The organism is Ruegeria sp. AD6, assembly GCF_056542325.1.
This window is the reverse complement of sequence record NZ_JBQFZQ010000003.1, coordinates 278,446-333,765: the sequence shown is the minus strand read 5'-3', so window position 1 is coordinate 333,765 and position 55,320 is coordinate 278,446. Positions and strand designations below refer to the sequence as shown.

At 61.1% G+C, this 55,320-nt stretch carries 57 protein-coding genes (2 of these 57 cut by a window edge); 28 read left to right on the top strand and 29 right to left on the bottom strand.

The window, feature by feature from the left end; translation table 11 throughout:
- On the top strand, positions 1-837 hold the 3' portion of the coding sequence (locus ACR0KJ_RS10305; protein ID WP_170453664.1) for a saccharopine dehydrogenase. 219 nt of this gene lie to the left of the window's left edge; 837 of the gene's 1,056 nt are visible here — the last part of the coding sequence; the start codon falls outside the window, past its left edge; it ends in the stop codon at positions 835-837.
- Positions 838-840: 3 nt separating this feature from the next.
- Positions 841-1,983, top strand: a complete 1,143-nt coding sequence (locus tag ACR0KJ_RS10300; RefSeq protein WP_170453663.1) for a saccharopine dehydrogenase C-terminal domain-containing protein — start codon at positions 841-843, stop codon at positions 1,981-1,983.
- A 120-nt stretch (positions 1,984-2,103) separates the two neighbouring features.
- Here the strand turns inward: ACR0KJ_RS10300 and ACR0KJ_RS10295 are convergent, their stop codons facing one another.
- The 4 genes from ACR0KJ_RS10295 to ACR0KJ_RS10280 form a co-directional block, all read right to left on the bottom strand.
- Entirely contained in the window at positions 2,104-2,304 is a 201-nt protein-coding gene (locus tag ACR0KJ_RS10295; protein WP_170453662.1) for a YjiS-like domain-containing protein, read from the bottom strand.
- 49 nt (positions 2,305-2,353) lie between these two features.
- Positions 2,354-2,581, bottom strand: a complete 228-nt coding sequence (locus ACR0KJ_RS10290) for a YjiS-like domain-containing protein (protein WP_170521357.1) — start codon at positions 2,579-2,581, stop codon at positions 2,354-2,356.
- A gap of 148 nt (positions 2,582-2,729) precedes the next feature.
- Positions 2,730-3,047, bottom strand: a complete 318-nt coding sequence (locus tag ACR0KJ_RS10285; RefSeq protein WP_170521355.1) for a DUF3775 domain-containing protein — start codon at positions 3,045-3,047, stop codon at positions 2,730-2,732.
- Between the two features lie 87 nt (positions 3,048-3,134).
- Complete coding sequence (locus tag ACR0KJ_RS10280; protein WP_480626600.1) at positions 3,135-3,905, bottom strand: DUF1365 domain-containing protein; 771 nt, start codon at positions 3,903-3,905, stop codon at positions 3,135-3,137.
- A gap of 247 nt (positions 3,906-4,152) precedes the next feature.
- Here ACR0KJ_RS10280 and ACR0KJ_RS10275 point away from each other — a divergent pair, with 247 nt between their 5' ends.
- The 3 genes from ACR0KJ_RS10275 (at position 4,153) to ACR0KJ_RS10265 (ending at position 5,824) form a co-directional block, all read left to right on the top strand.
- Positions 4,153-4,710: a sigma-70 family RNA polymerase sigma factor gene (locus tag ACR0KJ_RS10275; protein WP_480626599.1), complete on the top strand. Its 558-nt coding sequence runs from the start codon at positions 4,153-4,155 to the stop codon at positions 4,708-4,710.
- A gap of 10 nt (positions 4,711-4,720) precedes the next feature.
- A complete protein-coding gene (locus ACR0KJ_RS10270) occupies positions 4,721-5,371 on the top strand; it encodes a ChrR family anti-sigma-E factor (protein WP_170521409.1) in 651 nt (216 codons plus the stop codon).
- A gap of 66 nt (positions 5,372-5,437) precedes the next feature.
- Positions 5,438-5,824 (top strand): hypothetical protein, encoded by a 387-nt coding sequence (locus ACR0KJ_RS10265; RefSeq protein WP_170453705.1) that lies wholly within the window; start codon positions 5,438-5,440, stop codon positions 5,822-5,824.
- A 3-nt stretch (positions 5,825-5,827) separates the two neighbouring features.
- Here ACR0KJ_RS10265 and ACR0KJ_RS10260 read toward each other — a convergent pair whose 3' ends face one another.
- The 6 genes from ACR0KJ_RS10260 to ACR0KJ_RS10235 form a co-directional block, all read right to left on the bottom strand.
- Positions 5,828-7,057: a DNA recombination protein RmuC gene (locus ACR0KJ_RS10260; protein ID WP_170623609.1), complete on the bottom strand. Its 1,230-nt coding sequence runs from the start codon at positions 7,055-7,057 to the stop codon at positions 5,828-5,830.
- A gap of 57 nt (positions 7,058-7,114) precedes the next feature.
- A complete protein-coding gene (gene mutL / locus ACR0KJ_RS10255) occupies positions 7,115-8,971 on the bottom strand; it encodes a DNA mismatch repair endonuclease MutL (RefSeq protein ID WP_480626598.1) in 1,857 nt (618 codons plus the stop codon).
- A gap of 288 nt (positions 8,972-9,259) precedes the next feature.
- The gene (locus tag ACR0KJ_RS10250; protein ID WP_170623185.1) at positions 9,260-10,189 is read right to left on the bottom strand and encodes a metal ABC transporter permease; all 930 of its coding nucleotides are present in this window, start codon (positions 10,187-10,189) and stop codon (positions 9,260-9,262) included.
- On the bottom strand, positions 10,186-11,391 hold the full coding sequence (locus tag ACR0KJ_RS10245; RefSeq protein ID WP_480626597.1) for a metal ABC transporter permease: 1,206 nt from the start codon (positions 11,389-11,391) through the stop codon (positions 10,186-10,188). The genes ACR0KJ_RS10250 and ACR0KJ_RS10245 overlap by 4 nt, the downstream gene beginning before the upstream one ends.
- A gap of 3 nt (positions 11,392-11,394) precedes the next feature.
- Positions 11,395-12,198 (bottom strand): metal ABC transporter ATP-binding protein, encoded by an 804-nt coding sequence (locus ACR0KJ_RS10240; protein WP_170623189.1) that lies wholly within the window; start codon positions 12,196-12,198, stop codon positions 11,395-11,397.
- A gap of 3 nt (positions 12,199-12,201) precedes the next feature.
- Positions 12,202-13,155, bottom strand: a complete 954-nt coding sequence (locus tag ACR0KJ_RS10235; protein WP_170453652.1) for a metal ABC transporter solute-binding protein, Zn/Mn family — start codon at positions 13,153-13,155, stop codon at positions 12,202-12,204.
- Between the two features lie 203 nt (positions 13,156-13,358).
- Here ACR0KJ_RS10235 and deoC point away from each other — a divergent pair, with 203 nt between their 5' ends.
- From deoC to ACR0KJ_RS10220, 3 genes are read left to right on the top strand one after another with little or no spacing between them, the layout of a single operon-like run.
- Complete coding sequence (deoC, locus tag ACR0KJ_RS10230; RefSeq protein WP_480626596.1) at positions 13,359-14,357, top strand: deoxyribose-phosphate aldolase; 999 nt, start codon at positions 13,359-13,361, stop codon at positions 14,355-14,357.
- 47 nt (positions 14,358-14,404) lie between these two features.
- Positions 14,405-16,738: an aldehyde dehydrogenase family protein gene (locus ACR0KJ_RS10225; protein WP_480626595.1), complete on the top strand. Its 2,334-nt coding sequence runs from the start codon at positions 14,405-14,407 to the stop codon at positions 16,736-16,738.
- 24 nt (positions 16,739-16,762) lie between these two features.
- Positions 16,763-17,572, top strand: coding sequence for an SDR family oxidoreductase (locus ACR0KJ_RS10220; protein ID WP_170521336.1), 810 nt, complete (start codon positions 16,763-16,765; stop codon positions 17,570-17,572).
- Between the two features lie 105 nt (positions 17,573-17,677).
- On the opposite strand, the gene ACR0KJ_RS10215 is transcribed toward ACR0KJ_RS10220, so the two are convergent.
- From ACR0KJ_RS10215 to ACR0KJ_RS10180, 8 genes are all read right to left on the bottom strand, one after another.
- Entirely contained in the window at positions 17,678-18,853 is a 1,176-nt protein-coding gene (locus ACR0KJ_RS10215; RefSeq protein WP_480626594.1) for a S41 family peptidase, read from the bottom strand.
- A gap of 146 nt (positions 18,854-18,999) precedes the next feature.
- Positions 19,000-20,310, bottom strand: a complete 1,311-nt coding sequence (locus ACR0KJ_RS10210) for a M16 family metallopeptidase (protein ID WP_480626593.1) — start codon at positions 20,308-20,310, stop codon at positions 19,000-19,002.
- Positions 20,307-21,644, bottom strand: a complete 1,338-nt coding sequence (locus tag ACR0KJ_RS10205) for a M16 family metallopeptidase (RefSeq protein WP_480626592.1) — start codon at positions 21,642-21,644, stop codon at positions 20,307-20,309. Before ACR0KJ_RS10205 ends, ACR0KJ_RS10210 begins: the two co-directional genes overlap by 4 nt.
- A gap of 80 nt (positions 21,645-21,724) precedes the next feature.
- Positions 21,725-22,240 (bottom strand): DUF3035 domain-containing protein, encoded by a 516-nt coding sequence (locus ACR0KJ_RS10200; RefSeq protein ID WP_170453645.1) that lies wholly within the window; start codon positions 22,238-22,240, stop codon positions 21,725-21,727.
- Between the two features lie 49 nt (positions 22,241-22,289).
- On the bottom strand, positions 22,290-22,766 hold the full coding sequence (gene lspA / locus ACR0KJ_RS10195; protein ID WP_170453644.1) for a signal peptidase II: 477 nt from the start codon (positions 22,764-22,766) through the stop codon (positions 22,290-22,292).
- On the bottom strand, positions 22,766-24,355 hold the full coding sequence (gene purH / locus ACR0KJ_RS10190) for a bifunctional phosphoribosylaminoimidazolecarboxamide formyltransferase/IMP cyclohydrolase (RefSeq protein WP_480626591.1): 1,590 nt from the start codon (positions 24,353-24,355) through the stop codon (positions 22,766-22,768). The genes lspA and purH overlap by 1 nt, the downstream gene beginning before the upstream one ends.
- Before the next feature lie 22 nt (positions 24,356-24,377).
- A complete protein-coding gene (locus ACR0KJ_RS10185) occupies positions 24,378-26,117 on the bottom strand; it encodes a heparinase II/III domain-containing protein (protein WP_170623209.1) in 1,740 nt (579 codons plus the stop codon).
- Between the two features lie 90 nt (positions 26,118-26,207).
- Entirely contained in the window at positions 26,208-27,464 is a 1,257-nt protein-coding gene (locus tag ACR0KJ_RS10180; RefSeq protein ID WP_480626590.1) for an RsmB/NOP family class I SAM-dependent RNA methyltransferase, read from the bottom strand.
- Between the two features lie 89 nt (positions 27,465-27,553).
- Between ACR0KJ_RS10180 and ACR0KJ_RS10175 the strand changes: the two genes are divergently transcribed.
- Complete coding sequence (locus ACR0KJ_RS10175; protein ID WP_170623213.1) at positions 27,554-27,730, top strand: DUF1674 domain-containing protein; 177 nt, start codon at positions 27,554-27,556, stop codon at positions 27,728-27,730.
- 4 nt (positions 27,731-27,734) lie between these two features.
- On the opposite strand, the gene ACR0KJ_RS10170 is transcribed toward ACR0KJ_RS10175, so the two are convergent.
- Complete coding sequence (locus tag ACR0KJ_RS10170) at positions 27,735-28,589, bottom strand: LysR family transcriptional regulator (protein ID WP_170623215.1); 855 nt, start codon at positions 28,587-28,589, stop codon at positions 27,735-27,737.
- Positions 28,590-28,688: 99 nt separating this feature from the next.
- Between ACR0KJ_RS10170 and tmpA the strand changes: the two genes are divergently transcribed.
- The 3 genes from tmpA to ACR0KJ_RS10155 are packed head-to-tail and all read left to right on the top strand — an operon-like array spanning position 28,689 to position 31,077.
- On the top strand, positions 28,689-29,825 hold the full coding sequence (tmpA, locus tag ACR0KJ_RS10165; RefSeq protein WP_480626589.1) for a 2-trimethylaminoethylphosphonate dioxygenase: 1,137 nt from the start codon (positions 28,689-28,691) through the stop codon (positions 29,823-29,825).
- Positions 29,822-30,412 carry a (R)-1-hydroxy-2-trimethylaminoethylphosphonate oxygenase gene (tmpB, locus tag ACR0KJ_RS10160; protein ID WP_480626588.1) on the top strand — a complete coding sequence of 197 codons (591 nt, stop codon included), beginning with the start codon at positions 29,822-29,824 and terminating at the stop codon, positions 30,410-30,412. The genes tmpA and tmpB overlap by 4 nt, the downstream gene beginning before the upstream one ends.
- A complete protein-coding gene (locus ACR0KJ_RS10155) occupies positions 30,409-31,077 on the top strand; it encodes an ureidoglycolate lyase (protein ID WP_480626587.1) in 669 nt (222 codons plus the stop codon). Before tmpB ends, ACR0KJ_RS10155 begins: the two co-directional genes overlap by 4 nt.
- On the opposite strand, the gene ACR0KJ_RS10150 is transcribed toward ACR0KJ_RS10155, so the two are convergent.
- Together ACR0KJ_RS10150 and dapB are read right to left on the bottom strand one after the other, a co-directional pair.
- Positions 31,064-31,702, bottom strand: coding sequence for a DUF2306 domain-containing protein (locus tag ACR0KJ_RS10150; protein ID WP_480583918.1), 639 nt, complete (start codon positions 31,700-31,702; stop codon positions 31,064-31,066). The two genes, ACR0KJ_RS10155 and ACR0KJ_RS10150, sit on opposite strands and share 14 nt — an antisense overlap.
- 84 nt (positions 31,703-31,786) lie before the next feature.
- Entirely contained in the window at positions 31,787-32,596 is an 810-nt protein-coding gene (gene dapB / locus ACR0KJ_RS10145; protein WP_170453634.1) for a 4-hydroxy-tetrahydrodipicolinate reductase, read from the bottom strand.
- A 91-nt stretch (positions 32,597-32,687) separates the two neighbouring features.
- Here dapB and rbfA point away from each other — a divergent pair, with 91 nt between their 5' ends.
- The 7 genes from rbfA (at position 32,688) to ACR0KJ_RS10110 (ending at position 38,173) form a co-directional block, all read left to right on the top strand.
- Positions 32,688-33,083, top strand: a complete 396-nt coding sequence (gene rbfA, locus ACR0KJ_RS10140) for a 30S ribosome-binding factor RbfA (protein WP_170453633.1) — start codon at positions 32,688-32,690, stop codon at positions 33,081-33,083.
- Positions 33,080-33,823, top strand: coding sequence for a phosphodiester glycosidase family protein (locus ACR0KJ_RS10135; protein ID WP_480583829.1), 744 nt, complete (start codon positions 33,080-33,082; stop codon positions 33,821-33,823). The genes rbfA and ACR0KJ_RS10135 overlap by 4 nt, the downstream gene beginning before the upstream one ends.
- A 54-nt stretch (positions 33,824-33,877) precedes the next feature.
- The gene (gene truB / locus ACR0KJ_RS10130; protein WP_480583826.1) at positions 33,878-34,783 is read left to right on the top strand and encodes a tRNA pseudouridine(55) synthase TruB; all 906 of its coding nucleotides are present in this window, start codon (positions 33,878-33,880) and stop codon (positions 34,781-34,783) included.
- 21 nt (positions 34,784-34,804) lie between these two features.
- On the top strand, positions 34,805-35,308 hold the full coding sequence (locus tag ACR0KJ_RS10125) for a DUF1643 domain-containing protein (protein WP_480626586.1): 504 nt from the start codon (positions 34,805-34,807) through the stop codon (positions 35,306-35,308).
- 95 nt (positions 35,309-35,403) lie between these two features.
- Positions 35,404-36,426 (top strand): calcium-binding protein, encoded by a 1,023-nt coding sequence (locus ACR0KJ_RS10120; RefSeq protein WP_480626585.1) that lies wholly within the window; start codon positions 35,404-35,406, stop codon positions 36,424-36,426.
- Between the two features lie 143 nt (positions 36,427-36,569).
- Positions 36,570-36,839, top strand: a complete 270-nt coding sequence (rpsO, locus tag ACR0KJ_RS10115) for a 30S ribosomal protein S15 (RefSeq protein ID WP_170453629.1) — start codon at positions 36,570-36,572, stop codon at positions 36,837-36,839.
- A 242-nt stretch (positions 36,840-37,081) separates the two neighbouring features.
- The gene (locus ACR0KJ_RS10110; RefSeq protein WP_480626584.1) at positions 37,082-38,173 is read left to right on the top strand and encodes a Hint domain-containing protein; all 1,092 of its coding nucleotides are present in this window, start codon (positions 37,082-37,084) and stop codon (positions 38,171-38,173) included.
- Positions 38,174-38,238: 65 nt separating this feature from the next.
- Here the strand turns inward: ACR0KJ_RS10110 and ACR0KJ_RS10105 are convergent, their stop codons facing one another.
- A complete protein-coding gene (locus tag ACR0KJ_RS10105; RefSeq protein ID WP_170623230.1) occupies positions 38,239-39,840 on the bottom strand; it encodes a BCCT family transporter in 1,602 nt (533 codons plus the stop codon).
- 202 nt (positions 39,841-40,042) lie between these two features.
- Complete coding sequence (locus ACR0KJ_RS10100) at positions 40,043-40,801, bottom strand: DUF3299 domain-containing protein (RefSeq protein WP_480626583.1); 759 nt, start codon at positions 40,799-40,801, stop codon at positions 40,043-40,045.
- Positions 40,802-41,084: 283 nt separating this feature from the next.
- Between ACR0KJ_RS10100 and pnp the strand changes: the two genes are divergently transcribed.
- The 6 genes from pnp to ACR0KJ_RS10070 all read left to right on the top strand — a co-directional run bounded on the left by pnp (position 41,085) and on the right by ACR0KJ_RS10070 (position 47,220).
- Positions 41,085-43,235 (top strand): polyribonucleotide nucleotidyltransferase, encoded by a 2,151-nt coding sequence (gene pnp / locus ACR0KJ_RS10095; protein WP_170453626.1) that lies wholly within the window; start codon positions 41,085-41,087, stop codon positions 43,233-43,235.
- A 207-nt stretch (positions 43,236-43,442) separates the two neighbouring features.
- Entirely contained in the window at positions 43,443-43,715 is a 273-nt protein-coding gene (locus tag ACR0KJ_RS10090; protein ID WP_480626582.1) for a PepSY domain-containing protein, read from the top strand.
- Between the two features lie 23 nt (positions 43,716-43,738).
- Complete coding sequence (locus tag ACR0KJ_RS10085; protein WP_480626581.1) at positions 43,739-44,248, top strand: helix-turn-helix transcriptional regulator; 510 nt, start codon at positions 43,739-43,741, stop codon at positions 44,246-44,248.
- Between the two features lie 153 nt (positions 44,249-44,401).
- Positions 44,402-45,091: an outer membrane protein gene (locus tag ACR0KJ_RS10080; RefSeq protein WP_480626580.1), complete on the top strand. Its 690-nt coding sequence runs from the start codon at positions 44,402-44,404 to the stop codon at positions 45,089-45,091.
- Positions 45,092-45,331: 240 nt separating this feature from the next.
- Positions 45,332-46,345: a Hint domain-containing protein gene (locus tag ACR0KJ_RS10075; RefSeq protein WP_170623236.1), complete on the top strand. Its 1,014-nt coding sequence runs from the start codon at positions 45,332-45,334 to the stop codon at positions 46,343-46,345.
- Positions 46,346-46,446: 101 nt separating this feature from the next.
- On the top strand, positions 46,447-47,220 hold the full coding sequence (locus ACR0KJ_RS10070; RefSeq protein ID WP_480626579.1) for a glycosyltransferase family 25 protein: 774 nt from the start codon (positions 46,447-46,449) through the stop codon (positions 47,218-47,220).
- A 40-nt stretch (positions 47,221-47,260) separates the two neighbouring features.
- Here the strand turns inward: ACR0KJ_RS10070 and ACR0KJ_RS10065 are convergent, their stop codons facing one another.
- Positions 47,261-47,911 carry a peroxiredoxin gene (locus tag ACR0KJ_RS10065; protein ID WP_170521286.1) on the bottom strand — a complete coding sequence of 217 codons (651 nt, stop codon included), beginning with the start codon at positions 47,909-47,911 and terminating at the stop codon, positions 47,261-47,263.
- 211 nt (positions 47,912-48,122) lie between these two features.
- Between ACR0KJ_RS10065 and ACR0KJ_RS10060 the strand changes: the two genes are divergently transcribed.
- Positions 48,123-49,562, top strand: coding sequence for an aldehyde dehydrogenase family protein (locus ACR0KJ_RS10060; protein ID WP_480626578.1), 1,440 nt, complete (start codon positions 48,123-48,125; stop codon positions 49,560-49,562).
- 54 nt (positions 49,563-49,616) lie between these two features.
- Here the strand turns inward: ACR0KJ_RS10060 and ACR0KJ_RS10055 are convergent, their stop codons facing one another.
- A complete protein-coding gene (locus ACR0KJ_RS10055; protein ID WP_170631145.1) occupies positions 49,617-50,051 on the bottom strand; it encodes a glyoxalase superfamily protein in 435 nt (144 codons plus the stop codon).
- A 177-nt stretch (positions 50,052-50,228) separates the two neighbouring features.
- Entirely contained in the window at positions 50,229-51,080 is an 852-nt protein-coding gene (locus ACR0KJ_RS10050) for a methylated-DNA--[protein]-cysteine S-methyltransferase (protein ID WP_480626577.1), read from the bottom strand.
- Between the two features lie 130 nt (positions 51,081-51,210).
- On the opposite strand from ACR0KJ_RS10050, the gene nth reads away from it, so the two are divergent.
- Together nth and ACR0KJ_RS10040 are read left to right on the top strand one after the other, a co-directional pair.
- A complete protein-coding gene (gene nth / locus ACR0KJ_RS10045) occupies positions 51,211-51,855 on the top strand; it encodes an endonuclease III (protein ID WP_480626609.1) in 645 nt (214 codons plus the stop codon).
- Positions 51,852-52,841, top strand: coding sequence for an adenosine kinase (locus tag ACR0KJ_RS10040; protein WP_480626576.1), 990 nt, complete (start codon positions 51,852-51,854; stop codon positions 52,839-52,841). Before nth ends, ACR0KJ_RS10040 begins: the two co-directional genes overlap by 4 nt.
- Before the next feature lie 165 nt (positions 52,842-53,006).
- Here the strand turns inward: ACR0KJ_RS10040 and ACR0KJ_RS10035 are convergent, their stop codons facing one another.
- The 3 genes from ACR0KJ_RS10035 to ACR0KJ_RS10025 form a co-directional block, all read right to left on the bottom strand.
- Positions 53,007-53,846: a DUF547 domain-containing protein gene (locus ACR0KJ_RS10035; protein WP_170453616.1), complete on the bottom strand. Its 840-nt coding sequence runs from the start codon at positions 53,844-53,846 to the stop codon at positions 53,007-53,009.
- Positions 53,843-55,216, bottom strand: a complete 1,374-nt coding sequence (locus ACR0KJ_RS10030) for a radical SAM protein (RefSeq protein ID WP_170453615.1) — start codon at positions 55,214-55,216, stop codon at positions 53,843-53,845. Before ACR0KJ_RS10030 ends, ACR0KJ_RS10035 begins: the two co-directional genes overlap by 4 nt.
- A 67-nt stretch (positions 55,217-55,283) precedes the next feature.
- Positions 55,284-55,320, bottom strand: partial view of an RNA pyrophosphohydrolase gene (locus tag ACR0KJ_RS10025; protein ID WP_170453614.1) — the final stretch only. The gene runs 449 nt beyond the window's last position; 37 of the gene's 486 nt are visible here — the last part of the coding sequence; its start codon lies beyond the right edge, outside the window; it ends in the stop codon at positions 55,284-55,286.

Below are 55,320 nucleotides of genomic sequence, written 5' to 3'. Positions count from 1 at the left end.
CTCAAAGAACTGCCCGAGGACGGCACCCCCCTGCCCCATCGCCACATCATGTTCGGCCATGCGTATAAGGGCCAGCATTCGGGCCGCGCATTGCTGGAACGGTTCAAGGCTGGCGGCGGCACGCTGTATGATCTGGAATATTTGGTGGATGAGGATGGCCGCCGGGTCGCCGCTTTTGGCTACTGGGCGGGCTATGCCGGGGCTGCCGTCACGCTGAAAACATGGGCCGCGCAGCAACGCGGACAGCAATGCCCACCGGTTGGCGTCTATCCCGGCAAAGATGCGCTGAATGCCGAACTGCTGGCGGAACTGGACGCCACGGGCGCAAACCGCCCCCGCGCCATCGTCATCGGCGCCCTTGGCCGTGTCGGCACCGGGGCGGCGGATCTGTGCGAGGCGATGGGTGTTTCCGTCACCAAATGGGACATGGCCGAGACCGCCAGCGGCGGGCCGTTCCCCGAAATTCTGAACCACGACCTGTTCCTGAACTGCATCTTCGCCCGCCCCGGCACACCCGCCTTTGTCCCGCAAGAGGCCTTGACCGCCCCGCGTAATCTGACCGCTATCGGCGACGTCGCCTGCGACCCGGACAGCGATTACAACCCGGTGCCCGTGTACGACCGCGCCACCACATGGGACGCCCCCGCCCTGCGCGTGGCCACAGACCCGGTGATGGACGTGATGGCCATCGACAACCTGCCATCGATGCTGCCGGTCGAAAGCTCGCAAGACTACGCCGCGCAACTGCTGCCCTCTCTGCTGACGCTGACCGATCTGGACAGCGGCGTCTGGGGCCGGGCAGAAGCAACCTACAAAACCCATATCGAAGGGATCTGAACGATGACCATTCACTGGTGTGGCACCGGCCTGTCGGCCATCCCCGGCCTGCGCCGCCTGATCGAAGGCGGGCACAAGGTCACCGTCTGGAACCGGACCGTCGAAAAAGCCCAGGCCGAGGTCGGAGACCTGACCGACGACATCCGCGCCTTTGACATCGACGCCTTGGGCGCGGTTCTGGCAAAAGGCGACGTGATCGTTTCGATGCTGCCGGGCGACTGGCACGTGCCTCTGGCGGAACTGGCGATTTCGAAACAGGCCAACTTCGTCTCGTCGTCCTACATCGCGCCCGAGATGCGCGCGCTGGACGACAAGGCCCGCGAGGCCGGTGTGGCGCTGGTCAACGAGGTCGGGCTGGACCCCGGCATCGACCACCTGATGGCGCACGCGCTGATCGACGACTACCGCGCCTCGGACGCGTTTGATGCGGAAAACCACCTGAGCTTTATCTCGTATTGCGGCGGCATCCCCAAGCACCCCAACCCGTTCCGCTACAAGTTCAGCTGGTCGCCGCTGGGTGTGCTGAAAGCCCTGCGCTCACCTTCGAAATCGATCCGCGACTACGCCCCGCTGGACGTCGTCCGCCCATGGGACGCGATCAGCAGCTACATCGCCCCCCTGCCCACCCCGGAAAGCTTTGAGGTCTACCCGAACCGCGACTCGATCCCCTTCATGGCGCAGTACCATTTCGAGGATCACTGGCCGGTCAAGGAATTCGTCCGCGGCACCCTGCGCCTGAACGGCTGGGCGGATGCGTGGGCGGATGTGTTCACGGAAATCGAGACCCTCTCGGGAGCGCAAGGCGACGCCCGCCTGAAAGAGATGTCGGACCAGTTCTGGACCGAAAACGCCTATGACGAGGGCGAGCCCGACCGCGTGGTCCTCTGCGTCGCCCTGAAGGCCGAGAAAGACGGCATTCCGGTCTGGCACAAAACCTACGTCATGGACGCCTGGGGTGACCAACGCGGCACCGCCATGGCGCGGCTGGTGTCGATCCCGGTCTCACTGGCCATCGAGGCCGTCCTGAACCGCGCAATACCCGCAGGCGTGCACGCGGCCCCCAGCGATCCGAAACTGGTACAGGATTGGATGGCTGAGATCGATACGCTGGCGCAGCATCTGCAAGTTGTGGATCATCTGGCCTAAGGCTGGTCACGACACCCGAAACACCAAATAGCCATTCCGTTTCGACTGGAATGGCTATTTGATTTCAGCGGTCACCAAAGACAACGCAAGCTCTTGACGTGGTCGCGTCAGACGACCCCTTCAAATGTAGCGCTGGATTGTGTCCTCGACATCACTTCGGTTTATGCCAAGCTCCGACAGCTCGTGATCTGACATCCGGTTCAACTCCTGAGCCGCACACACAATATCGGCACTGATCGCGCGTATCTTCATTGCACGATCAAACAGTAATAAGGCGCTTGCCGCAGGCGTCATTTCACTCACAGGGTTTCCGTCAAACATCTTTCAACCTCCCGACATGTTCCAAAACCAATGCTGTTCCGTTGCGCCTTCATCTGCGGAGGCGCGGGCCGTTGTAGGTATTGTCATATGCAATCTGGTTGATCTGACTGCGAGGGACGCCAATGTCCTGCAATTGACGGTCGCTCAGGTTTTCCAATACGCGGGTGGCTTGTGCATATGTCCGACGCCGGTTGAGTTCGATGCGGGCGTCTGCGTAGGTGGACATCAGGGAAGCAAGCAGGCTGTTCTGCGGTCTGGCAGTGTGCAAAAGTTCCATTTCTCTCTCCTCCTTGAATTCGGGCTATCAGGCCGTCTGAATTCAAATAAAGGAGCGGGTCATTAACGAAGCTACGCGGCCTCGTTAATGTTCGTTAACTTTTTGAGATGGGTGATTGCACCGTATCAAACCAGGGCGCTGGCCGCCGCTACATCAGATCATTCTCAACATCCTCAGCCGAAATCCCCAGCGCATCCAGCCCGTTCTCCAGATGATCCGACAGGTGCGGCGTGCCGATCAGGTAATCCGCACAGGGGGTCGAAGCTTCGGATTTGGCCGTTGCGATGGCTTCGGCAAGATCTTCGGCGAAAAAGCTCTCGCGGCCGATCCACATGATGGCGACCAGTTCGGCCTGTTCGTCCTCGCTCATGCGGTCGACAAAAGCGCGCAATTCACCCTCTGCCCGTTCCAGCTCGCGGCCCATCATGGCAACCTGGGCGACTTTTCTTGCCGAAATTTCCAGCATGTCTTCAGCTCCTCGTGTTCGCGGTTCACGGCCATCTGACCTGTTCGCGACGCCCGAGTCTTTGATCTTACGCAAACAAGGCCCGCGCTAGCGCCGGACCCGTGATACCGGGTGATCGGGCACCGGAGCGGTGCGAAACGGGCGGAAGCGCGCCTTTTTCAGCCACAGCTTCAGCGCCTGCCAGACGATCAGCGTGAATGTCCGCCGCGCCCCAAACGGGCGGCGCAGCAGCGACCAAAGGATCGTGCGGTTGGTCAGCGGTTGACGCGGTCCGGTCAACGTGGCGATCAGGCCACCACCCTTTCGTCCGTAATCGATCCAGACCCCAACCCGCTCGGGCCGATAGTCAAAGCGGAACGTGTAGCTTCCTTCGATGACCTGAAACGGCGAGACATGCATCAGCTTGTCCGCAACCACCCGATCCGATGGGTCGATCGGCGCGAAATCCGGCTTGTGACAGACATAGCTGTGGCGGGTGCCATAGGTGTTCGTGACCTCGGCCACCACGGCGTATAGCTGATCCTTGCTGTCAAAGCAGAACCAGAAGCTGACCGGGTTGAACACATGGCCCAGCACGCGGGGCTGCGTCAGCAACATGATCTGCGCGGGCTGCGGCACATCCATGTCGTCGAACCACGCCCGCAGCCATTGTGCGCCGACACCCTGCCCCGGCTCTCCGCCATGGTCTGTGCTGCGCCAGTTAGTAACGTTTGCCCGGTCGATCGAGAACAGGAAAGGTGTCTCGGGGTCGGCCTCGGGGTCCAGCAGGATATAGTCGACCGAATAGCGAAACGCATTCCGTATCGCGCCTTTGCGTCCGTGATAGGTGTGACCTGCGATATGGTCGATTTTCTTCATTTCGCCGCGTATCCGCTGTGCCTGTAAACTGTTCAAATGGCGCTCTTTTCCGCGAACACCGTTTGTATCCAATACGAAACCTAGCGCAGATTGGATTATTTTGTCGCGCGAAAGTGATCCGTCTTGGGCCACCCACCGTAATGTGGTTATGTTTACCGAGATCAATACCGTGACCTTGGACGAACCCGCGGCCGAACGGGCCGCCCCTCAGCCTTGGCGCGCAAAGAAACGCTTCAAGGGTAGACAGGTGAACGGAACGAAAGCCAGTTGCGACACCAGGACCGAGTGGGTGGACCATGTCCGGCGCATCCGGGACGCGCAGGATCAGGCGGCTTTTGCCGAGCTGTTCCAGCACTTCGCGCCACGCATCAAGGCGTTCCTGATGAAATCAGGATCAGACGCCGCGATGGCCGAAGAATGCGCGCAAGAGGTGATGGCGACCTTGTGGCACAAGGCCCATCTGTTCGATCCGGCACGGGCAACGGTGGCCACCTGGGTGTTCACCATCGCTCGGAACAAGCGCATTGACGTGCTGCGCAAGCAACGCCGCCCCGAACCCGAAGAGCTGGGATGGGGACCCGAGGCCGAGCCGGATCAGGACGATGTCATTGCGTTGCAACAGGAAACCGCGCAACTGCGCAATGCCCTGTCGGCATTGCCAGAGGCGCAGAGACAGTTGATCGAGAAGGCGTATTTCGGCGATCTGAGCCATCGAGAGATTGCATCTGAGACCGGATTACCGCTGGGCACGATCAAATCACGGATACGGCTGGCGCTGGACCGCTTGCGCCACGCGATGAACTGAGATGAGTAAGATGAGCAACCCGATCAAACATCACCTGACGGACGATCTGCTGATGGCTTATGCCGCCGGCTCTCTGCCCGAAGCGTTCGACCTGATGGTCGCGACCCATCTGTCACTGTGTGACCATTGCCGCGCACGGGCCGAGAGCTTTGACGCTGTGGGTGGGCATGTTCTGGAAGAGCAATCCGATGCCATGAGCATGAGCGACACGTCACTGGCTGCCACAATGGCCCTGATCGCCCAAGGCGCACCGACCCCCAAGCCCGCCCGTCCGGGCTGCGCCGTCCTGCCGACCCCCCTGCAAGACTATGTCGGCGGAACTGTGGACGACATCAAGTGGAAGCCCATTGGTATGGGCGTCAAACAGGCGATCCTGCCGACCACAAACGAGGCGACCGCACGGCTGTTGTTCATTCCGGCGGGTGTGGCCGTGCCGGATCACGGGCATAACGGCACCGAACTGACTATGGTTCTACAAGGCGCTTTTTCGGACGAAGTGGATCGCTTTGCCCGCGGCGATGTCGAGATCGCAGATGAGGATCTGGAACATACTCCGGTCGCTGATATGACAGAGGATTGCATCTGTCTGGCCGTGACGGATGCGCCGCTGAAATTCACCAAACTGGTGCCGCGTTTGCTTCAGCCCTTCCTGCGTATCTGAGCCACCGATTTCGCGCCCGCGAGAACACGCGACGTAAGGGGTAGGAATGTGATCCCAAGAATCCTGATGACATTGGCGTTTGTTTGTGTTGCCCCCATGGCCTCGGCCCAGATGAAGGCCGAGGTGCAGTTCGAGCCGGGCAATTTCGGCACGATGGTCAGCGGGACTGTCACTGGCGATGAGTATTTCGACTATTCGCTGGATGCGCAGGCCGGGCAAGAGATGTTCGCCGAACTTCAAGTCAGCGACACCAATGGAAATGGAGTGATTTATTTCAACATCCTGCCACCCGGCAGCGATGGCGTGGCGATCTACAACGGGTCAATTGAGGGCAACACCGCCCGGATCACCCTGCCCGCAGATGGAGACTATACAATCCGTGTCTATCTGATGGGCAACGACCGCGACTCGGGAAAGACGGTTGGGTACAATCTGGACCTGTCGATCCAATAGGCCCTAGCCTTCGGTCTTGCCCAACGGAACCACGTTTGTGTGATCGTCGGGGGCCAGTTCCTCGAAATCGAAATTGTCCAGCCGCTGCGCCCTGCGGCCCGCCTTTTCCGCGCTGATCTTAATTTCCGAGATATCCTTGGCCGCCTGTCCGAAATGCCGGTCCAGATTGGATACCCGGTCGCCCAGACGTTCCACATCCTTGTGCAGCAGGCCCAGTTCCTTGCGGATTGCCCCTGCCTGTTCCCGCATCCTTGCGTCTTTGAGGATCGCGCGCATGGTGTTCAGTGTCGCCATGCAGGTGGTGGGCGAGACGATCCAGACTCGTTTCGAAAAACTCTCCTGCACCAGTTCCGGGAATTTGGCGTGCAACTCGGCATAGACCGCCTCGGACGGCAGGAACATCAGCGCGCCGTCGGCGGTTTCGCCGTCCAGAATGTATTTCTCGGAGATATCGTTGATATGCTTGCGCACCGTGCTGCGGAACATCTGCACCGCCGCTTTCAACTCGGCGTCGTTGGTGGACGCGATCAGCGCCTCATATGCCTCGAGCGGGAATTTACTGTCGATCACAATCGGCCCCGGCGGGTTCGGCAGGTTGATCAGACAATCGGCGCGCCGTCCGTTCGACAGCGTCGCCTGCAACTGAAAACTGTCCGAGGGTAGCGCCTTGGAGACGATGTCGTTCAACTGAATCTCACCAAACGCCCCGCGCGTCTGTTTGTTCGACAGAATATCTTGCAGCGACAGCACATCGCCCGACAGTTTGGTGATATTGTCCTGCGCCTTGTCGATGGCGGCCAGACGTTCCTGCAACTGTGTCAGGGATGTTGCGGTCTGTTTCGATGAGCCGTGCAGCGATTCCTTCATCCGCTCCTGCATCTCGGCCAGCGCGCGCGCTGATTTCATCGCGTTATCGGCCAGCCGGTCATTCATCTGCTGCTGCACCGAGGACAGGCGCGATTCGACTGTCTGGATCACCTGCACCTGCGCGTTGGCCTGCGTGTCCGAGACATGCTGCAACCCGCCGCGCAACTGTTCCTGCCCCTGCCCCAACTGCTGCACATGCTGGCCCAGATGCGCCATCTGCCGCGCCAGCGGTTCCGTCATCCGGGCCGAGCGGTTGGCCGCCCGCAACGACAGGAACAACAGAAGCAGAATCAACGCCACCACGCCCCCAACAGTCAGGACCACGGGGTCATTCAGCGCGTATTGGGTGCCTGCAATCTCGATCATGTCGCTCAATATGTTCTCGTTTTGTTTCGATCTTCTTAACGCGTTCGCAGCACCGGATCAACTGCGCCCGAACAGCCGTTCGATATCGCTGAGTTTCAGTTCCACATAGGTCGGTCGCCCGTGGTTGCATTGGCCGGAATGGGGCGTCGCCTCCATCTCGCGCAGCAGGGCGTTCATTTCCTCGGCGCGCATCCGGCGGCCCGAGCGAATCGAGCCATGACAGGCCACCCGGCTGAGGATCGCCTCGATCCGCGCCTGCACCGTCTGGCTTTCGCCCTGATCGGACAGTTCATCAAGGATATCCAGGATCATCGCGCTTGCATCGACCTCACCCAAAATGGCCGGAGTTTCGCGCACGGCAATGGCCCCGCCGCCGAAGGGTTCCAATGTCAGGCCAAGCCTCGACAGGTCATCAGCCACAGCCATCAGGCGGGCGCAATCGCCCTCGGACAGTTCCACGATATCCGGGATCAGCAGCACCTGCGCCGCGACGCCGTTTTCGGCCATCTGGGTTTTCAGCTTCTCATAGACCAGCCGCTCATGCGCTGCGTGCTGGTCGACGATCACCATGCCATCGGCGGTCTGGGCGATTATGTAGTTCTCATGTACTTGTCCTCGTGCCGCGCCCAAAGGCAGGTCCTGCGCCGGTGGCTCTTCGGCGACCGGCGCGGCCGGACTCGGTTCGACAATGCTGCCGCTGTAATCATTGGCCAGTTCAGCAAAACCCGGAGACTGCGCGCGGTACGCGGCCTGCCGTGCTGCAGGAGAAGACCGGTCCATCTGATAAACCCGCGCGGGCGCAGGTTGCGCCGGTTCCGGACGCATCGCCCCCAAGGTCGCGTTGGCCACGGTCGAGGACGCGCGATGACCGGCCTCGGCCAGGGCGTGCCGCAGGGCGGACACGATCAGCCCCCGCGCCACACCGGGGTCGCGGAACCGGACCTCGGATTTGGCAGGGTGCACGTTCACATCCACAAGTGTCGGATCACAGTCGATGAACAGCGCCGCCGCCGGGTGACGGTCACGGCTAAGGAAATCGAAATAGGCCGCACGCAGAGCGCCGGTCAGCATCTTGTCACGGACGGGGCGGCCATTGACGAACAGATACTGCGCCACCGCCGCACCGCGCGAATAGGTGGGCAGCGCGGCATAACCGTACAGACGGATACCCTCGCGCGTGGCGTCGATCCGCAGGGCGTTTTCGGCGAACTCGCGGCCAATAACGCGGGCCAGACGGGCGTGCAGCGCGTCGAACAGATCGCCATTCTCGCGGTCGGCGCGGAAGGTCACCCGCCCCTCGCCCCCGCCCGAGACATCGCGCAGGGTGAAGGTCACAGCCGGTTCGGCCATGGCCAGACGTTTGACGGTATCGGTGATCGCCTGCGCCTCGGCCCGGTCGGTGCGCATGAACTTCAACCGGGCGGGCGTGGCGAAGAACAGATCGCGCAGTTCGACAACGGTTCCTGCGCGCAGAGCGGCGGGTTTGACCGCCTCAGCCTTGCCGCCCGCAACATGGATTTGCGCAGCCTCGGCCCCAGGCACCCGGCTGGTGATCGTCAACCGACCCACGGCGCCCAGTGATGGCAGCGCCTCACCCCGGAACCCGAATGTGTGGATATTCAGCAAATCCGACCCATCGATCTTCGAGGTCGCATGCCGCGACAAAGCCAGCGGCAGATCATCCGGCGCGATGCCGCAGCCATCATCGGTGACCCGGATCAGGGTCTTGCCGCCATCGGCAATATCAATGGCAACCCGTGTGGCCCCGGCATCGATTGCGTTCTCGACTAGCTCTTTCACGGCCGAGGCCGGACGCTCCACCACCTCGCCTGCCGCGATTCGATTGATCGCAGCTTCGTCGAGTTGCCGGATGACAGGGCGAATGTCGCTGATATTGGGGTTTGATTGCGCCATACCACCACACCTAGCATAGCCGCACGCGATTCTGCCACCGGTTTGAACGGTGATTCAGCTTGGATTAGCGTTCAGAGAGGGGGAAGTCCGGGCAATCGACGGCGGGCGCATTCGCTGGCCTCGCACCGCAACTGCCCGGACATGCCGAAGTGAGTGGTAGGTATTCAGCCTTCAATGAACACGATCTAACACGCGCTTGCCTAAAAGGCTTATTAAGACTGTCGCTTTGGCCGTCTTGGCAGAGTTCAGCCGATGACCTGCGGACAGCACTGGCAGGAAAACGCCAATTCACGCAGTCGTGTGCGCCCCGACCCGCGTCCGACATGGACCAAAGATTGCGGTCAGGGCCAGGATCAACCCGGACATCGTGGCGATCATGCCTGCGGCGCTGACAGCATCCGCCGCACCCAGCCAGAGCGGGCCGTAGCCCGCCAACACATAACCCGACACGGCTGAAATTACCGCAAAACCAACGCTCCACGCGATTTGGGTTTCCAGCCGGTTGGTCATCATCCGGGCCGCTGCGGGCGGGCAGATGAACATGGCGATCACGATGATCGACCCGACCGCATCAAACGCGGCGACCGCTGCAATCGCCGCCACGATCACCAGGGCCAAACCCAACGCATTGGTGCGGATGCCCATGGTGCGTGCGAACCCTTCGTCAAAGGTCGAGATTTTCAGCGGACGCCAGAACAGGAAGGTGAACAGCAGAACGCCCAGCAGAGCAATGGCGATCCGGGGCAGTTCGGGCGGCAGGCCCGCCAGCGCCTGCCAATCCCAAAGCGAGGACCAGCCGGTTGCATCCAGCCAGATCAGGCTTTCCAGATTGCCGTAAAGCGCATGTTCCACATCCAGATGCACGGTCGAAGTGTCGGTCTGCTCCAACAACAGCACGCCCGCTGCAAACATGGTGGTAAAGACCACGCCCATGGCGGCCCCCGGTTCGATCTGACCCAGCCGCCGGATCGCCTCGATCAGGATCACGGCCACAATCGCCGCGCCCGCCGCGCCCAGCATCATGGGCCAGGTCGAAATCGCTCCGGTCACCAGAAAGGCCACGACAATGCCGGGCAGGACCACATGGCTGATTGCATCCCCGATCAGGGCCTGTTTGCGCAGCACCAGAAAGTTGCCGGGCAGCGCGCAGGCAATGGCCGCAAAGGTACCGATCAGCAGCGGCGTCAGGGACAGGGGGACAAATTCCTCACCGCTCATGCCGGAACCTCCTGCGGGTTGCCGATCCGGCGGTCGATGTCAGCGATCTGGTCGCGGGTCAGCACGGTTTCAATGTCGCGCAACCCGTCATAGAGCGCCGCCGTCGCCTCATGCGCTTGGTCCGCGCGCACGATCTCCCACCGTTTTTCGTCACGCAGGGCCTTGGCGGCGCGGGCCTTTCCGGCCTCGGTCGCCACCCCGTCGGCGCGGACCAGATCGGCGCGGCGCAGCAGGCGCAGGGTCAGCGGTTCGTAGATCTTTTGACCCTGCGCCAAGGCCAGCAATCCCTGACGGATGTGAACGCGGCGCTGAAAGCGCAGGTGACGCAGCACAGCCGCCAACACACCGCGCACCGGCGCAAAGAACAGCGACAGGACGAAGAAGCCGAAACTGACCAGAACGATGATCGGCCCGGTCGGCAGGTTTGGCGCGGTTGCAGACAGGGCGGCCCCAATATAGCCCGCCAATCCACCTGCCAGACCGGCCAAAATCACCACGTGGTCTGACCGTTCCGACCAGAACCGGGCAGTGACCGGAGGGATGATCAGCAAGGCGACAATCAGGATCAGACCGACGATCTTCAGACCAACCACAGTCACGGCCATAACAAGGCCCATCATGGCAAGATCGATGCGATGCACCAGCAGCCCTCGGGCCGCTGCGTATTCGGGATCGAAGGCAACCAGAGTCATGGGGCGGCGCAGGATCAGAACCAGCACCAGCGTAGCCGCACCGCCGATGGCAATGATCAAGGCATCCGCCCATAACATCCCGGCGGTCGAGCCCAGCAGGAACCCCTCAAGCCCCGCCTGACGGCCAACGCCCATGGTCTGAATGACTGTCAGCAGGACGATGCCAAAGCCAAAGAACACAGACAGGACCGCGCCAATCGCGGCATCTTCGGCCAGACGCGTGTGGCGGGTCAGCCGATTCACACACAGCAGGCCAATCCAGGCCGAGACCGCAGATCCGGCCAGCAGGCCCAGCAGATTGCGCCCATCCCCGCCCAGTGCCACCAGCACCATGAAGGCCAGGCACACACCCGGCAGGGTCGCATGGCTGATCGCATCGCTGACAAGTGCGCGTTTGCGCAGAAACAGGAAAGTCCCGGTCACTCCTGCCGAGACGCCCAGCAAACTCGCACCGATAGCAACCAGCGTGGCGTTATAGCCAAGCTGCAGACTCAGAGCATCCCAGAGCATGTGTTACCCCAGCGCACGCGAAATCTGGTCGATTTGCGCGGTGGCCAGACGGCCCCCATAGGCGGATTGCAGGGTTTCGGCGGTAAACGCCTCGGCCACCGGGCCTTCGGCAACCTTACGGGTGTTGATCAGGAAGACATGATCGAAATAGTCGGTGACGGTGGCCAGATCGTGATGCACGACCACGACGGTTTTGCCCGCCTCTTTCAGCGATTTCAGCACCGCGATGATGGCCTTTTCGGTGGCCGCATCAACCCCGGCAAAGGGTTCGTCCAACAGATACAGGTCAGCGTCCTGAGCCAGCGCGCGGGCCAGAAACACGCGCTGTTGCTGCCCCCCCGAAAGCTGCCCGATCTGACGATCCGCAAAATCGCGCATGCCCACGCGGTTCAGGCAATCCATCGCCGCCGCCTTATGGCGCGCGCGGACGCGGCCCAGCAGGCCCAGCTGCCGGGACAGACCCATCAGGACCACATCAATCACGCGGGTCGGAAAGTCCCAATCAACACTGGCCCGCTGCGGCACATATGCGATCCGGGCACGCTGCGCCTCAAGCGGTTCGCCAAACACCGTTACCCGGCCCGACAAAGGGGACACGATCCCAAGCGCCGCTTTCAGCAAGGTCGATTTCCCGGCCCCGTTCGGGCCGATAATGGCTGTCATGGCCCCCGGCTGAACGGTCATGTCCACCGAAAAGACAGCCGGTTTCTGCCCGTAGGACACAGTCAGACCCCGAATGGCCAAGGGGCTGTCGCCTATGCTGTGCTCAACGACCGAGACACCCTTATCTGTGGCCAGTTCAAGCATCGCTCAGAACCCCGCCGACAATCTGCCGTTCAAACCGCGTTCCGGTACATCGGCCCCCAACGCCCCACCAATCACCGTGATGTTGTGATCCAGCATGCCGATATAGGTGCCCTCATACGTGCCCGGCTCGCCCATTGCATCCGAGTACAATTCGCCACCCACAGTCACCTCATGACCCTTGGCCGCAGCCCCTTCGATCAGCGCGCGCATCGAGCGGTCAGAGACCGAACTTTCCACAAAAACAGCGGTCAACTTGCGGTCCACCAACGTATCGACCAGTTCTCCGATCCGGTTCAAACCAGCCTCGGACTGGGTCGAGATGCCCTGAACGCCCATCACCTCGTAACCATAGGCCGCGCCGAAATAGCCAAAGGCATCATGGGCTGTGACCAGCACGCGGTTGTTTTCAGGCACGGCAGTCAAAACCTGATCAGCATAGGCTGTCAAAGCATCCAGTTCGGCTAAATGCGCGGTTGCATTAGCGGCAAAAACCTCTGCCGCTTCGGGGCGCGCCTCGGTCAGTGCTGCCTGAACCACGGTCACCACATCGCCCCAAAGGGTCGGGCTCATCCAGACATGCGGGTCGTATTTGTCGGCGTAATCGTCATGGGCGCGCAGCTTGGTCTTGTCGATGCCTTCGGCCACCGCGATCACGGTCTGTTTGCGTCCGAGATCGCCGAAAAAATCTTCCATTTGCGCTTCGAGGTAGAGACCATGCCACAGCACAAGATCGGCTCGGGTCATCGCAACGATGTCACTGCGGGTCTGGCGATAGGCATGCGGGTCGACGCCGGGACCCATCAGGCCTTTCACCTCGACCTGATCGCCGCCGACCTGTCGCACGGCATCCGCGATCATCCCGGTGGTAGCGACAACTTTCAGCGGTGCCTCCGCCCACGCGGCGAACGGCATCGATGCGGCAAAAGCCATGGCAGCAAGAAAACTGCGACGAATCATGTTCAGACCCCAGATTAGGTTCCGTGTTGAGATTGAATATGAGAACCATTCGCAACTAAGTCAACGCAATTGCGAATTATTCGCAACAAAACCTGCAATTATTTTTCCAAATGGTCAAAAAATTTGCACCCAAGCGCACCTGATACCTTCCATTTGCGGGCGTCCCGTGCGATTTTGGCGCAAACCTCCCAAAGGACGTGATGATGGATACGCAGAGCTCAGAAAGCCCCGTGCGCACCGCGCATCTGCCGCAAGTGACCGAACCCAGAAACCCCGGTATGGAGCTTGATCTGGACTGGGTCCGCGCGGTGCAGGCCAATACCTCGGCCATTGAACGGCGCGCGGCGACCCTGCCGGGTCGGCGGTCGGTGAAGAAAGAGTATCAGGCGGCGTGGCTGCTGAGGGCGATCACGATGATCGACCTGACCACCTTGTCGGGCGATGATACGGTCGGCCGCGTGCGCCGCCTGTGCGCCAAGGCGCGGCAGCCGGTTGCGTCGGCCACACTGCAGGCGCTGGACATGCCACCGATCACCACCGGGGCCGTTTGTGTCTATCACGACATGATCGACACGGCGGTTCAGGCGCTGGAAGGCACCGGTATTCCCGTCGCGGCGGTTTCTACCGGCTTTCCCGCCGGATTGTCGCCCTTCCACCTGCGCGTGGCCGAGATCGAGGAAAGCGTCAAAGCCGGGGCCGAAGAGATCGACATCGTCATTTCACGCCGTCAGGTCCTGTCGGGGGACTGGCAGGCATTGTATGATGAGATGAAGGCGTTCCGCGTGGCCTGTGGCGATGCCCATGTCAAAGCCATTCTGGCGACCGGCGAACTTGGGTCGCTGCGCAACGTCGCCCGCGCCTCGCTGGTCTGCATGATGGCGGGGGCGGATTTCATCAAGACCTCGACCGGCAAAGAAAGCGTCAACGCCACCCTGCCCGTGTCGCTGGTGATGATCCGGGCGATCCGGGATTACTATGACCGCACCGGATATCGCGTTGGCTACAAGCCTGCGGGTGGGATTTCCAAGGCCAAGGACGCGCTGGTCTACCTGTCGCTGATCAAGGATGAGCTGGGCGACCGCTGGCTGGAACCCGACCTGTTCCGCTTTGGTGCATCGTCGCTGCTGGGCGATATTGAGCGGCAGTTGGAACACTATGTGACCGGGGCTTACTCGGCTGGGTACAGACATTCCATGGGCTGAGCCCGTGGACAGGTCTGGACAGCGAGTATTTGGGAAAAGATGAAGCAATGACAGTCAAAGAGATTTTCGAGACCATGGACTACGGCCCTGCCCCAGAAAGTGCTGCCGAGGCGCTGGCCTGGCTGGTCGATCAGGGCGACAAGTTCGGTCACTATATCGATGGGGCCTTCACCAAGCCCGGCAAAGGGTTTGACAGCCGCAACCCGGCGACCGGAGAGGTGCTGGCCAAGCTGACGCAAGCCAAACAGGGTGATGTGGACGCTGCCGTTGCCGCCGCCCGCAAGGCGCAGCCGAAATGGGCGGGTCTGGGCGGCGCTGGTCGTGCACGATACCTCTATGCCATTGCGCGGCTGCTGCAGAAACATTCGCGCCTGTTTGCGGTTCTGGAGAGCATGGATAACGGCAAACCGATCCGTGAATCGCGCGACATCGACATCCCGCTGGCGCAGCGGCATTTCTATTACCACGCAGGCATGGCGCAGTTGATGGAAAGCGAATTGCCCGATGCACAGGCTTTGGGCGTGTGCGGTCAGATCATCCCGTGGAACTTCCCGCTGCTGATGCTGGCGTGGAAGATCGCGCCCGCGCTGGCGATGGGGAATACGGTGGTTCTGAAACCGGCCGAATATACCTCGCTGACCGCTTTACTGTTTGCTGACATTTGCTCGCAGGCTGGGCTGCCCAATGGTGTGGTGAATATCGTCACCGGCGATGGGGCTGTGGGTGAGATGATCGTGGCCGCAGACGTGGACAAGATCGCCTTTACCGGATCGACCTCGGTGGGGAGGCGCATTCGCGAGGCGACGGCAGGTTCCGGCAAGGAACTGACGTTGGAGCTGGGCGGCAAGTCGGCTTACGTCGTGTTCGATGACGCCGACATCGATTCCGCCATCGAAGGTCTGGTGGACGCGATCTGGTTCAATCAGGGTCAGGTCTGTTGTGCCGGCTCCCGCCTGCTGGTGCAGGAAGGCATCGCCGACCGTTTCCACGAGAAGCTACGCTCCCGCATGGACGGGTTGCGCATCGGCGATCCGCTGGACAAGTGCATCGACGTCGGCGCGGTTGTGGACCCGGTGCAGTTGCAGACCATCAAGGGCATGGTCGAAAGCAACACGGTGGGCCATGTCCATCAGGCCGCCTGTGACCTGCCTGCAAATGGCTGTTACTATCCGCCGACGCTGATTTCGGGGCTGGAGACCTCGGACCCGTTGATGCAGGAGGAGATTTTTGGCCCGGTTCTGGTGTCCTCGACCTTCCGCACGCCGGAAGAGGCGGTGGAACTGGCCAACAACACCCGCTACGGGCTGGCCGCGACAGTCTGGACCGAGAATGTGAACCTCGCGCTGGATATCGCGCCCAAGCTGGTTGCGGGTGTGGTCTGGGTGAACGCGACCAACCTGTTCGACGCTGCCGCCGGATTCGGCGGCGTGCGCGAAAGCGGCTTTGGTCGTGAAGGCGGTTGGGAAGGGCTGGCGGCCTATACCAAACCCAAGGGCAAGGCCAAGACCCTGGCCAAGGTCGAGGCGGCGACCGGCGAAGGTACTCCGGTCGATCCCATCGACCGCACCGCCAAGATGTATGTCGGTGGCAAGCAGGCGCGGCCCGACGGAGGCTATTCGAAACCCGTCTGGGGCAAATCCGGGCTGCTGGGTCATGTGGGGCTGGCTAACCGCAAGGACGTCCGCAACGCGGTTGAGGCGGCGGCGGGTGCCAAGGGCTGGTCCAAGACCACCGGCCATCTGCGGGCGCAGATCCTGTATTACATCGGCGAAAACCTCTCGGCCCGCGCTGGTGAATTCGCCGCGCGTATCGACGCCATGACCGGCAAAAAGGACGGCGCGAAAGAGGTCGACGCCTCAATCCAGCGCCTGTTCACCGCGGCCGCCTGGGCCGACAAATATGACGGTCAGGTGCATGGCGTGCCGATCCGGGGCGTTGCCATTGCGATGAAAGAACCCGTCGGCGTCATCGGTGCGCTCTGCGCGGATGAGGCACCGCTGCTGGGTCTGGTCTCGGCCATGGCCCCGGCGATTGCGATGGGCAACCGGGTGGTTCTGGCCGCGTCCGAGCCCTATCCGCTGGCGGCGACGGATTTCTATCAGATCCTCGAAACCTCGGATGTGCCCGCTGGCGTGGTGAACATCCTGACCGGCAGCCATGCGGAACTGGCGAAACCGCTTGCCGCGCACCTGAACGTGGATGCGGTCTGGTCCTTCTCGTCCACCGACCTGTCGGCCGAGATCGAGGCGGCATCAGCCGGGAACCTGAAACGCACATGGGTCAATAACGCAACGGCAGTCGATTGGGGCGTAGACCATTCCCGCCGCTTCCTGCAAGCTGCGACCGAGGTGAAGAACATCTGGGTGCCCTACGGCGAGTAGGGCTCCCGCATCACGGGAGGCCATATGGATTTTTCAGGACAAACCGTCATCGTCATCGGCGGCACCAGCGGCATCAACCGAGGCATTGCCGAGGCGTTTGCCGCCTCGGGGGCCAAGCTGGCCGTCGCCAGCCGGTCTCAGGAGAAGGTGGACGATACTGTTGCCGCATTGAAAGAGGTCGGTGCGGCGGATGCCATCGGCGCGGCCTTTGACGTGCGCGACCCGGATGCGGTGGCCGAGGGGTTGAAACAGTTCCACGAGGCGTTCGGGGATTTCGACGTTCTGGTCTCGGGCGCGGCGGGCAACTTCCCGGCGCTGGCCTCTGAAATGTCGGTCAATGCGTTCAAAACCGTGATCGATATCGACCTGATGGGCACGATCCATGTGATGAAAGGGGCCTATCCCTACCTCAAGCGCCCCGGCGCGAGCATCATCAATATCTCGGCCCCGCAATCCTATCTGCCCTATGAGGGCCAGTCGCATGTTTGCGCCGCCAAGGCAGGGGTCGATCAGATCACCCGCACCTTGTCGATGGAATGGGGGATCGAGGGCATCCGTGTGAACTCGGTTGTGCCGGGCTTTATCGAAGGCACCGAAGGCGCCAAACGCCTGACGCCATCGGACGGCGCACATGAAGAGATCCGCAAGGATGTGCCGCTGGGCCGATGGGGTCAGCCGCAGGATGTGGCCAATGCCTGCCTGTTCCTCAGCTCGGACATGGCCAGCTATATCAGCGGCACGGTTCTGGCTGTTGATGGCGCACTGTATCAGCGCGGCTCGGGCAAATTCGGGCAGATGATGGGCGACATGCTGCGTAGCATGAAAAAGGGCTGAACCCCTTACAAGACGCGCAGCAACGTCCAAAGCAACCCCGGGCACAACGCTCTTACTAAACGGAGCAGCCTCGCAGAAATCTGCGCGGGGCTTTCTGCGGTTCGCCTAATTGCTTACGCTTTTCAGAACTTGTTGATGGAACGCGCCTTGTGCATCCTCATCAGTAGGTCTTACCACCCATTCCCTATCCAATTTCAGCGCTCCTGCGGGTACGATTTGCCGCGCGATCTCGGGCGGTGTGGTGTCGTCATACGTTCCGTTCTGCCAGTCGTGAAAGGCTGAAGAGTATCGCACGACCGCCTCGCTGGTCGGCAACTCCAGCACCCCGCCCTCGGCAAAGAATACCAACCCATCGCCCATTTCTTCCCCGATGAGTTTGAGCCTGTTTCCCAAACGATGCTTTAGGATGGCAACAAACACGATCGCGGCAGAGAACGTGAATTTGTCGACAAGCACAACAACCTGCTTGCTTGCGCTTTGCGAGATTGCGTCGATCAACGGCATCGCTAGAAGAAAATTGCCGCCAGTGTTTCCGCGAACGTCAATTAAGAGTGTTTTGTTTGAGCAGGCACCTACGCGGTCCGCTGCATCTGAAATGGCTTCAGGCAGATCACGTTCGCCCGGATCAAAGAAACTTGGCAACAGAATTGAAAGCCCAAGTTCGTGCCAGTCCTTTATGCCCACAAAGGTTTCGGGTTCCCAGGCCGGATCAGCCCTGCCATGCTCGTTTCGCGGGTAGAGCGTTGATGCAGGAACCCTAGTCCCGTTCTCCAGTTTGATATCGGCTATCTGCCCGTTCTCGTCCTGCACGCGATACTCGGTCGTATCGTCCACTGAGGCAAAACCCAAGCGAGCCAGAGCGTATGGCCACGCAAGAAGGATCGATCCGATGACCCGTTTCCTTTGGCGCGTTCCCGCCAGAAAACGTTTTGAGGCGGCTTCGATTTGCCCCAAAGGTGCGCCGTTGACGGCAATCAACTCTCCTCGTGGCGCGGTTATTTCTGGTGTTGCACCAACCAAATGGTGGCCCGTCCCGACGCCTACAAACCTCAGCGGAAGCACCGAGATGCCATCGTTTGGAATCAACCGTGTGTGCCCGTTGTCGGGAAGTGCCAACAGGCGCATCGCGGAAAACAGAAAATCCTCTTTGGACCCCTCGAATACGCATCGTCGGGTGTCACTGATGCAGTTATCTATTACCGTTTGGTCGATCCGCCTAAAGCTGGGATCGGTCGGCAGGGCAGTTTCCAATATTTGCGCAAAGTCTTGCGTCAGCGACATACGTCACGGTGCGCAGAACTGATGGACGATGTCCAGACTGGGCTCTGTGCTGACACCAAGATCCAGAAGATCTGGCGGACCGCAGAGCCGCTGCCCCTTGAACAGCAACCCTTCCGGTAGGAAGCCGGGTCCGGGTCATCCCTGACTCAATTTGTGGTATCCAAACCCACTGGTTTTCCCACCACGGTGAAATGCAGGCCCTCGGGGTCCAGCAGTTCGCTGGCGACGCGGTTCACATCCTCAAGCGTCACGGCGTTTACCTTGTCGTTGCGGGTGGCGATGTAGTCGATGGGTAGGCCCTGCATCTGCATCCCGACCATGATCCCGGCGATTTGGCCATTGCCATCAAAGCGCAGCGGATAGGCGCCGGTCAGATAGGTCTTGGCGTCGTCCAGTTCCTTCTGGGTCACGCCCTCGTCCGCGGCGCGGGCCCATTCAGCGCGGATCACCTCGACCGCTTCGGCAATACGGTCATTGGCCGAAGACACCGATCCAAGATAGACCGAGGCCAGATCCTTGGGCACCAGATAGGTTGCCACCCCATAGGTCAGACCCCGCTTTTCACGCACCTCCTGCATCAGGCGGCTTTCGAAGCCGCCGCCGCCCAGAATGTGGTTCAGAATAAAGGCGGGGAAGAAATCCGGGTCGTCGCGATCCATGCCTTCATGGCCAAACAGGGCCACGGATTGCGGCGTGTCGAACTCGACCACGCTGATCCCGCCCTCGATCGTCACATCGGCCTTGCCGGGGATCGGCTTTCCGGTGTCCGGCAGATCGGCCAGCAGATTGTCCAGCAGCGCACCCAATTCCTCGGCTGTGATGTCTCCGACCGCGCCGACATACAGACGGTCCTTGGCGAAGACATTGCCATAGGCCTCGACCACATCATCACGGGTCAGGGCCGAGACGCTTTCGATGGTGCCCTTCCCTTCGGACCCATAGGGATGATCGCCATAGGCCATGGCAGAGAAATTGCGGCCCGCAATGTCATTGGGGTCGGTCGCGTCCGACCGCAGCCCCGACACAATCTGCGCTTTGACCCGATCCACCGCGTCCTGATCAAACCGGGGCTCGTGGATGGTGGTCCGCAACAGATCCGTCACCTCATCCCGGTTTTCGGTCAGAAACCGGGCCGAGATCGAAACGCTGTCATCCGAGGCGTTGTTGCTGAACGATGCGGCCAGAGCCTCCAATTCACGCGCATAGGAGCGCGAATCCATGTCTCCCGCACCTTCTTCAATCAGCCCACTCATCAGGTACACGGCCCCGCGCTTGTCGGGGTCGTCCAGCGATGTCCCGCCGCGAAAGCGCAGTTCCAGCGCTGTAAAGGGGATCGAATGATCCTCGACCAGCCAGGCAGTGATGCCCCCGGGCGAGGTGACCTCTTTGATCTCGATCTCGGCCCAGGCCGGTACAGCGAATAAAAGCGCGATCAGGGGGGCAAAAAACCGTTTCATTGCGTCACCTCATCTTCGCGCATCAGCCAGCCGGTGACCGATGCCTCGCGTTGCAACACGTCGCGCGCGGCGGCGATGATCTCATCGCCCGTCACCGCTTGCAGAATATCGGGCCAGGCCTGCACGTCCTCGACCGTCAGACCACTGGTCAGGGCCCGACCATAGCGGTTGCCGATGCCGTCCACATTGTCGCGCGCATAGATCTGGGACGCGCGCAGCTGCATCTTGATCCGGTCCAGATCCTCTTCGTTCACGCCCTCGGCGATGAAATCGGCCACGGCCTGATCCATGGCATCCTCGGCCTCTTGCAAGGACACGCCTTCGGCTGGAACCACCAGCAGATCAAAGGTCGTGTCATCCAGCGAAACCCCGCGGTAGAACGACCCGGCATAGACGGCGATCTGCTGATCCAGTTGCAGCTTTTCATTCAGGTAAGAGGTTGTGCTGCCCCCCAAGAGTTCCGCCAGCAGGAACAGGGCCGCTGCCGTTTCCTGCGCGCCCGGATCGCGTTCAGGGGCCAGATAGCTGCGCTGCACATAAGGCTGCGCCACGCGCGGGTCCTTGAAGGTCAGGCGGCGTTCGGCGGTGTGCGGTGGTTCTTGCGACCGTACCCGTTCGGGCAGGTCCGGATTGGCCGGGATCACGCCATAGTACTTTTCGGCCAGCGCCCGTACCTCATCCGAATCCACATCCCCGGTCACGACCAGAATGGCGTTGTTGGGCGCATAATGGGTTTCGTAGAAGGACAGCGCGTCCTCCATATCCAGCGTCTCCATCTCGTGTTTCCAGCCGATGATCGGTACGCCGTAGCGGTGGTTCAGGTACTGGGCCGCGTTCATCTGCTCGCCGAACAGGGCGCGCGGATTGTTCTCGGTGCGCTGGTTGCGTTCTTCCAAAATCACGTCGCGCTCGGTCAGGATGTCATTTTCCGACAGGCGGATATTGCGCATCCGGTCCGCCTCCATCCGCATCATCAGTTCAAGCCGGTCGGCGGCGACGCGCTGGAAATAGGCGGTATAGTCAAACGAGGTGAAGGCGTTGTCATTGCCGCCATTGGCCGCCACGGTGGCCGAAAACTCACCCGGGGCCAGCGTGTCCGTGCCCTTAAACAGCAGATGTTCCAGAAAATGCGCAACACCGGACGAGCCGACGGGTTCATCGGCAGACCCCGCGCGATACCAGACCATATGTTGCACGACCGGGGCGCGGTGATCTTCGATCACCACGACGTCCATGCCGTTGTCCAGCGTGAAGGTTGTAACCGCCTCTTCCTCGTCAGCAAAAAGGGGCGTCGCGGCGATCAGGGCAGCCGACAGGGCAAGGGCCCGAACCATGGGGCATCCTCCGTTTCGTTATCCGACTAAAACTACGGTGGTGCGCGGCAGGTTCAAGGGAGATGACAGAAAGTTAAGAATTATTCATCCGGCGGTGACGACGGTGTCTCAAACCCTGCGCGGCGGGCGGCTTCGGTTTCAGCCTGCGGGTTGATCGACTGCCGCTCATAGACCTGTGCGTAACGATCCACAGGGAACAGGCGCAGGCCGGTCCAACGGCCGCGGCGTTTGCGGAACGCATCATCTTCGGCCTGAACCACCTGACGCGTATCTGGCGGCACACCGTAACGGCCCGATGCAGCCACCAGCGCGGCATCAGACGAAGGAACCGCCCCGTTCGGGTTCAGCGCGCCAGCGTTTCCGCCCAGCGCCGCAACCACATCAGCCTGCGGGTTCGGATCGGTCAGGTTGCCCCCACCCGGAGTGGGCGCAGGCAGGAACGCATAATCCTGTGGCTGTGTCAGCGGTTTGACCGGCAGGACCGAGAATTCATCGGGCCCCTGCCCCGGCGGTTCCAGCGTGCGCAAACCAGAGTTCGAGCACGCCGCAACAGCGACGGCAAAGATCAAAGCAATTGGGGCGCGCGACAACCGCATCAGAGTCTCCAGCCTGTTTGGGCCGTTTTATCGCATATCCTTGGGCGCGTCACGAGGGCTTTTTTCCATCGAACAAAACCAGCCCGATCGCGCCCGCAAAGACGAAAACATCCGCCAGATTAAAGACATAGGGGTTGTTGATGCCGCAACACGACATGTTCAGGAAATCGAGAACAAAGCCATACAGCACCCGATCCACCACATTCCCCAAGGCCCCGCCGATCAACAGACCGCCGCAGATCAGCATCAGTTTCGACGGCGTGGTACGCCGCAGCCAGACAAAAACGGCAACACAAATGGCAATCGAAATGCCGATCAAAACCCAGCGCGCGGCATCGGAATCGCCCTGAAACAGGCCGAAATTGATGCCGCGGTTTTCGCCGTATTTGAACACCACCAAGGGCGGCAGCACATCGATACCGCCGGGCTGTTCCGCCACGCGCATGACACGAACGACCAGAAACTTGCTGATCTGGTCGATCGCGATGGCCAAAAACGCGGCCCAGTAGAACAGCCGATACGACATCAGTGACGGAAGTGACGCATGCCGGTGAAGACCATGGCCAGACCGGCCTCATCCGCCGCCGCGATCACCTCATCATCCCGCATCGAGCCGCCGGGTTGGATGACGCAGGTTGCACCGGCTTGCGCCGCCTCCATCAGACCGTCAGGGAAGGGGAAGAACGCATCTGAGGCCACGGCGGAGCCGATGGTCAGCGGCTGAGGCAGGCCCAGCGCGTCGGCCATGCGCTCTGCCTTCTTGGCCGCAATGAGCGCCGAGTCCACACGGCTCATCTGCCCAGCGCCCACGCCCACGGTCGCGCCGTCTTTGACATAGACGATGGCGTTGGACTTGACGTGTTTCGCCACTTTCCACGCAAACAGCAGGTCGCGCATCTGGTCCGCGGTCGGGGCTTTCTTGGTAACAACCTTCAGGTCATCCATGCCGACAAAGCCGTTGTCCTTGTCCTGCACCAGCAGGCCGCCCGCCACCTGACGCACGGTCTTGCCGCCGGTGGTCACATCCGGCAGCGCCTCGGTCGTCAGCAGGCGCAGGTTTTTCTTGGCGGCAAAGATCGCCTTGGCCTCATCCGAGGCACCGGGGGCGATCACAACCTCGGTGAAGATGCCGGTGATTTCCTGCGCGGTTTCGGCATCCAGCGGCTGGTTCAGCGCCACAATGCCACCAAAGGCCGAGGTGCGGTCGCAGTCGAACGCAGCCTTGTACGCCTCAAGCAGCGTCGCGCCCTTGGCCACGCCGCACGGGTTGGCGTGTTTGATGATGGCGCAGGCGGCACCTTGCGCTGGATCGAACTCGGCCACCAGCTCAAAGGCAGCGTCTGTGTCGTTGATGTTGTTGTAGCTCAGTTCCTTGCCCTGATGCTGCACGGCGGTCGCCACACCGGGGCGGTTCGTACCGTCGGTATAGAACGCCGCCTGCTGGTGGCTGTTCTCGCCATAGCGCAGGGTCTGTTTCAGCTCACCGGCAAAGGCGCGGCGGCGCGGAGCCTCGGCCGCCAGCGCATCGGCCATCCAGTTCGACACGGCCGCGTCATAGGCGGCGGTGCGGGCATAGGCCGTCTGCGCCAGATTTTGCCGGAAAGCGTAAGAGGTCTGACCCTCATTCACCTCCAGCTCGGCCAGCAGGGCGTCATAGTCCTGCACATCCACCACCACATTGACGAAAGCGTGGTTTTTCGACGCCGCGCGGATCATCGCCGGGCCACCGATATCGATATTCTCGATGCAGGTGTCATAGTCGGCACCTTTGGCCACGGTGGCCTCAAACGGGTAGAGGTTCACCACCAGCAGATCGATGGCACCGATACCGTGTTCATCCATCGCGGCGACGTGGCTGTCATTGTCCCGCAGCGCCAGCAGGCCCCCATGCACCATTGGGTGTAGGGTTTTCACCCGGCCATCCATCATCTCGGGGAACCCGGTGATCTCGCTCACGTCCTTCACGTCCAACCCCGCATCGCGCAGCGCCTTGGCGGTGCCGCCGGTCGATAGCAGTTCAACCCCGCGCTCGGCCAGTGCCTTTCCCAGATCAATCAGACCGGTCTTGTCGGATACGGAAAGCAGCGCGCGGCGCACGGGGTGAAGGTCGGTCATGGGTCCAAAGGTCCTTTTGGCGTCAGTCAAACTCGGGCTCGTCCCGGTGAATGTCGCGCACGGCATAGGCAGTATCCTGCGCCTTGCTCAACATCCACTGGATGCGCGTCGCATACTCCATTGCGCGGCCAGATAGAACGATCTGTTTTGTCGCGCGTGGCTTCAGGCGGCCTTTTTCAAGGTAAACGCTTGGCTCGACAGACAATTTTCCAACGCCATCGTGGCGGAACACCCAGATCTCACCGCTTTTGAGCGCCATCGACACCGCCGCACCGCCCAGATCAATGGCCGCATCGACGTCCGGGTGCAGGTGAAAACGGATGTCAAACCCGATACCCGAAAGGCCGGATGCGTCCAGCGCCCTGTCAAACTGCCGCTTGGCTTTGTCGGTTGCGGTCAGCAGAATATCTTCGCCAGTCAGTTCTCGCCCGTCAAAACGCAGCTCGTATGTGCGGGCATGGGTCAGACCGAAGGTTTTGGCATAGCCGTCATGCCCGGCCATAAAGCGAATACCTTCGAATGCGTCTTCGAACTCAACCGGAACCTCGCGTGGGGCGTCCACCAGCGCCTGATGCTCGCTATCTGGTGTCGGCTTGGCCAATCTTGCGCTGGAATAACCGTCCAGACACAGCGTCGAATGGGACGGGGTCGCCCGACCCGCCCGCCGCCAGTCCAGCCCGAAACTGGCCCCGGACCCGCAATTCACGATCAAAGGGCGACGGCCCGAGGTCACCTCAAACGCCAGTGTCGAGGCATGGGCGTTCAGTGACGCGGCCCCTGTCGGCGGAGAGCTTGCATCGACAATCACAGTCGTCCGCGCGGCGGACAGCCTTGCATAGCCCATCGGCAATTCGGTCGCGGCCTTATGCTTGACCCCGCTTTGCGCCAGCGCCTGTTCCAGCCGACCTTCGACCCCACGCCCGCCGCCGTGGAACCGGGCCAGCGCCCCGTCCGCGTGGCGCAAGCTGCGCAGCGTGGGGGCGATCCGCTTGATGGCATTGGCCTGCGCCACCGGCGTGCCCCGCCCCACATCGTTCAGCGCGGCCGAGGTCCAGCTGAGCAGAGTGAACACCTCAAGCAATTCCTCCGGGTTGCGGGTGGGAATGCCGCCCTGGGCGTCCACCTGACGTTCACATTCGCGGGCCAAAGCACGCAGGGCCGGATCGGCCATTGCCTCAAGCCCTTCCAGCGCCAGTCCGGATTGCACCAGACCGGCCAGCGCCTCGAACCGTGGCAGGCCCGGCGTGGCGGCCTGCCAGCGTTTCGACAGGAACCAGGTTTGTTGCGCAAGGGATCGGAAGAACAGCTTGCTGTGCTTGTCATCAACGCCGCGTAACAGAAAGATCGCGTGGTTGATCCAGCGCATGACCCGCCGCCCGGTCAGGTCCGGCACCCATCCCGGACCATGGCCACGCCCATGCGCCTCGATCCAGCCCCAGACCCAGCGCTGCGCCTTTTCCCGCGCCCGCATGTCACCGACAGCAGCCAGATCGTCCAGCCATGCAAAACCGTGGCGCTCATCGTCAAATCCCACGCTGGGGGCTGCGACCTCCCACAAGCCGGTATCCTGTGCCTCGACCAGATAACCGGCGAACAGCAGGTTCCCGGCGACCAGTTGGCGGCCTCGGGCGAAGGACCCGACAGTGCGTGGTTCGGGCTGCGATACAAACCCCGTGACCGCCTTTTGCCGCTGGCTCAGGCGCGCGTAAAAACGGTTCTGAAACCGCATCCACCGGCTGGTCATGGTGTCCGTTTCTGACATGACGCGTGTTTCTCTGCCCCTTGCGCTCTGCTGGCGCTTGAGACCCAACGATAGACCGTGCCGATCGTCAAGTCATCGAAAAGCGTGTGCTCAGGCGGATTTGGTGAGGCAGGCGATATAGAACCCGTCCATACCACCAAGATCAGGCCAGTAATCGGGGCGCAGACGCAGGCCACCTTCTTCGGTGATCCAGTCCGGCTCGACCCCGTCGATGTTCAGCGCGTCGCGGTTTACGGACATGTCCGGGAACATATCCCGCGCCTCTTCGACCTGCACCTCGCCTTCGTCGGGCAGCAGCGAACAGGTGCAATAGACCAGCCGCCCGCCGGGTTTCAGCAGGGTCCAGGCATGAGCCAGCATCCGGGCCTGCAATTCGATCAGCCCTCCGAACTCGGAACCGTCCTTGGCAAAGGGCAGGTCGGGGTGGCGGCGGATGGTGCCGGTGGCGGAGCAGGGCGCGTCCAGCAGGATGGCGTCATATTGCCCCTGATGATCCAGCGCGTCGCCTGCGATGACATTTGCCTTCAGGCCGGTCCGCGCAAGGTTTTCGCGGACGCGTTCCAGCCGTCCTTCCGAGATATCCAGTGCCGTGACCTCGGCCCCTGCAGCGGCCAGTTGCTGCGTCTTGCCGCCCGGTGCGGCGCAGAGGTCCAGAATTTTCTCACCGGCATTGGGTGCCAGAACACGCACCGGCAAGGCCGCCGCTGCATCCTGAACCCACCAATCGCCCGTGTCGAACCCCGGCAGGGCCGACACCTGCCCCGCAACCCGCACTCGCATCGACCCCGTTGGCAGAGCGTCACCGGGTCCGCTCGCACCGGGTTTCAGCGACAAGTCCAAAGGCGCACCGGCGAAATGGGCCTGCTCCATGCCCGCGACGGCCTCGGCCCCCCAGGCCATAACCAGCGGGTCGCGCAGCCATTCGGGCAAACGCGGCACCCGCATCTTCGGCCAGGCCTCCGGGCCTTCGGCGGCGACTTTGCGCAGCACGGCGTTCACCAGCCCCTTGAGACGCCCGTGCTTGCGCGACCGGCCGACAATCTCGACCATCGAGTTCACAACACCATGCGCGGCCTCGCCGTGACACAGCTCGACCGCGCCCAAACGCAGGGCATTGTGCACCGTCAGGGCCGGGGTCCGGTTCAGGTGATTGTCCAGCAGCCGGTCCGCACGCTCCAACCCGCGCAGGGTTTCCAGCGTCAGGCGCTGCGCCCGCGCGCGATCTTCGGGGTCCAGCCGATCCAGCGCACCTGCGGCCAGACATTCGGACAACAGCCGCCCCTCTCCCAGAATCTGATCCAGCAGATAGATCGCGCTGCGTCGCGCTGCCGTTGCGTTATCGGACATGGAACCGCCTTTGATGTGACCCTCGCCCGCATTGCCAAGGGCGGACGGGGGCGTATATCAAGCCCCTGCACGGAAAGGAACCCGATGTCATGAGTGACGACCGCACAGACCTGCCCCCCGCCGCCCAGCGCGCATTGGCCGAGGCCGAGGAACGCCGCAAACAGGCCGAGGCAAAAGAGATGCCCAAGGAATTGGGCGGGCGCGACGGCCCCGACCCGGCCCGCTATGGCGATTGGGAGAAAAAGGGCATCGCCATCGATTTCTAGGCGCTCAACCCCGCAGCGCCTGAAGAAAATCACCAATCAGGGCGCGTTGTTTTTTCGATTTGGCCCGGTCCTCGGGCCATGTCAGCCAATAACCATCCTTGGTCTGCAATTCGGGCAGGTCCAGCCTGCGCAACCGTCCCGCCTGCAAATCCGCCTGCGCCAGAGGCACCGAGCCCAGCACCACACCCATCCCCTGACGGGCCGCTGACAGGGCATGTTCCATCGAATCAAAACTGACCTGAGACGGAGGCAATTCCGCCTGCCCCGTCTTCCGCGCCCAGTCCCGCCAACCGGGCCGTTCGCCGCGCAGATCAATCAGCGGCGCGCCCCAGCCAATACCGGGCGCGGCCATCGGCACCAGCACCTCGGGCGCGATCAATTCGGCATCCCGCCCCGGCCACGCCCCTCGGCCATAGCGGATTTGCAGCCATGTCCGTTCCTCATCCAGCGAGGATCGCCGCGCCACGGAATCGGTCATCACCCGCACCTTGGGCCGCATATCCTGAAACTGAGGTAGCGCAGGCAAGACCAGCGCATGAATGTTCGAGGCCAGCCCGGCCACCCGCAATTCGCGCGGAGATTTGCCGAACAGATCCTCGGTATTGCGTTCCAGCGCCTGCAAACTGTCCTGCACCAGCGGCAGATAGCTTTCGCCCTCCACCGTCAGCGACACACCCCGCGCCTCGCGCACAAACAGGGTCCGGCCCAACCAGGCCTCAAGATTGCCGATCCGCTGGCTGACTGCCGCCTGAGTCAGTCCGAATTCTTTCGCCGCCGCCGAGAAGCCGCCCAGCCGACCGGCGGCCTCGAACACGCGCAGCCAGTCCAGCGGGGGTAATCCGATCTTTTTCTTAGCCATAAGTTTTTCCAAGCCTCAGCCGAAAGAAGGATTAATTGTCGTAATGCCACGAGGCGCGTATTTCCTCAACCAAAGCCCGCGCTGAACAGGAGATCCCCCATGCTGCGCAATGCCACCCATGACACCTCGGTCGTGACTGTCGCGTTCGCCACCGGCACCACGGCCCGTTTCCACGCCATCTGGCTGCGCGACAACGCGTTGGACTCTGAGACCCGCGCGCCCGGTAACGGCCAGCGCCTGATTACCATCGGTGATATTCCTGCCGACATATCGGTCAGCGCAGCACAGGTTGTGAACGGCGATCTGACCGTGACGTTCCAGCCCGAAGGCAAAACCGTCACCTTCCCCGCCACCTGGCTGGCCGACCACAGCTATGACCGCGCCCATGCGCAGGACATCGGCCGCACCGCCCCCGGCATCACCACCTGGGAACGCGGCATTGCCGCGCCCAGCGGCGACTGGGATCAGGTCCACGCCAACCCGGCCGCCAAACGGGATTGGCTGGCTGCCGTCGCCGAATACGGCTTCGCCAAGCTGACCAGCGGCCCGACCAAACCGGAATCGCTGCTGAAAGTGGCCGATCTTTTCGGCTATGTGCGCGAGACCAACTATGGCCCCTATTTCGAGGTCCGGACTGAGGTGAACCCGACCAACCTCGCCTATACCGGGCTGGGTTTGCAGGCGCATACCGACAACCCATACCGCGACCCGGTGCCGACGCTGCAAATACTCTATTGTCTTGAGAACTCAGCCGAAGGTGGCGATTCCATCGTCGTCGACGGCTTCCGCGCCGCCGAAAAGCTGCGTGAACAGAACCCCGAAGGCTTTGCCTTGCTGGCAGGCTACCCCGCCCGGTTCGAATACAAAGGTTCGGACGGCGTCTGCCTGCGCTCGCGCCGCCCGATGATCGAGTTGTCGCCGGACGGAGAACTGATCGTCATCCGCTTCAACAACCGCTCATCTGCCCCGTTCGTGGACATCCCGTTCGACCAGATGGAGGCCTATTACGCCGCCTATCGCCAATTGGGCGAGATCATCGACGATCCGGCCATGGGCGTGTCGTTCAAGCTGGAACCGGGCGAAAGCTTTATCGTCGATAACACCCGCGTCCTGCACGCGCGTCTGGGCTATTCCGGCACAGGCTCGCGCTGGTTGCAGGGCTGCTACGCCGACAAGGACGGGTTGCTGTCCACACTGGCAGCGATGGAGATGGCACAGCCGGAGGCCGCGGAATGAAACCGGATTTTTCGACCCTGAACCGGGACAATATCGTGGCCTTCATCGGTGACATCTTCGAGCGTCGCGGTGGTGAGGAATATCTGGGCGAACCCGTCACCATGGCCGAACACATGCTGCAAGGTGCCACCATCGCCGAGCAGAACGGCCAGCCCGAGGAAATCATCGTCGGCGCGCTGCTGCATGATATTGGTCATTTCACCTCGGAATTCGGCACCTATCACCCCGACGACACCGAAGACCGCCATCACGAGGACGCGGGGGCCGAGGTGCTGGAGCAGTTCTTCCCCTCGGTCATCACCGATTGCTGTCGCTATCACGTGGCGGCCAAACGCTATCTCTGCGCCACCAAACCCGAATATTTCAACCGCCTGTCTGCCGCCTCGGTCCATACGCTGGAATTGCAGGGCGGCCCGATGAGCGCCGAGGAAGTCGCCGCATTCGAGGCCAACCCGAACCTGAAGGAAATCATTCAGGTGCGCTATCTGGACGAGGCCGGCAAACGCGCCGATATGGAAACGCCCGATTTCGCCCATTTCGCGCCGATGGTGCAGCGGATGGTCGACAGGCATCTGGGGTCGGCATGAGCGCGCCGGAATATATTTTCGAGGCCAGTTCCAAACCCTCGTTGCCGTGGCATGAGGTGCCGCTAATCCGCGCGACGGATGAGACGGTCAAAGGATATGGCTGTCTGGTCGATGACCCCGACACGTTCGAAATCGAGATCACCCGCTGGCCGCAGCAAGGCTGGCGGCCCATCGACGAGGGCACCGGTGACGAAGGCGGCTGGGTCGAGGGCACCTTTCGCGGCGACTGGCAGGGCGATGTACTGTACGGCGAAAACGAGGCGGTGAACGGTCACTATGTCCTCGGCTGGTCCGCCGATCCGCAACAGGCACAGTCAGACCGCCAAACCGTGCCCCGCGATCAGGTCTTGCTGTGGCATATGAACTATCATCCCGATGGCGGGCAGATGTTCTGGCCGCTGGACAACAAACCCTTCATCGTCCCCGCCGCCCTGCCCGGAGACAACCTGACGCCCGACAAGGTGGTGGCGTTCTGGTGCGACGGCTCGCGCGGGCTCTATATCCACCCCGGCATCTGGCACGAGGGGATTTTCCCGGTCGAAGACCACCAGCGGTTCCTCGACCGACAGGGACGGGTTCATGCCCGCGTCAGTGCAGATATCGGGAAAGAGTTCGGCGTCTATCTGGCCTGCCCCTTGCGGGCGGGTAAGATCAGGGATGTGTGACCAGCACTCCTTCATGGCCCGAACGCTTACGCATGATCCATATCTGAACGATCAGCAGATAGGGTACAAAGAACGCAAAGTTCTGCACCAGATCGAAAGGGCCCGAGAAATCGGGCTCTGACCCAATCCCTCCGGTCAGCAGATACCAAAGCGTATAATGCACCCGGTAGAGCCACGACCCCAGCGCCAGCCAGAACAGTCGTAATCCCCAGGCCCAATGGCCCGCGCGATCCCGAATGATCGCCATGCGCGCCAACATCAGCGCCGAGGTAAACAGGCACAGGCCGTACAAGAAAAAGCCCGCGGACATATCCGGGCCGCCGATTGTTCCGCGCAAGGGGATATAGGTCATCCCGGCCAGCCCGGTGATCAGAGCCAGCGCAATCAGCATCGTCCCCAATGCACGGTGAAACCCATTGAACCTCTGCCGAAGGGGGCGGATCAATTGCAAGGGCACCAGCGTCACCAACACCGTTCCGGCAAAGATATGCAGAATCATCGCCGCGTTTCCGACGCTCTGACCGTCCGCAAACAAATAGCTTTGCGCGGGCGCATTGTGCGACAGCCCAAGGCCGATCATTCCGAACCCATGCACCACAAACGGCAGCAGCGTCAGATAGAACACTGCCAACAACAATCCGATTGCCAAACGAGATTTCAGGATCCGCATAAGCAGACCTTAGCGCCTTAGGGCGATCCGTCTATGGGCCTACAACCCCAACACATCCACCATGTCATACTGACCCGGCGCTTTGCCCTGCCCCCACAGCGCCGCCTTCAGCGCGCCGCGGGCAAAGATGGCGCGGTCCGAGGCCAGATGGCGCAAGACGATGCGCTCTCCGGGTGCGGCGAACAGGACGTCGTGTTCGCCAACCACATCTCCGCCGCGAATGGCGTGAAAGCCGATATCGCCGCGTTTGCGCGCGCCGGTGATGCCGTCGCGGCCCCGGTCGGACACATCGTTCAGCTTGACGCCGCGCCCCTCGGCGGCGGCCTCGCCTAACATCAGCGCGGTGCCCGAAGGCGCATCGACCTTGTGGTGGTGATGGCCTTCTATGATCTCGATGTCGAAATCCTCATCCAGCGCAGCGGCGACCTTTTTGGTCAGTTGCATCAACAGGTTGACGCCAAGGCTCATGTTGCCCGCCCGCACGATGACCGCATGGCGCGAGGCCGGTTCCAGCGCCGCGATCTGTTCGTCTGTCATGCCGGTGGTGCCGATCACATGCACGCAACGCGCCTGTGCGGCCAGTGCGGCAAAATCCAGCGTCGCCTCGGGCGCGGTGAAATCGATCACGGCCTGCGCCTGCGCGAATGCCTCCAGAGGGTCGTCCGTTACAGTCACGCCCAATGCCTGACCGCCCATCGCTTCACCGACGTCCTGACCGATCCAGTCGTGGCCTTTACGCTCGACCACACCGACCAGACGCGCCTGATCGCTATCAGACACGGTCTTGATCAGCATCTGCCCCATACGGCCCGAAGCCCCTGTGATGACGATCCCCGGAATATGGGTCATTGCGCTGGTCCTTTTCGCTAAGTCGGCTCAAAGCCTCCTACCCCGTTCGCGCCTGCTTGGCAAAGCCCTGCTTTGCGCTTAGATCGGGAATATGGCAAAGAACAAATTCCACGATGGCCCTGGCCCGTCCCAACGGCAACTGCGTGTCGGCGAACTGATCCGCCGCACCCTGTCCGAGGTTCTGGCGCGCGGAGATGTCCACGACCCCGACCTGAACCGCATGTCGATCACAGTGGGTGAGGTGCGCACCTCGCCCGATCTGAAGATCGCCACCGCCTATGTGCTGCCCCTTGGCGGCAAGGGGCAGGAGGACGTGATTGAACTGCTGGCCCGCAACAAAGGTGAACTGCGGCGCGTGATTGGCAAGAAACTGAACCTGAAATTCTCGCCCGATCTGCGGTTCCGTCTGGATGATACATTTGACCGTCTGGACGATACCCGCCGCATGTTCGAACAGGACGCGGTGCGCCGCGATCTGGACGAGTGATCCGTACCCTTGTCACGTTGGGCGCTGCCATGTGGGCGGCGCAGGCGGGCGCGGTGACCTGCGAAAAGCTGACCCATGAGGACAAGCGGTATACCGTCTGCGAAGTGGACACCGCCAATGAAGACCTGCGCCTGTTTCTGAATGATGAAAACGGCGCGGTGCTGGGGCATTTTTCATCCGTGAACGAAGCGCTTGCGCCCAGCGGTAAGCAACTGGCCTTTGCGATGAACGCGGGCATGTACCACGACGACCGCTCGCCCGTCGGGCATTATGTCGAAGAGGGACACGAGCAAATGCGCGTGATCCCGAATGCAGGCCCCGGCAATTTCGGCCTGTTGCCCAACGGCGTATTCTGCATCCGTGACGGTCGCGCCGATGTGTATGAGACATTGACCTATGTCGATCAGGCCCCCGATTGCCGGTTCGCCACCCAGTCCGGCCCGATGCTGGTGATCGACGGAGAACTGCATCCGCGTTTCCTGCCCGATTCGACCTCGCTCTATGTGCGCAACGGGGTGGGCACCAGCGCCGATGGAACGCAGGCGGTGTTTGCGATCTCGGAGGATTACGTGACCTTTCACGAGTTCGGCAGCCTGTTTCGGGATGTGATCGGCACCCCGAATGCGCTGTTCTTCGATGGCAATATCTCGCGCATGTATGATCGGGCGGGCGGGCGTTCGGATCTGGGGTTCTCGCTGGGGCCAATTGTGGGTGTGGTGGAAGATACGCCCACAAATTGACAGCGGCAAAACGATCCGCTAACCCGCGCGCCTCAGCAAAAGGCAAGGTGCAAGATGGGACGCAAACGCAAGGGCCGCGACATTTCCGGTTGGCTGGTGGTGGACAAGCCTGCGGGCATGACCTCGACATCCGTAGTCAACAAGGTGCGTTGGGCGATGGATGCCAAAAAGGCGGGCCATGCGGGCACGCTGGACCCCGAGGCAACCGGCGTTCTGGCCGTGGCTTTGGGTGAGGCGACCAAGACCGTTCCTTACATCACCGACGCCTTGAAAGCCTACACCTTCACCGTGCGTCTGGGTCAGGCCACCAATACCGACGATGCCGAAGGCGAGGTGATTGCGGAAAGCGATGCACGCCCCTCGGATGACGATATCAAACAGGCGCTGGCTCCGTTTCTGGGCGACATCATGCAGGTGCCGCCCAAGTTCTCAGCCGTGAAGATCGACGGACAGCGCGCCTATAAGCTGGCCCGCGATGGCGAGGATGTGGAACTGTCTGCCCGGCCCCTGTGGGTCGAGGAACTGGTGGTGGTCGACCGCCCCGACGAAGACCACGTGGTGCTTGAGATGACCTGCGGCAAAGGCGGCTATGTCCGCTCGATCGCGCGCGATCTGGGTGCAGCGTTGGGATGTTACGGCCACGTCAAGGAACTCCGCCGCATCTGGTCCGGCCCGTTCGAGGCCGAAGACGGCCTGTCCATCGAACAGATCGACGAGATGGCCAAGACCGAGGCACTGGACGAGTACCTGCATCCGCTGGAAACCGGCCTGTCGGACCTGCCCGAGCTGAAATGCACCCCCGAGGGTGCCACCCGCCTGCGCAACGGCAATCCGGGCATGGTGCTAGCGTCGGACGTGGAATATGGCGACGAAGCCTGGGCCTCGCTCGATGGCAAGGCCGTGGCCGTGGGCATCTACAAATCCGGCGAATTGCATCCCAGCCGGGTGTTCGTCGCCTGAACGCTGTGCTAGCCGAAAGACATGATCACACGCACCCATACCAAGGGCGACGCGCCCTCGACCGCCATCTATTCGGATTGCGAGCAGTATCGCTATAGCCTGACCCGCGTTTGGAATGCGGCGGGGCGCAAGGCGCTGTTTGTGATGCTGAACCCCTCAACCGCGACCGAGGTGCAGAACGACCCAACGGTGGAACGCTGCGAACGCCGCGCGCGGGCGCTGGGGTTCGGGGCGTTTCAGGTGACAAATATCTTTGCCTGGCGCGACACCGACCCGCGCAAGATGCGCGCCGCTGCCGATCCGGTGGGGCCCGAGAATGACGCCGCGATTCTGGACGGCGTACAATGGGCCGATCAGGTGATCGCCGCCTGGGGCACCCATGGCGCGCATCTGGAACGCGGCCCGGCGGTGGAAACCCTATTGCGCGGCTCAGGCCAGCCTCTGTTTCATTTGGGGCTGACAAAGGACGGGCACCCCAAACACCCGCTTTATATCGCATACACCCAGCAGCCCGAGGCGTGGTGACAAAGGGTTAACCACGGACTCAGGCTTGCTTTGACCAAACCGGGAGCCGGATGGGATAGTTCAACCTCGGAGCAGTGTGCTTTCGGAGGGTTCCCATGTTTCTGGCCGGATTGCTTGGATTGGCCGCCGTCGGCGGCGCGGCTTACGCCATGAGCGACGTGTTCGCGACCGAAGAGGAACCCGAAGACGACGAACCGATAAACGACACGCCCGAGGAACCAACCGAAGGCGAATTTCTGGATATTGGCGAGAACGTTGAAGAACCTGAAACACCCGAGGGTCCGGAGATCTCGACCGGCACCGTAATCTCCGAACATCTTGGTGATCTGGTGATCGCAGGCTCTGACGGTACAGATGAAATCACCGGGCAGGAGGGGGACGACCAGATCAACGGCTATGGCGGAGACGACATCATCAATGGCGGTTGCGGCGATGACGTTCTGCACGGGGGCGACGGTCAGGATGTGATGTCCGGCGGGCACGGATCGGACATTCTGCATGGCGAGGCGGACGACGACCTGCTGTCCGGAAATGCAGGAGACGACAAGCTGTATGGCCATTTCGGCGCCGATGAGCTGGACGGCGGCGAGGGCGCGGATGCGCTCTACGGTGGTCAGGGCGACGACAGGCTGGCAGGCGGCGCAGGCGATGACGCGCTGCACGGTGGATATGGCAATGACACACTATCCGGGGGCGAAGGCGAAGATGTGCTGTTTGGTGGTGATGGCGATGACGTGCTGTTTGGCGGCGAAGACGGCAATTCGCCCAGCACCGACTTTCTGAACGGTGGCACCGGCGACGACACGATCCTGGCCCAGGGCGGAGATGTGGCCAATGGCGGCCAGGGGGCCGACCAGATCATCCTCGACACCGAAGGGGATGACGAAGAGGTCACCGTCATGGGTTTCCAGCCCGGTGAGGACAAGTTGCTGATCACATGGGACGCCTCGGACGATCCCGACATTCAGATCCAGCAGGACGAAGAGAACACCAACCTGACCCGCGTTGTCATCGACGGGCAGGAGGTTGCGCATCTTTACGGGGCCGACGGGATGACCAGCGACGATATCCGATTGATTACCGAGGCCCAACTGGCCCAGTACGGGCAGATGCTCTAGCCTCGCAGAATCCCTTTGCCATTGGCAGAAAAAGCGCCTATACGCGCCCATCCGCATCGGAATCGGTGCGGGTTTCTCCATGGGCCTGTGCTGGACGACATCCCGGCCTGCGCCATTAACTCTAACCTTTAAAGGAGACCCCGATGTCGATCACTACTGCTGAAAAAGCACGCGTCATGAAAGAATTCGCAACCAAAGAAGGCGACACCGGTTCGCCTGAAGTTCAGGTTGCGATCCTGACCTCGCGCATCAACACCCTGACCGAACACTTCAAGACCCACAAGAAAGACAACCACGGTCGTCGCGGTCTGCTGAAAATGGTTGCTCAGCGCCGTAAACTGCTGGACTACCTGAAGGGCAAGGAAGAAGCGCGCTATCAGGACCTGATCAAAAAGCTGGGCATCCGCCGCTAAGCGTTTGCACGTCTCGTCCCGAGCACGAGACCCGGTTCAAGAAAACGCGACGCCCGCCAACAGGTGGGCGTTGGTGCATTTGGGCAACCCTTTGCACACCGCAAGTCGTCAAGAAATTGCCGATCAAGCGACAGGCTAATGACACGATCATCATTAGTAGTATGATAAGTTTGGCAGTTGCGCTTAACCGGTCCTAAAGCGTGCGACTGCAAGTTGGGTAACAAGTTTTGTGAGTAGGCGCGATGGCGACACTGGATCAGGCCATATGGCTGGATGGTACGGGCACGGCCCAGGATGGCAGCACCGTTGTTTCGGACGGGGCAAATTCTACAACGATCACGGCAGATTTCACCGGTGATTGGGTGAGCGACAACCCCGGAAATTCGGGCGCAGACATCAACTCCAACTTTGCGACCACTCCGAACACAGCGGATTTCAGCTTTTCAAACCCCGTAAACAATCTGTCGTTTGATCTTGGGGGGGTAAACGCCAGCGGGTCATTCAACGACGGGTATCAGATTCTGATTCTGGATGAAGACGGAAACCCAATCCCATTGTCCGAAATCACGATCACTCAAAGCGCCGGCGGGACGATCAACATCACCCAGGACGCCGCAGGCAACATTCTGATTGACCCGGATACCGCAATCCCTAACGTCCTGTCGTTTTCGACCGCTGGTCCGGTGTCTCAGATCATCATTACCTCGACCCCGTCGCCTGATGGCTCATCCACAGGCGGCTCGGGGATTGGCGACTTCTCGTTCGACGTTCCCCCGCCGCCACCCTGTTTCGCGCGCGGTACGATGATCGAAACCCCGGACGGGCCAGTTGCTGTGGAAGATCTTCAAGCCGGTGATCTGGTGGTCACCAAGGATAATGGCGCGCAGCCGGTCCGATGGATCGGATCACGCCGCGTTCCTGGCAAGGGCAATCGGGCGCCAGTGGTGTTTCAGGCCGGCGCAATCGGCAATGACCGCGACCTGACGGTCTCGCAGAACCATCGCGTTTTGCTGTCCGGCTGGAAGGCCGAGATGTTGTTTGGCGAGACCGAATGTCTGGTTGCGGCGAAAAGCCTGATCAATGGCGAAACGATTTACCAACGGCCGTGCGCCGAGGTCGAATACTTCCACATCCTGTTTGACCGGCACGAGATCATTTTCAGCGACGGGGCCGCGACGGAAAGCTTTCTGCCCGGTACCGTTGGCTTGTGCAGTCTGGATCATGACCTGCGCTCGGAAATTCTGGACCTGTTCCCAGAGTTGGGGGCATCGGGCAGCAACTCCTACAGCCCGGCCAGACCCCTGTTGAAGTCTTTTGAGGCGGTTGCCCTCTGATCCGGTTGCGACAGACCAAAAGAAAACGCCCGCCGATTGGCGGGCGTTTCTGTGTCTAAAGATGGTTACATCTTGGCGTGCTCTGATTTCAGCGCCAACCACAGGCAGTAGCACATCATCAGCACCACCAGCGTGAACGGAATGCCCGTCGACACGGCCGCCCCTTGCAGCGCGGACAATCCGCCGCCCAGCAACAGTGCAATGGCCACCAGACCTTCCAGCGTGCACCAGAACACGCGCTGAACAACAGGCGCATCCATCTTGCCACCCGCCGTGATCGTGTCGATCACCAGCGACCCCGAGTCGGACGAAGTGACAAAGAACACCACGATCAGGATCAGCGCGATCGGAGCCACGATGCCATAAAGCGGCAGTTCTTTCAGGAAACCGAACAGCGCGCCTTCGGGGGCGTAGCTGTCGATCACTGTCGCGCGGACACCTTCTGCGCCGCCCGCGTTCAGCATGTCGATCGCGGCACCGCCAAAGGTCGACATCCACAACGCACAGACGGCCGTTGGGGCCAGCAGCGCGCAAAGGATAAACTCACGCACCGTGCGACCCTTGGAGATACGAGCAATGAACATGCCCACAAAGGGCGACCACGCGATCCACCAGGCCCAGTAGAAGGTCGTCCAGCCATGGAAGTAACTGGTGTCTTCGCGCCCGAACGGGTTGGACAAGGCCGGAAGGTGCGTCACGTAATCCACCATGACGTTGAAATAGCGCGCAATAGCTGTGCCAACACCGGTGACGACGATCACGAAGATGAAGAGGCCGACGGCCATGATCATATTGATCTCGCTCAGCCGTTTGACGCCCGCATCCATACCCATCAGGACCGAGCCCAGCGCGATCAGCGTGATACCGATGATCAGCAGGACAACCACAGTCGGGCTGGGTTCGATGCCAAACACCTCATTCAAACCCGCCGCAACCTGCTGCGCCCCAAGACCCAAAGAAGTGGTGAGGCCGAACAGTGTTGCGAACACCGCAAGCGTGTCGATGATGTGGCCCCACCAGCCCCAGACCCGCTCGCCCAGCAATGGGTAAAAGGCCGACCGCAGGGTCAGCGGCAGGTCCAGATTATAGGCAAAGATCGCAAGGCTCAGACCCACGGCGGCGTAAACCGCCCAGCCTTCAAGGCCCCAATGGTGGATCGTGCCCACGATGCCCGCGTATTCGTTACCCGGCACGGCAATGTCGATTCCTAAGGGCGCGGCGTTGCCGCCTTCGGCGAAGTTGTAATAGACCGGCTCCATCACACCAAAGAACAGCAGACCGATGCCAATACCGGCGGCGAACATCATCGCGATCCAACCGGCATAGGAATAGTCAGGCTCGGCGTCCTTGCCGCCGATCCTCACCTTGCCGACAGGCAGAACGATCAGCACCAGACAGAACAGGGTGATTGCATCGACCGAGAGCACAAGGAACCAGTCAAACGTGCTGGTCAGCCAGGGCCGAAGCCAGCCAAAGAACGAGGCCGCGGCCTCCTGATTGGCCAATGCGATCAGGACGAACGCAAAGATCAGGATACTCGAGATCAGGAAGACCGGATTGTGTATGTCCAGACCGAATGGCCGGACGTTATCCTGCCCCAGCTCATATTCGGTTTCGAAGTCATAAATCCGGGGATCCGGATCAAGCATTTTCTTGGTTTCAGCCATTCGACTTTCCCTCAGTTTGCTACGTGCAAACGCCAAGGTATTCGGTCGAAGACGGCCTTATTTATCTAGTCCCTTGGCGCGTTCCCGTCCTTGCGACCGCAGGTCTTGTGGGTCGAGCCTACACCCTCATCATAATATGGCAAAATTATTCTTTTTTCGGAATGTGTTGTTCAGGGCATCAAGGTAAAGGGCGCAAACCGGTTCAGGGGCCTTCGACAGGCCCGCCGGATTTCTGCCGAAGCGCCGCGCGTAAACGATCATGCACCGTAAGGAACTCCTGAAAATGCTCCTCGCCGCTGCCCAAGGGTTCGGCGTTGTGGACATCCAAACGGAACGTGGCCCGCATCGGAACCTGCCCGTCGATCACAAACATCTCGTACTCCGTCGGCGCAATGGTCAATCGCCCGGTCAGGCGAACACGCTCATAATACAAGGTCGGGGCCCACTGGTCCGAAAGCCGGACACGGATCATCTGATTGGGCGGGGGTGGCGGCAGGTGGCTGCACATACCGGGCTGAGGCACCAGATAGGCCACACCATGCCCCTGTTCATCCGAAGGCGCGGGGATCACATAGCCGGTGATTGTGACAACCTGATCGTCGACCTTGGGGTTCCCGGCGGTATCAGCCATCTCGCGACGCTGAATCACCGCATCACGCTGGGACATGAGCCGGTCGATATCGATCTGATCGGCGGCCAGCGCCTGTTCCGTTTCGGACAAAAGCTCTTGCCATTTGTGTTGTTCGTCCGCGCTGCCGACATCCTGCTGCAAGCGCCCACGCAAGCGCAGCGCAAAGCGCAGGTCATCAAACTGCTCGGCGCTCAGCTCGCGAAACGGGTCTTCAAAGTCCTGCGCGGCAGGGTCCGGCAGATCAGACCACTCGACAGGTTGGGACGCCAGTGCCGCAAAACCCCACAGGGTCAGCAACGCGACGCTCAGCAACCGCAGGCAAAAGGTCATGGCATCCTCGGGTATGGGACATGTGTCATCATGTAAGCAATCCTGCGTGTTTTGCCACACACGCTTGTTCAGCAATGGTCACACTATGGGCATGGCGGTCCACCGCCGCCTTGTGCGGTTTCGCTTTCCTTCCAACGTTTTCTGCTGTATGCGCGCGGTATCTGAGACGTTGTGCCCTGACCCCGGCACTCGAATGGAAGATAAAGTGGGGTCGGCGGCAATGGGGCCGCCATGCAAACCGGAGACCCGCAGGGGCGGGAGTGCTCCGTTCTAGGATACGCATATGTTTGATGTAACGAAGAAATCGATTCAGTGGGGCGAAGAGACGCTGACACTGGAAACCGGCAAGGTTGCCCGTCAGGCCGACGGCACCGTGATCGCCACGCTGGGCGAAACCAGCGTCATGGCGAACGTGACCTTTGCCAAGCAACAAAAGCCCGGTCAGGACTTTTTCCCGCTGACCGTGCACTATCAGGAAAAATACTATGCCGCCGGTAAAGTTCCGGGTGGCTTCTTCAAGCGCGAGGCGCGCCCGACCGAGAAAGAGACGCTGACCGCGCGTCTGATTGACCGTCCGATCCGCCCGCTGTTCGTTGACGGCTTCAAGAACGAAGTTCTGGTCATGTGCACCGTGCTGAGCCACGATCTGGTCAACGACCCCGACATCGTCGCGATGATTGCCGCTTCGGCTGCCCTGACCATCTCGGGCGCGCCGTTCATGGGCCCGATCGCCGGTGCTCGCGTTGGTTTCGTGGATGGCGAATACGTCCTGAACCCGACCGTGGACGACATGCAGGACCTGCGCCTGAACCCCGAACAGCGTCTGGATCTGGTTGTTGCCGGTACCAAAGACGCCGTGATGATGGTGGAATCGGAAGCGTACGAACTGTCCGAGGCCGAAATGCTGGGCGCCGTGACCTTCGCGCACGAGCAAATCCAGCCGGTCATCGACCTGATCATTTCGCTGGCCGAAGAAACCGCGAAAGAGCCGTTTGACTTCGCCGCTCCCGATTACTCGGAGCTGTACGCCGCTGTTGCCGCAGCCGGTGAAGAGCAGATGCGCGCCGCCTTCGCGATCACCGACAAGCAAGAGCGCACCGCCGCTGTTGCCGCTGCCCGCGAAGCGATCAAGGAAGCGCTGACCGAGGAACAGCTGGAAGACGCGAACCTCGGCTCGGCGATGAAAAAGCTGGAAGCCGGCATCCTGCGCGGTGACGTCGTCAAAGGCGGCAAGCGCATCGACGGCCGTTCGACCACCGACATCCGTGGCATCGAAGCCGAAACCTCGATGCTGCCGCGTACCCACGGTTCTGCCCTGTTCACCCGTGGTGAAACGCAGGCACTGGCCGTGACAACACTGGGCACCGGTGATGATGAGCAGTTCATCGACGCGCTGCATGGCAACTTCAAATCGAACTTCCTGCTGCACTACAACTTCCCCCCCTATTCGGTTGGTGAAGTTGGCCGCGTGGGTGGCCCGGGCCGTCGTGAGATCGGCCACGGCAAGCTGGCATGGCGCGCCCTGCAGGCGGTTCTGCCTGCGGCAACCGACTTCCCCTACACGATCCGCATCGTGTCCGAGATCACCGAATCCAACGGCTCGTCCTCGATGGCGTCGGTCTGCGGCGGCTCGCTGTCGATGATGGATGCGGGCGTTCCGCTGAAAGCACCGGTTGCCGGTGTGGCCATGGGTCTGATCCTGGAAGATGACGGCAACTATGCCATCCTGTCGGACATTCTGGGTGACGAAGATCACCTGGGCGACATGGACTTCAAGGTTGCTGGTACCGAAAACGGCATCACCTCGCTGCAGATGGACATCAAGGTTGCGGGCATCACGCCCGAGATCATGGAGAAAGCCCTGGCGCAAGCCAAGGACGGCCGCATGCACATTCTGGGTGAGATGGGCAAAGCCCTGTCCGAGACCAACGAATTCTCGGTCCACGCTCCGCGCATCGAGACCATGAACATCCCGACCGACAAGATCCGCGAAGTGATCGGCTCGGGCGGCAAGGTCATCCGCGAAATCGTCGAGACCTCGGGTGCCAAGGTCGACATCAACGACGACGGCGTCATCAAGATCGCCTCGCCCGATGGGGAGTCGATCAAGAAAGCCTATGACATGATCTATTCGATCGTGGCCGAGCCGGAAGAGGGTCAGATCTACACCGGTAAAGTGGTCAAGATTGTCGACTTTGGTGCCTTCGTGAACTTCTTTGGCAAGCGCGACGGTCTGGTCCACGTGTCCCAGATCGAAAACCGCCGCCTGAACCATCCGTCGGATGTTCTGAAGGAAGGTCAGGAAGTAAAGGTCAAGCTGCTGGGCTTTGACGATCGCGGCAAGGTTCGCCTGTCGATGAAAGTGGTCGATCAGGAAACCGGCGAAGAGATCGTTCCCGAAAAGAAAGAAAAGAAAGAGGAAGGCGCAGAGTAATCTGCTTCCCTTTTCTAATGATGAAGGCCCCGGTGATCCACCGGGGCCTTTTTTATGCCACTCTGCCGCCCGTGGGCTTTGATAAAGCCTGATCGAACGCATAAACCTTGGTTCAATTGCATCCATTTCAACCAAAGCCCAATCGAAACGATCCGGGCACCCTCCCAACTCCATTGCGTTGAAACGCGCAAAAACAGGAGATGCGATATGGAAAACCTGAAAATTCTGACCCTTGCCGGTTTGATTGCAGCAGCCCCCGCGCTGGCCCTGGCCAATGTGGGGCAGGGCGAAAAACTGGGGACGGATGAGGCTGACATCCGTGCGGCGCTGGAGGCGCAGGGCTATGTGGTCGAAGAGATCGAATTCGAAGACGGCGAGATCGAGGTTGAACTCAGCAAGGATGGCGTGGAAACTGAACTGGTCCTGAACAATGTCGATGGCACCGTGACCGCCATTGAACTTGAAGAGGATGACGACTGACCGCGCGACCCTGAAGGAGCATCATGAAGATATCGCAAACGTCTTTGTTGTGGCTCCTTTTGGTGGTGCAGGCCCTCTGCGCCACCTTTTTCCTGACCGATGCACTGCTGGATTGGACCGGGGGCGAAAGCGCCGGCTTCCGGTACTTGCACAGTTTTGAACTTTTGATCTCAATAGCGCTTTTGGGTGGATTGGCGGCAGCGATTGCGCTGATCCGCGCCCAGAACCGGCGCGTTCGGGATATAAAACGGCAGCTTGGCGTGGCCCAAGGCGCGTTCGCACAGGTTATCGGCACCCAGTTTGACGAATGGCGGCTAAGCAAAGCCGAACGCGATGTTGCGCTGCTCTCGCTCAAGGGCCTGTCGATTGCCCAAATCGCGGAACTTCGGCAGACCAAAGAAGGTACGATCAAGGCCCAAAGTGCTGCAGTATACCGCAAAGCTGGCGTGTCCGGCCGCTTGCAACTGCTCAGCTTCTTTGTCGAGGAACTGCTGTCAGAACCCCTCATGGAACGACCAACATCCCGAGGGTAAGCCCGCCCTGCGACTGCAATTGTTCAATGGGCTACTTATTCACTCACCCACACCCAAAATCCCGTGACGCGAAGTGATGGTCGCGCGCCTTCCTTTTGACCTCCGATTGCCCACATCAGCGCCATGGACCATTCGGAACAAAGGACATGGATTATGGTTTCTCGACTTCTTCTTACCTCGGCGGCGCTGATTTTGGGTGTGACCGCCGCGTCAGCGCAAAGCCTGACGGACGGCACCTATATCCACGGCTTCCTGGGCTATAGCGACCTTCAGGATACCGACTTCAGCGGCAGCATCGGCGGCGCTTCCGAATCCGTCGACACCGATTTCGATGGCGGTGTCGGTCTGGGGATCGCAATCGGTAAAGAGATCCCTCAATGGTCCAATGACGCCATTGGCACGCGGATCGAGCTGGAGCTGTCCTATCGCGACAACAACGTGGACGGCGTCAACTTCTCCGGAAATGGCCCGGGGGCCGAGGGTAATATCTCGGGCGATGTGACCCAAACCTCGCTCTTTGCCAATGTGCTGTTCGACTTAAAGGGTAACAGCGCCTTCACCCCCTATGCCGGTTTCGGTCTGGGTGCGACCTATTCTGATATCGATTTCGCCTACGGCCCCGGCGTCACGCTGGATGACAGCGGCACCGATTTCGCGGCACAGCTGATCGCCGGTGTCGCCTATGACATCAACGAAGACACCGCCTTTACCGTTGATGCGCGCTATACCCGTGCCTTCGACGTCTCATCCGCGCGTCTGGCCCCCACCGGCGCTTCGACGGGAACGGTCGAGGATGACTTGGACACGTTCAGCATCAATTTCGGCCTGCGCTACGGGTTCTGAGCCCCACCAAGGGCGGTGTTCGTCTCCGGTTTCGCCGCCCCTGGCGTGCCTCCGCCCAAGTGGCGGGGGCATGTATTTTCAAAACTCCTGTTATCCGTGAAAGCCCGGTTCTCGGGATTCACCCCATCCCATATCCATGCGGTCGCGCGCTCGGTTTAGTAAACCATATGTTAACACTTATAAGTTGAATTAGCCCAAACTTAAGGAAAACTTTTGTAAATTCTGGGAAGACGTTCCGCCGTGGCCTCCATCACCATCTACGAACTCAGCGCGGACCCCTTCAGCACCAATAGCGTTTCAATCGAAGCCGCATATAGCGCGGACATCATCGATGATGACACGTTTCTGCAAAGCTCGGATTCCAGCACTCAACTGGATCTCAGCGGTGTCCCGAACTTCCACAACTCTTCCTCCAGCTTTCAGGTGTTCGAAACCTATCAGGGCGAAATCAACGGGCAGGCTGTGTCCTTTGTCCAATTGCAGTTCACCTCTCCGATCTATGTGGTTGTCACATCGGGTCAGGCCAACGTCGGGGACACGATTGCAGTCACCAGCAGGCCCTCATCAACACCCCCAACCGAATACAGCACACTACCGTCCTTTGTCTGCTTCACCTCCGGATCGATGATCCTGACACCAACAGGCCGCCGCCGGGTCGAGGCTTTGCGCCCCGGAGATCCCGTCATCGTTGCCGGAGGTCAGGTTCGGCCCGTCCGCTGGATCGGCAAACGCAGGCTGTCCCGGCAAGACCTGCGCCAATCCCCGCATCTCTGTCCGATCCGGGTCAGGTCGGACCATTTTTCAACCACCTGCACCAATCGCGATCTGGTGGTTTCACCGCAACATCGGATCGCGGTTTCCTCCCCAAAAATGGAGCTTTTTTGTTCCGCCCCAATGATGCTGGCCCCAGCCAAAAATCTGGTTGATGGCAAATCTGTCCGCCAGTTGCCACCAGATGAAGGCGTCGACTACATCCATATCCTGTTCGATCAGCATGAACTGGTGAATGTCGATGGCATCTGGTCTGAATCCCTTTATCCGGGCGACACGACGCTCAGCGCGATGACCGCCGAGACCCGAAAGGAACTGCTAAACCTATTCCCGACCCTCAGGCAGGGCGCAAAAGGATACGGCCCCACCGTCCTGCCCGTCCTGAAACCCTTCGAAATACGCCTGCTGCGGCACACGCTTATATTAAACTGCGGGCTGGAAAATCCCTGGTCGATAACCCGCCCCGCCGCCCACGCAGCTTGAACCCCTGGAAAACGGCCATTATCTGCCAAATGAAACATTTCAAACAGTCACGGCTCTGTGTTTCGCCATCACCACCCTTCCCCAACACGCCGGGGTGCTCTATGCACATGCCAATGCGCTCGTTCGTCATTCATATGTCTTCCAGCACCGCCCGGCGGGAAAACGCCGAAAGGCTTTGCGCGGACCTGCCCAACGCCGAATTGTTCGAGGCCGTGAATGGGCGCGACCCCGATCAAATTTCGGATGTCTGCCTGCATCCCGGCAATCTGCATCGGCCCCACTACCCTTTTGCGCTGCTGCCCACCGAGGTCGGCGTGTTCCAAAGCCACCGCCGCATCTGGCAGAAAATGGTGGACGAAAACATCGATCTGGCACTCATCACCGAAGATGATCTGCGTATCGACCCTGCCCAATTGCAGCAGATCCTGGCGCTTTTGAAGCGCGAGGCGACCCCGGATCACTACATCCGCATACCGGTCAAACAACGCGAGATTCCGGCACAAACCATTGCCGAGGAAAACGGGCTGCGCCTGGTTCTGCCTTGGGTGGTCGGGTTGCAATGTGTCTGCCAGATGGTGGGACGTCGCGCCGCCGCACGCATGTTGGCCGCTACGGATCAGATCGACCGCCCGGTCGATACGTTTCTGCAAATGCACTGGCTGACCGGCCAACCGATCCACACCCTGCTCGGCAGCGGCAACCGGGAAATCGCCGGTGAAATCGGCGGCTCGACAATCCAGAAAAGCCCGCCGTTCAGCGACAAGCTGACCCGCGAATTCAAGCGCGCGGCCTACAGGGCAAAACTCTACAGCTACCCACAGCGCCCGCCTGCTTCATCTGGCCATAAATATCCTCGGGGGGAGTCGCGCCTCTAGGCGCGGCGGGGGGCAGACAGCCCCCCTGACCCGGTCCGTCTTAAGACGGCGCCTTGGTCTTACGCAGATAAGGAAAGATCGTCTCGAACTCGCCAAATTTCTCTTTGGCATCTTCATTCGACACGGCAGGCGGAATGATCACATCCTCGCCCGGCACCCAGTTCGCAGGCGTCGCAACACCCTTGGCCGACATCTGCAACCCGTCCAGCGCGCGCAGGATCTCGGCAAAGTTGCGGCCCACAGTCATCGGGTAAGTCATCGACAGTTTCAACTGCTTGTCCGGCCCAATGATAAAGACCGACCGCACGGTGGCGCTGTCGGCGGGGGTGCGCCCGTCGGGCAGGTAGGCTTCGGCAGGCAGCATGTCAAACGCCTTGGACACGGCCAACCCATCATCGGCGATGATCGGAAAACCGGGATTGGCGTTCCCATAAGCCTCGATGTCTTTCTTCCACTTCTTGTGATCTTCCACGCCATCGACCGATACGCCGATCACCTTGGTGTTTCGGGCCGCCCATTCGTCATTCAACTGGGCCACAGCCGAAAACTCGGTGGTGCAAACCGGGGTGAAGTCTTTCGGGTGCGAGAACAGGATCGCCCAGCTGTCACCGATCCAGTCGTGAAACTGAACGGTGCCCTGATCCGTTTCTGCGGTGAAATTGGGAACCGTGTCATTGATGCGCAAACCCATGGTGCATCTCCTTTCCTGTGAAAAACCCGAGTCGGTTGCCGTAAACCTAAACACTCTGCGTCAGAGTTAAACCATTGGCCCGCGCAAGGATACGCCATTCCCGCTGCAAGCGGTAAGAGATTTGATCAAAACACCCTCTTGCCCCGCTATGCCGCCAGTGCCAGAGTGCCCCGAAACCGGCCCCAATGCCGTCTGATCAGGAGGGAGAGCCATGATCGAAAAGCGTGAATTCTACATCAACGGCCAATGGGTTACCCCATCCGCGCCCAATGACTTCGACGTCATCAACCCATCGACAGAAGAGCCCTGCGCAGTGATCTCACTGGGCGGTCAGGCTGATACCGATGCCGCCGTTGCTGCCGCCAGGGCGGCCCTGCCCGGCTGGATGGCCACCCCGGTTGCCGAGCGGATTGCACTGGTCGAGAAACTGGCCGGGATCTACCAGACCCGCAACGAGGATCTGGCACAGGCTATGTCGCTGGAAATGGGAGCCCCGATCGATTTGGCGCGGGCGGCTCAGGCAGGGGCGGGCATGTACCACCTGAACACCTTCATCCGCGCAGCCAAGGCCTTTCCCTTCGAATATCCGCTGGGCGATCATGCCCCAAACGACCGCATCATCCACGAGGCCGTCGGCGTTGCCGGTCTGATCACGCCCTGGAACTGGCCGATGAACCAGATCACGCTCAAAGTTGGGGCCGCCGCGATTGCCGGATGCACGATGGTTCTGAAACCGTCCGAGCAAAGCCCGCTGAACGCGATGATCTTTGCCGAGTTGATGGACGCCGCCGGTTTTCCGCCCGGCGTGTTCAATCTGGTGAATGGCGACGGGGTTGGCGTCGGTTCGCAATTGTCCAGCCATCCGGATGTGGACATGATCAGCTTTACCGGCTCGACCCGTGCGGGAACCGCAATTTCCAAGGCAGCTGCGGAAACATTGAAGAAAGTACATCTGGAACTGGGCGGCAAAGGCGCGAATGTGGTCTTTGCCGATGCGGATGCCAGCGCGGTGAAGCGCGGTGTCTTGCATATGATGAACAACACCGGCCAAAGCTGTAACGCCCCCAGCCGGATGTTGGTCCAGCGCCCGATCTACGATCAGGCCGTCGAAACCGCCGCCGAGGTGGCCAACATGGTCAAGGTTGGCCCCGCTGCCGAGGAAGGCCGCCATATCGGCCCTGTGGTGAACGAGGCGCAGTGGAGCAAAATTCAGGACCTGATCCAGAAAGGCATCGACGAAGGCGCGCGTCTGGTCGCAGGCGGCACCGGACGGCCTGAGGGTCTGAACAAGGGCTACTACGTGCGACCCACGGTCTTTGCCGATGCCAATAACCAGATGACCATCGCGCGCGAGGAAATCTTTGGCCCCGTCCTGACCATGATCCCCTTCGACACCGAGGAAGAGGCAATCGAGATCGCCAATGACACGCCATATGGCCTGACCAACTATGTCCAGACACAGGATGGCGAGCGCGCCAATCGCATGGCGCGGGCATTGCGTTCGGGCATGGTCGAGATGAACGGCAAATCGCGCAGCGCGGGGTCTCCGTTCGGGGGCATGAAGCAATCCGGCAATGGACGCGAAGGTGGCGTTTGGGGGCTTGAGGATTTTCTGGAAGTCAAAGCCGTCGGTGGCTGGGCCGCCGAGTAACGCCTGTTTTCTACGATCAAAATGTGAGGCACCCCAGGGTGCCTCGCTTTATTTTCAAGCTGGTTGGACGACGAGCTGCGGCTCTCCGTCCGATGTATGACGGGTAGACCGCCCGTCCCAACCGATCTCGCCGGTCACGCGCTGCCGGAAGGCCGAGAAGCTGTCAAACCGCACCACGTCCACGGGCGCGTCGAATTGCAGCGTCACACGGCGGTGCCCGCCATCACCCAGCATCGTCAAACCGCGAATGACCGCATTGAACGGCTGACCCAGATAGCGTCCTTTGACCCGGTCACCGACCCTGAGATGCAGCCGGTTGCCTGCCATCGCACGCAGCGTGTTCCAGTCTTTGGCCCCTTGCTGATGGGCCACCAGCTCTAGGGCCTCGCTATGCGACAGGATCACATCCGCGCTGCGCAGCCTCTCGCGCAGTCGCTTTGCCTGCGCCTTCAGCTCCGAAACCGGAGCGATGTCTTGATCAATAGTCATGTCTTGCCTCGCTTCCTTATAGGGGCGCGAAATCAGGACGGTGTTCGCATTGCCATCCGTGCGCCAGGAAAGGGCAACAGATATGCATTCAACCGGGTTTCACCAAAGCCAAAGGCCGCGAACGGCAGGGGACCCGTACCTGGCGCGCCATATGACAGCGCCGGGACGGTCTGTCAATCAGGCATCCGCCTGCGCGGCTTCATAGGCCAGCATCGCGCGTTTGACGGGCAGGCCCCAGTGATAGCCGCCAAGCCCGCCCGATTTGCGCAGCGCCCGGTGGCAGGGGATCAGCCAACTGACCGGGTTGCGCCCGACCGCCGTTCCGACTGCACGAACGGCCTGTGGCGAGCCCACCCGCTGCGCGATCTCAGAATAGGTGGTGACTTGACCCGAAGGGATGTGCATCAGCGCCTCCCACACCTTGATCTGCAGGGGTGAGCCGATCAGGTACAAAGGCGTCGGCTGCAAACGGTCGCTGACCGACCCAAAAGCGCTGAGCACCCAAGGCCGCAGGTGCATCGGGTCCTCAACGAAATCCGCCTGCGGCCAGCGCGACAGCATATCCTCCATCGCCTCGCCTTCACCAGTCTCGGCCCCGAAGGCCATGCCGCAGATGCCCTTGTCGGTGCCCATCACCAGCGCGGGGCCAAAGGGGCTTTCGAACCAGCCCCAATAGATCGTCAGACCTGCGCCTTTGCGGGCGTATTCGCCAGGGCTCATGGACTCCCATTTCAGAAACAGATCATGCAGGCGGCCACTGCCGGACAGGCCCACGTTATGGGCGGTTTCCAACGTCGTGAACCGTTCGCGCAGCAGCGCCTTGGCGTGGCCCAGCGTTAGGTATTGCTGGTAGCGTTTCGGTGATACACCGGTCCAGCGCGAGAACAGTCGCTGGAAATGGGCCGGGCTCATATCCATCTGCTGCGCCAATTCCTCAAGGCTGAGGCCCTCGCCGCCCTGATCGATCAGCTCGATCGCGCGGCGCATGACGTTGTAGTGGTATCCGCTTTCCGGGGTCTGGACGTTCATGACAGTCACCTCATCTGATGCCAAAACCATAGCGCGCAGGACACGACGCCGCGACCCGGAACTTGCGCATTGGCTTTGGGCCGGAACCAAGGGGTTGTGTCATGGCCTTGCGGGCGGCATTAAGGCGCGGATGGCAAAGCAACTCGATTACCACACGATCCGCGAGATCTTTACGCGTTTTCAGGCAGCCGACCCCGAACCCAAGGGCGAGTTGGAGCACGTGAACGTCTACACTCTGGTCGTCGCCGTGGCGCTTTCGGCGCAGGCGACCGATGCGGGTGTCAACAAGGCCACGCGCGAATTGTTCAAAATCGCCGACACGCCGCAAAAGATGCTGGATCTGGGCGAAGAGGGTCTGACCCAGCATATCAAGACCATCGGCCTGTTCCGCCAGAAGGCCAAGAATGTCATCAAGCTGAGCCGTATTCTGGTCGAGGATTATGGTGGTGAGGTGCCCAATTCCCGCGCCGCGCTGCAGTCCCTGCCCGGTGTCGGGCGCAAGACCGCCAATGTGGTGCTGAACATGTGGTGGCGGCAACCGGCGCAGGCGGTGGATACGCATATCTTCCGCGTCGGCAACCGCACCGGCATCTGCCCCGGCAAGGACGTGGACACCGTGGAACGCGCCATCGAGGACAATATTCCTGCCGACTTTCAACTCCATGCGCATCACTGGTTGATCCTGCATGGCCGATACCATTGCAAGGCGCGCAAGCCGCAATGCCCGACCTGCATCATCCGTGATCTCTGTCAATTCGAGGACAAAACCCTATGAAGACCTACCAACTGACCGGCATCGGAAATGCCGTTGTGGACGTGATTTCCCAGGCCGATGACAGTTTCCTGGAACTGATGGGCATCGAAAAAGGCATCATGCAACTGATCGAGCAGGAGCGTGGCGAGGTGCTGTATGCCTCGATGGAAGGCCGGGTGCAGACGCCGGGCGGCTCGGTCGCCAATACGATTGCCGGTGCCGGGGCGCTGGGTCTGGACGCGGCCTTTATCGGACGGGTGCATGATGACGCCTTGGGTCGGTTCTATGCGGATGCGATGAACGAAGACGGCGTCGATTTCGTGAACCCGCCGGTCCCAGGCGGAGAGCTACCGACCTCGCGTTCGATGATCTTTGTCTCGCCGGATGGCGAGCGGTCGATGAACACCTATCTGGGGATTTCGTCGGAACTGTCGTCCGAGGATGTCTCGGCCGATGTGGCCAATAACAGCCAGATCATGTTCCTTGAGGGCTACCTGTTCGACAAGGAAAAAGGCAAGGCGGCATTCCTTGAGGCCGCGCGCACTTGCCATAAGAGTGGCGGCAAGGCCGGGATCGCGATTTCCGATCCGTTCTGCGTCGAACGGCATCGCGTCGATTTCCTGCTGCTGATCGAGAACGAACTGGATTTCGTGATCGGCAATGAGGCCGAAATCAAATCGCTGTTCGAAACCGATGATCTGGAAGAGGCGCTGGCAAAAACCGCCGGTATCTGCCCTTTGGTCGTGTGCACCCGGTCCGGCGATGGCGTGACTGTTCTGCATGATGGCCAGCGCGTCGATGTGCGGGTCGATAAGGTAGTGCCGGTGGATGCAACCGGGGCCGGAGATCAGTTCGCCGCAGGCTTCCTGTTTGGCATGGCCACGGGCCGCGATTACGAGACCTGCGCCCGCATCGGCAATGTCTGCGCCCGCGAAGTGATCAGCCATATCGGTCCGCGTCCCGAGGCCAACATGCAGGACTTGCTGCGCAGCGAGGGGTTGCTATAGGCGCGCCAGCGCCGACCTGCGGGGTGGCGCTTGTACCAATTGAACCTCGCACTTAATGGTGCAACCAACTGCGCGGGTAAAACAGAGATTGACGGTGCAAAAGCGCCGCCCCGTGGGGGCGGGTCGGCGCTGGCGCGGCGGCCTTTCGGCCTTGATCCCGCGCCTTTATGACCCCGCCGCCGCGCCGTTCAGCGCCCAGTCGTATCTATAAGCCTTAACGCGCCGGACTTCTTGCAATCTGGCGCGCAATTCAGGGGCGGCTGCGGTCTGGATATAGGTCAGCACGTCCTGCTCATTCGCTCCGAAATCCTCGCGGAACCAGATATAGATCTTGGACAGGATCAGCCCCCCGCGATCATCAAAACGCACGCCGCGCGGGTCGTTGATATAGGCCCGCTCGGCTGCGGCGAGGTCTTGTTTCAGAGTTCCGGCCTCCCACGCCCGATCCATCAGGTTCGGGCAGCCCACGGCGGCGCAGTTCAGCGCGTAATGGATGCGCGGCTCATCAAATCCGGGGCGGATGATCCGGTGTTCGATATCGTTGAGCGTCAAACTCTGCCCTGCGACCGTGGCCAGGGGGCGATCCCATGGGCCAAAGGAAAGCGGCCCGTCGGTGATGTCGCGGATCGAGTCGACCGGATAAGCCTCAAGGACGACATCCACGGTCAGCGCGTTGTAGAGGTTGATCCAATAGGCCAGTTGCTGATCGCGTGTCAGGCGTGCCGGGTCAACGGATTGCAATTGCCCCAGATACTCATCCAAACGATCACGATCAGACGCGGTGACGCTGGCATAGGCCACGCGGTTCACCCCCTGCGCATCGGGCGCGACATAGCGGGACAGAAACGCGCTCCAATCGCTGTGATTCACGCGCTGCCCGGGCGGCGGGGCACTGCGGGTCAGGGCGTTGCCCGGCAAGGCCTCGGCAGGTGGCAGGGCCAGCCGTTCGACACTGGCGCAGGCCGCCAGCAAAGGCAGCAGCAAGACGATCAGCAGCTTTTTCACGAGGCATCCTTTCGGTCCCGGCGGGTCAGACGCATCTGCCCCTTCAATCGCTTCAGCGGCGCATGGGCCGGGTCGCCCAGCGCAGGAATTTCCGGCCGCGACGACAACCCTCGCATCGCCGCGTTCCACCAATAGGTTCCCATCGGGCTATCGATCCGATCCGGAGCGGCCAGATGCTGATCGCGCTGGGCATTGTGGACGCACATGGACAAGGGTCCGTTCCCGGTCGCCACCATGAACACGCATGAGGCGCAGCGATCCGCCTCTAACGCATCTGCCGCCATGAAGTTGTGGATGAACACCGCCTGCCGCCGCACCCGACCGCGGAGCAAGCCCGGGCCAAGTCGGGCGACCGAGGCCACCAAATGCGCCACCGCCCACACCGCCAAAACCGGATGCCGCAGCACCAACCGACGGACCGTGGACCGGATCACAAGATGCGCCTCGCGCCCCGTGTCCAACCGCTCCAACGCGGCGATCACCTGCTGCACCAGCTTGGCGTTCGACAGCAAGGAGACCGCTCGCCCCCCGGCGGTCAGGACGCTGGCGTAGCGGTTGCAGGCAGAATGACCGACGGAAGCCGCATCAAAATCCAGTGTCGTGCCATATCCACGCTCGATCGCGCGCATCACACTGTCCTGCGTGATGGCATCCGGGCGGGCGCGCAGCACGCCGCGCCCTGTATCGGCCTGCATCTGGAACGAGACAAAGGCAACCTCGGGCTGGTCCCGGAAGAACCGCGCCAGATCGGGCAGATCGCCAAAGTTGCCGCCAAACACCGTCGTGTTGAACAGGACCCGCACACCCAAGCCACGGGCGCGGGCAAGGTATTTTTCGCGCACAGTGTTCAGTTCAGCCTCTGATCCGAACCCGTTGCGGTCCTGAGTCATATCGACATGGAACGCGACATCATCCAGACCGGCCGCCGCCAGACGGGTCAGAAACGCCCGGCTGGCGCGGATGCCGTTTGTCATCAGGCAGGACCGCATGCCCAACCGCTTGATCTCGCGGCACAGCGCCTCAAGGTCTTCGGTTTTGCGCAGGGTCGGGTCGCCGCCGGTCAGCTGTACCGATGCACCACGGCCATAGTGGCTGTTGATTGTCGCAATCCGCGCAAACAGGACCGACAGCGGCGGATCATAGGTCATCTCGGCCCGGTCCGAGAGGTAACACAGCGTGCAGTCCAGATTGCAGCGCTGCGTCACCTCAAGCGCAACGCAGGCCATCGGGTAGAACCGGCCTGCTGTTTGAGTGGCCCCAAACTCACCGCACCCTTTCAAACCGTCGCGCAAGGGCGCGCGTCGGTCTGGGCCTTCAAATCGGCGTCCGGCGGGTTTGGCTGTGATCGGTTCGGGTAAGGTGTCTTTCATGGACCCCAAGCTAAAGGGGGTCTCAGGACGCGACTACGCCCCCTCACGCCAACGTGCGGGGCGGTGATCAGCCCAGATGTTCGGAAAACGCAGCCACCACCTGT

Coding starts and splice junctions, on each gene's coding strand:
- purH (WP_480626591.1), bottom strand. CDS start 24,355: ATGACCGACCTTCACCCCGTGCGCCGCGCGCTGCTTTCCGTATCCGAC.
- ACR0KJ_RS10050 (WP_480626577.1), bottom strand. CDS start 51,080: ATGAACGTCCAGACCCCGGAAAGCGGATACCACTACAACGTCATGCGC.
- truB (WP_480583826.1), top strand. CDS start 33,878: ATGGGACGCAAACGCAAGGGCCGCGACATTTCCGGTTGGCTGGTGGTG.
- ACR0KJ_RS10265 (WP_170453705.1), top strand. CDS start 5,438: ATGACATTGGCGTTTGTTTGTGTTGCCCCCATGGCCTCGGCCCAGATG.
- tmpB (WP_480626588.1), top strand. CDS start 29,822: ATGAAACCGGATTTTTCGACCCTGAACCGGGACAATATCGTGGCCTTC.
- ACR0KJ_RS10185 (WP_170623209.1), bottom strand. CDS start 26,117: ATGTCAGAAACGGACACCATGACCAGCCGGTGGATGCGGTTTCAGAAC.
- ACR0KJ_RS10125 (WP_480626586.1), top strand. CDS start 34,805: ATGATCACACGCACCCATACCAAGGGCGACGCGCCCTCGACCGCCATC.
- ACR0KJ_RS10235 (WP_170453652.1), bottom strand. CDS start 13,155: ATGATTCGTCGCAGTTTTCTTGCTGCCATGGCTTTTGCCGCATCGATG.
- ACR0KJ_RS10205 (WP_480626592.1), bottom strand. CDS start 21,644: ATGGTTCGGGCCCTTGCCCTGTCGGCTGCCCTGATCGCCGCGACGCCC.
- ACR0KJ_RS10290 (WP_170521357.1), bottom strand. CDS start 2,581: ATGGAACTTTTGCACACTGCCAGACCGCAGAACAGCCTGCTTGCTTCC.
- ACR0KJ_RS10065 (WP_170521286.1), bottom strand. CDS start 47,911: ATGGGTTTGCGCATCAATGACACGGTTCCCAATTTCACCGCAGAAACG.
- ACR0KJ_RS10280 (WP_480626600.1), bottom strand. CDS start 3,905: ATGAAGAAAATCGACCATATCGCAGGTCACACCTATCACGGACGCAAA.
- ACR0KJ_RS10295 (WP_170453662.1), bottom strand. CDS start 2,304: ATGTTTGACGGAAACCCTGTGAGTGAAATGACGCCTGCGGCAAGCGCC.
- pnp (WP_170453626.1), top strand. CDS start 41,085: ATGTTTGATGTAACGAAGAAATCGATTCAGTGGGGCGAAGAGACGCTG.
- ACR0KJ_RS10155 (WP_480626587.1), top strand. CDS start 30,409: ATGAGCGCGCCGGAATATATTTTCGAGGCCAGTTCCAAACCCTCGTTG.
- dapB (WP_170453634.1), bottom strand. CDS start 32,596: ATGACCCATATTCCGGGGATCGTCATCACAGGGGCTTCGGGCCGTATG.
- ACR0KJ_RS10175 (WP_170623213.1), top strand. CDS start 27,554: ATGAGTGACGACCGCACAGACCTGCCCCCCGCCGCCCAGCGCGCATTG.
- nth (WP_480626609.1), top strand. CDS start 51,211: ATGGCAAAGCAACTCGATTACCACACGATCCGCGAGATCTTTACGCGT.
- ACR0KJ_RS10215 (WP_480626594.1), bottom strand. CDS start 18,853: ATGTCGCTGACGCAAGACTTTGCGCAAATATTGGAAACTGCCCTGCCG.
- ACR0KJ_RS10040 (WP_480626576.1), top strand. CDS start 51,852: ATGAAGACCTACCAACTGACCGGCATCGGAAATGCCGTTGTGGACGTG.
- ACR0KJ_RS10200 (WP_170453645.1), bottom strand. CDS start 22,240: ATGCGGTTGTCGCGCGCCCCAATTGCTTTGATCTTTGCCGTCGCTGTT.
- ACR0KJ_RS10070 (WP_480626579.1), top strand. CDS start 46,447: ATGCACATGCCAATGCGCTCGTTCGTCATTCATATGTCTTCCAGCACC.
- ACR0KJ_RS10225 (WP_480626595.1), top strand. CDS start 14,405: ATGACAGTCAAAGAGATTTTCGAGACCATGGACTACGGCCCTGCCCCA.
- mutL (WP_480626598.1), bottom strand. CDS start 8,971: ATGGCGCAATCAAACCCCAATATCAGCGACATTCGCCCTGTCATCCGG.
- ACR0KJ_RS10270 (WP_170521409.1), top strand. CDS start 4,721: ATGAGCAACCCGATCAAACATCACCTGACGGACGATCTGCTGATGGCT.
- ACR0KJ_RS10180 (WP_480626590.1), bottom strand. CDS start 27,464: ATGTCCGATAACGCAACGGCAGCGCGACGCAGCGCGATCTATCTGCTG.
- ACR0KJ_RS10055 (WP_170631145.1), bottom strand. CDS start 50,051: ATGACTATTGATCAAGACATCGCTCCGGTTTCGGAGCTGAAGGCGCAG.
- ACR0KJ_RS10090 (WP_480626582.1), top strand. CDS start 43,443: ATGGAAAACCTGAAAATTCTGACCCTTGCCGGTTTGATTGCAGCAGCC.
- ACR0KJ_RS10260 (WP_170623609.1), bottom strand. CDS start 7,057: ATGATCGAGATTGCAGGCACCCAATACGCGCTGAATGACCCCGTGGTC.
- ACR0KJ_RS10245 (WP_480626597.1), bottom strand. CDS start 11,391: ATGCTCTGGGATGCTCTGAGTCTGCAGCTTGGCTATAACGCCACGCTG.
- ACR0KJ_RS10285 (WP_170521355.1), bottom strand. CDS start 3,047: ATGCTGGAAATTTCGGCAAGAAAAGTCGCCCAGGTTGCCATGATGGGC.
- ACR0KJ_RS10220 (WP_170521336.1), top strand. CDS start 16,763: ATGGATTTTTCAGGACAAACCGTCATCGTCATCGGCGGCACCAGCGGC.
- deoC (WP_480626596.1), top strand. CDS start 13,359: ATGGATACGCAGAGCTCAGAAAGCCCCGTGCGCACCGCGCATCTGCCG.
- ACR0KJ_RS10110 (WP_480626584.1), top strand. CDS start 37,082: ATGGCGACACTGGATCAGGCCATATGGCTGGATGGTACGGGCACGGCC.
- lspA (WP_170453644.1), bottom strand. CDS start 22,766: ATGTCGTATCGGCTGTTCTACTGGGCCGCGTTTTTGGCCATCGCGATC.
- ACR0KJ_RS10100 (WP_480626583.1), bottom strand. CDS start 40,801: ATGACCTTTTGCCTGCGGTTGCTGAGCGTCGCGTTGCTGACCCTGTGG.
- ACR0KJ_RS10210 (WP_480626593.1), bottom strand. CDS start 20,310: ATGAAACGGTTTTTTGCCCCCCTGATCGCGCTTTTATTCGCTGTACCG.
- ACR0KJ_RS10105 (WP_170623230.1), bottom strand. CDS start 39,840: ATGGCTGAAACCAAGAAAATGCTTGATCCGGATCCCCGGATTTATGAC.
- ACR0KJ_RS10030 (WP_170453615.1), bottom strand. CDS start 55,216: ATGAAAGACACCTTACCCGAACCGATCACAGCCAAACCCGCCGGACGC.
- rpsO (WP_170453629.1), top strand. CDS start 36,570: ATGTCGATCACTACTGCTGAAAAAGCACGCGTCATGAAAGAATTCGCA.
- ACR0KJ_RS10120 (WP_480626585.1), top strand. CDS start 35,404: ATGTTTCTGGCCGGATTGCTTGGATTGGCCGCCGTCGGCGGCGCGGCT.
- ACR0KJ_RS10080 (WP_480626580.1), top strand. CDS start 44,402: ATGGTTTCTCGACTTCTTCTTACCTCGGCGGCGCTGATTTTGGGTGTG.
- tmpA (WP_480626589.1), top strand. CDS start 28,689: ATGCTGCGCAATGCCACCCATGACACCTCGGTCGTGACTGTCGCGTTC.
- ACR0KJ_RS10300 (WP_170453663.1), top strand. CDS start 841: ATGACCATTCACTGGTGTGGCACCGGCCTGTCGGCCATCCCCGGCCTG.
- ACR0KJ_RS10085 (WP_480626581.1), top strand. CDS start 43,739: ATGAAGATATCGCAAACGTCTTTGTTGTGGCTCCTTTTGGTGGTGCAG.
- ACR0KJ_RS10250 (WP_170623185.1), bottom strand. CDS start 10,189: ATGAGCGGTGAGGAATTTGTCCCCCTGTCCCTGACGCCGCTGCTGATC.
- ACR0KJ_RS10240 (WP_170623189.1), bottom strand. CDS start 12,198: ATGCTTGAACTGGCCACAGATAAGGGTGTCTCGGTCGTTGAGCACAGC.
- ACR0KJ_RS10060 (WP_480626578.1), top strand. CDS start 48,123: ATGATCGAAAAGCGTGAATTCTACATCAACGGCCAATGGGTTACCCCA.
- ACR0KJ_RS10170 (WP_170623215.1), bottom strand. CDS start 28,589: ATGGCTAAGAAAAAGATCGGATTACCCCCGCTGGACTGGCTGCGCGTG.
- rbfA (WP_170453633.1), top strand. CDS start 32,688: ATGGCAAAGAACAAATTCCACGATGGCCCTGGCCCGTCCCAACGGCAA.